We start from the raw sequence: 56,766 nt of genomic DNA, 5'->3' as shown, positions 1-56,766 counted from the left end.
ATAAAAAGAGGCAGATTATGAAGCGTTACAGCTGCTGATTTGGAGATGAGACTGTTGAGTAGTAATAAAGTTGCTTGCAAAAGCAACCGGTATTCGGTATTTTTAAGTGGGAAAACGAACGTATTCCAAAGAAATAAACATTAATCGGATATTGCTAAAGATAAAAAATACCTCTAAGCAAAAAAACTTGCTCAGAGGTTTTATTTTTATGAATTTGCTTCAGTAAAGGCGATAAAACTATCCATGATTGCTTGTAAAAAGCCAGTAGTTCCTTCAGCAATTGTACCGTCTTCGTTAATTAGGTTTGCAATGTTGCCGATATAGGCTTCAGGCTGCTGTAAAGTTGGTACATTTAGAAAGACAAGAGACTGTCTCAAATGATGATTTGCTCCAAATCCACTAATCGCACCTGGAGAAACACTAACGACTAAGCCGGGCTTCTTATCCCAAACGCTTTGTCCATATGGACGGGAACCGACATCTAAACCATTTTTTAAAACAGCAGGAACTGAACGATTATACTCAGGGGTGAAGAAGGCAAGAGCGTCAACTGCTTTTACCTGATTTCTAAATGTAGTCCAGGCTGGTGTTGGCGTACCTTCATCATCCAAATCTTGATTATACAGCTCTAAAGGAGCTAAATCGATAAATACTGCTTCATATCCTTCTGGCAGCAGCTCAGCAAATGCTTTTGCCACCTTACGGGTATAAGATTCTTTTCTTAAGCTTCCTACAAAAAATCCAATTTTCTTTGTCATAACTAATTTCCTCCATTCTGAACGGTTCTTCTCTCTTAATCCTAAGCTCATTTAGCAGTTATTGCAAATAAAACGCTTAAAAATGGGTAAGGAAAAGAAATCTGTACTTGTCATATGAAAAGAAATTGTTGCAAACATGCGAACAAATGATACTTTTAAACGAATTATCTAAAGTAGATGCTCTTAAAGGACAATTAAAAAAACACGGTATTCAACGGAATACCATACTTATGTTTCACTTCTCCTGCCATTTAAATTAAGTGGAGGAAAGAAGTATATAGATGTACTTAACCACATCAGGCAACCGGAAAGAGTGAATAAATACTATTTAGTACGATATCTACTCTGTTCTCAAGGTTTAGCACTTCTGTTCCAACCACTATAAAGACACAAGGTGCCCCTGCCAAGGTAGGAAAACTATAGCATGGAATAAAAAAACTGTAAAGAAAAATTAGGTGTCAAGAAAAAACTCTTTACAGCCTAGAATAAATCTGGTAAACTAGCATTTGTGATTAAGTTAATGGAGGTGTAATTATAAATGGCAGTTAAAATTCGTTTAAAACGTATGGGTTCTAAGAAAAATCCTTTTTACCGTATTGTAGTAGCTGATTCACGTTCTCCTCGTGATGGACGTTTCATCGAAACTGTAGGAACTTACAATCCTTTGAAAGATCCTGCGGAAGTAGTTTTAAAAGAAGATTTAGTGTTGAACTGGTTGTCTAAAGGTGCTCAACCTTCTGATACTGTTCGTAATATCCTTTCAAAAGAAGGCGTGATGAAGAAACATCATGAAGCTAAACTTGAAAAGAAATAAGGTGATTAAACATGACTGATGTAAAAGAGTTAGTATTAACGATTGTTCGTCCGTTAGTTAGTCAGCCTGAAGCTGTTTCTTTAGAAATTGAAGAATCAGACGATTTTTTTGAATATAACTTAACTGTATCGCAGGAGGATATCGGACGCGTGATTGGTAAACAGGGGAGAGTTGCAAAAGCAATTCGAACAATTGTTTACAGTGTTCGTACAGATGGACCTAAAAAGGTTCGTTTAAATATTCTTGATGGACAGTAGGTTTTGACCAGTGAAGCAGGCGACTGTTTTGCTGGTTTTTTATTACAGTAAATTGTCGAAAGGAAGTAATTCTTGTGATTGATAGCTATAAAGAGCAGCTGCTGACAGGTATGAAGGAGTATTTTGCACAGTTTTCATTAAGTGAGGGGGATGTTTTTGTATTAGGATGCAGCTCCAGCGAAGTGATTGGAGAACAAATCGGCAAGCATTCTACTTTGGAAATAGGAGAGGCAATCGTGCAGACACTCTTAGAGGTGTTAAGAGATAAGGGAGTATTTTTAGCTGTACAAGGATGTGAGCACATCAACCGTTCATTGGTCCTTGAACAAGCGGCTGCTAAAAGGCTTGGTTTAGAAATTGTCAGCGTAGTTCCTTCTATGGCTGCAGGCGGCGCTGCTGCAACTGCAGCATACAGGCTTTTTGAAAGTCCTGTCATGGTTGAAAAAATCACTGCTGTTGGAGGAATTGATATTGGTGATACCTTTATCGGCATGCATGTTCGACATGTGCAGATTCCTATCAGAACAAGCGTTAAAGAAATAGGTGCAGCACATACCACTTATTTGGCTTCACGGCCCAAACTAATTGGTGGTCCGCGGGCAAGCTATGAATAAGATACTTAAAAAGACAAAGCTGGGACAAAAGTAGGGGGCTTTTTAGCATCTCCCTTGTCCCAGCTTTGATTAGTTGTCTGCTCATTTCTAATTTTTTCTGAATACTTTTATATCAAAGATTGAGGAATCAAATGTAATTTCCGCTTCATCAATCATCAAGCCCAACAGATGATAATCCTCCTCCTCATGATGAGTAATCCCCAGAAGTTCGTCATAATATGATTCAACACTAAGGTCTCTTGGTGTATTCAACAGCTCTAACAGCTGTAGAACCCCTTCAGGCTCTTCTTCGATTTTTCCTTGCATTTCTACATAAAAACCATCTTCAGTAAAATCCAGACCAATTCGAATATCTTCTATTTCATTTGCGAAGAAATAGGTGAGAAGTTCATCAATGATTCGTTTTGCCTTTTCTCTTTCCTGCATTTCTGTTCACCTTTCTGATCTGTAAAATATTATCAAGCAGCGGTACCATGACAGCTGCAACAAAACCAGTAGAAAATCCATTATTATATAAATTGAGACCGCCGTGGAGAAAACTGACATTTGTCACCAGAGCCATATGGAAAAATCCGGCAATCATCCCATAAACAGGACCGTAATATCCAGCAATAGGAGCTAGACTTGTTCCGAACACACCAGCCATGACAACGACAGTCTGATCTACCTGAAAGGTAGTTGAGAGCTTAGCAGTAAAGAAAATACCTATTAATAAAGGGAAGCTGTTTAATACATGATTCCCAAAAGCGCTGAAACCGACTGCGGAAAGGATGGCGCCGACAATTGGTCCATTCAGAGGCGCCTGACAAATCAGTGAATAGCTGAGAAGAAGAAAGCCCATCAGCGACATATTCATCATGGTTGGACCAACCCCGGCAATCGAGATAAAATCCGTAATCAGCTTTCCTGAGGTTTTACTAATTGTTTTTAATCCATTTAAAGAGAAATGGTTCAATCCAAAACCTATACTGAACATTAAACCAAATAAGACCAATAAAAACAAGAGTAATTGATTATGAAATGAAGTAGAAACAAGGTGTTTAACTTCAACCTGTTTATCAAACATCTTTAACGTACTGGTGAACAACATGGCGATTAAACCAGAAGTGAAGCCCACGTTGTAAAGTGAAAAGCCTTGATGGAAAATCAAAACGTGAGAAGCCAGCGGCGGCAAGACAAGACCAAGAAAAATTCCGATTAGATAGCTCAAGGGAATACTAATCACCAGAGGAAGGTCTAAACCGAAGGTAACATAACTAATAATTGGCGACAGTGCACTTCCAAAAAGACTAACAACAATTACGGAAGAAAAAGGGCGTTTTGTCAGCTTACAGTATAGATAGCCACCTAAAATAATAGGGATTGAGTTATAAAGGTTTTTGCCGAAAAAAGAACAGCCTGAAACCGTAAATAGAGCAGCGATTACCGGTCCGGTAATCAGCACTTTTTCTCTTTTAGCTAAGAGAACGCTTACTAAAGTAAGTACACCACTGTTGAAAAAAGCACTGTTAAGAGAGCCCAGCTGAATATAATCTGTTAGAAGATGGCTAGGGGAAGTCAAAATATTAATAGTCCCGAATGCTAAAAGAGAAAGAGGACCGTTAAGCAAGCCAAATAATATCAGTAAAATAGAATAGGAAATTAAAAGAGTATAAGTTCGTTCACTTTTTTTTTCTAAAAATTGCTCTTTTTTTGTATGTAATAGCGTAATACTGTCGTTTTTTATCGCTAAAACTCCTTTCTAAAAAGATATTTATATAGTTAATATACCTATAGTTAATACCAAGGGTCAACATAATTCTGTGAAATTATCATGTTTTTTAATGATTTTCACAATTATTGATAAAACTGTAGTGAAATAACAGTGTAAAATAGAGAGTGAAGTGGAATGGGGAGTATATACCAAATCCTTTACGAAAGGGGATAACCATGGTTAGGAAGAAAGTCTATACAAAAGATCAGATATTGAAGTCATCGTACAATATTGTTCTGAAGGAGGGATTTTCAGGAATCACTGCTCGAAATGTAGCTGATAAGATGGGCATTTCAACGCAGCCGATTTATCTGGAATTCAGCAACATGGATGATTTAAAAGTTAATTTACTAAAAATGATGCATAGTCGTTTGGAAAAGAACTATTATGTTAATTGTGCAGTAGATGATCCAATTATTGATTTTGGTTTGAATGTCATTGATCTTGCGAAGAACGACAGTAAACTTTTCATGCATCTCTACATTGACCATCACGGGTATGGAGAGCTGTTGAATCAGCTGACGCTGAGTGTTTTTGAAAAGCAGCTGAATCAGGCTCAAAAGTATCTAGGGTTGGAAAAAGAAACGATTATTGAAATCTATGAAAAAATCTGGATTACGGCAGCAGGACTGGCAACACTTCTAGCTTCTGATGCGATCAGTCTGTCAGATAAAGCTGTAAATAGCTTGCTGAAGGAAGCAGTCGAAAAGTATTTATAACGAATACGTTTGTCTGTTAACAAGATAATACAATACAGAAAAGGAGGAACTACTTTGAAGCTAACAGCGGCATTATTTACGGAAATCAATGATTTTTGCCAAAAAAAGGCAGAGCATTTAGTTTCTCCAATGTATGGAATACGAGATGAGCATGGACTGGAAAGCATTGCCGCCTCTGTGGATCAATATGTCTTTGATAGAGAGGTCTATCCGAACTTGTTTTCAAAAGCAGCATTTGTCTGGATGTCTCTGACAAATTATCATTGCTTCTATAATGGAAATAAGCGGACTGCTTTATTTACTGTGTATCTTTACCTATATGTCAATGGCTGTCACATGGGTTTACCGGAATCACAAATTTATGATGCTGCACTTTCTATTGCTTCCGGCAGGATGAGCGCTGAAGAAATAGCTAAGTTGCTTAAGCAGCTATCTATTGTAGACAACAATAGTTCAGAAGTAGCGGTAAATCTAAATCTGTTTGAGACGATTTATCTTGAAAACGAAGACTTAGTTCGAATTTTAGGGAAATTGGCTGTAACCTAAAAAATGTAGCTAAATAGAAAAACAGGAACTTTTTGACTAGAAATGTCAAAAGGTTCCTGTTTTTTTGCTAATTATTCAGCTTCTTGTAAAATATTGATTTTTTCTATTTTTACTTCTTTCACTGGCTTGTCATTGCCGTCGGTTTCTAATTCGGCAATCTTGTCAACAACATCCATACCTTCAATTACTTGACCAAAAACAGTATGAGCGCCATCTAAATGAGGTGTTCCGCCGTTCTTGTATGCATCAATAATTTTTTCTGGATAATCATCTTTTAAAAGCCCGTCAGACATATCTTCTGAATTTTGAACGATAAAGAATTGGCTGCCATTTGTTCCCGGACCAGCATTTGCCATAGACAATGCACCGCGGATATTGTACAGTTGGTTACTGAATTCGTCCTCAAAACCGCCACCCCAGATGCTTTCTCCGCCGCCGCCGGTCCCGTCAGGATCGCCGCCTTGAATCATGAAATTGTTGATGACACGGTGGAAAGTAACGCCGTCGTAGTAACCATCCTTCGCATGAGTAAGAAAGTTCTCAACAGTTTTTGGTGCAATTTCAGGGAAAAGCTTAATCTTGATTGCACCTTCTGAAGTAACCATCTCAACCAATGCTTCATTTTTGGCAACCTCTGTTGACAGCTGAGGAAGCTCCAAAGCATTTAAATCTACGGAAGATTCAGTTGTAGCTTGAGAGCTGGGAGTTGAACTTGAAGCACTTCCGCTATCTTTTTTCTCTCCACATGCTCCTAATAAAACTACTGCTGAAGTAAGTGTAATGGCTGTAGTTAAAAATTTATTCATTTTCATATAAAAAGTACGCCCCTTTGATTTAATCATTCTTTTCTATGATAACAAAACATCGTTGAGACTACCAGCTAATTTATAAAAATTTACTATTTTAAAGGTGTAGACCATTTTTTTTGGTTCTGTTATAATTACCTTGATTGACGATTATTAAAAAGTCAAAATTTTAGGAGGCATAATTAATGGGCAAATTAGGAATTTCTATTTATCCGGAGCGTTCAACTTTCGAAAAGGACAAAGTATATTTAGACTTGGCACACAAATATGGCTACAAACGGGTTTTCACCAGCTTGCTGCAGATTAAAGATGATAAAGAAAAGGTTCTTGCCGAATTTAAGAAGGTTGTAGATTATGCTAATAGTCTTGATATGGAAGTGATGGTAGATATCAATCCGGCGCTTTTTGAGCAGTTGGATATCTCCTATGATGATTTATCATTTTTCCATGAAATGGGTGCTTACGGTGTTCGTTTGGACATTGGTTTTACCGGTAGTGAAGAAGCAAAAATGACCAGAAATCCTTATGGGATTAAAATTGAAATCAATATGAGTACAGGTACAAGCTATATTGACAACATCATGAGCTATTCACCTAACACGAATAATCTATTGGGCTCACATAATTTTTATCCTCATCGTTATACAGGACTTGGTTATGAGCATTTTGTGTATTGCTCAAAACAGTTTAGAAAATATAATGTTAATACAATGGCGTTTGTAAATTCTCAAACGGCTGATTTTGGTCCATGGCCGACTTCTGACGGGTTATGTTCATTGGAGGATCATAGAGATTTAGAATTAGCTACACAAGTGAAGCATCTAGTGATGACTGGCTTAATCGACGATGTACTAATCGGTAATGCTTATGCTTCAGAAGAAGAATTAAAAGCAATGGCAGAAGCATTCAACGCTGATTTCCCAACAATTAAAGTAGATACAGAAGCAGATATTACTGAAAATGAACGAGTTTGTCTATTTGACAACATGCACAGCTATCGCGGCGACCGTTCAGATTACATGCTTCGTTCAACAATGACCCGTATCTATTACAAAGACAAAGAGTTTCCGGCTCATAATACTAGAGACATCGTTAAAGGGGATGTTCTCATTGATAACGTTGGCTACGGTCAATACAAAGGTGAAACACAAATTGCTCTGAAAGCGATGAAAAATGATGGACGTGTCAATGTGGTTGGTCGTATTTCAGAAGATGAGTTGTTCCTTCTGGATTTCCTGAAACCATGGTCAAGCTTTAAACTGATTGAAAATAAAAAATAATCTTTGATTTATAAAGTGAGCGGGTGGGACGAATGCATGAACGGCGTGCCTGTTTCGGCTGATTATTAAAGAAGCAGCGTCTGTCCAATCCCTTATTCAGATTTTCGGACTGTGTCATTGTCAACTCGACAAATGATACAGTCTATTTTTATCGTCATTTATTTCAAAAAGGCTACAGCAGAAAATAGGTTTTTTTGTTAACAAGTGATAAAATATAGTAATGAACAAGGGGGCGATTGTATGGAAAAAGAGCTGACTGTACTACTTTCTAAACTTCAGGGGATTGCACAGACAGGGAAAGCCTATGCGCAAGATCCATATGATATAGAAAGATATGATGAGCTTCAAAAAATAACAGCCGAGATGATTCAACTGCTCAGTCCCATGGTTGACGACCGACAACTGCAGCTTTATATGGAAACTGATCAAGGGTATGCAACCCCAAAGGTTGACGTTCGGGCAGTGATTTTTGATGAGAAAAACCGTTTGTTGTTTGTCAAAGAGAAAAGCGACCAGCATTGGGCACTTCCAGGCGGCTGGGCGGATATCGGTTACTCGCCAAAAGAAATTGCTGAGAAAGAAACGTGGGAAGAAGCGGGGATTAAGGTTCAGGCAGAACGGCTTATTGCATTGAGAGACAAACATAAGCATCCCTATCCGCCTTCATTGACCTATACTTACAAGCTTTTTATTGCTTGTGTATTTCAGTCAGGCGAGTTAAAGGGTGGATTAGAAACCTCTGACGCAGCTTTTTTTAGTTTGTCAGATATTGATTCCCTTTCATTATCCGAAGAGCGGAATACATATGAAGATATTCAAATGCTTTTTGATGATTACATGAACCCGGGAAAACGGACTGTTTTGTGTGATTAAAAAGCTGAAAAGAAAAACAGAGGAGTTAACAGGATGTGGAAAAAAATATTGATTGGTATCGTAATAATTATTATAGTTGCTCTAGTTGGAGCAGGCTTATATTTTTATAATTATGCTGTAGTTCCATCAGATAAGGATTTTCTTAGTGAAGGAACACCTGGAACAGATGTGATTGAATCGCCAGAAGAGACTTGGTTCAAAACAGAAGAAAACCGCACCTATTGGACAATAGAATCAGAAGACGGTTTGACACTTCAGGCTATTTATCTGCCGGCAGATAAAGCAACCGGTAAAAATGCAGTGCTTGCTCATGGGTATATGGGCAACGCTGAAACCATGGGGAAATTTGCAAAGATGTATCATGATTGGGGTTATAATGTTTTAGTCCCAGATGCAAGAGGGCATGGAAAGAGCGAAGGCAGTTATATTGGCTTTGGCTGGCCGGAAAGAAAAGATTACGTTCAGTGGATAAACCAGATCATCCAAAAAAATGGAGAGGACAGTCAAATCACGCTCTATGGAATCAGTATGGGGGCAGCTACTGTTATGATGACCAGTGGGGAGAAATTGCCTGAGAATGTGAAGGCAATCGTTGAAGACTGTGGCTATACTTCTGCCGAAGATGAGCTATCTTATCAACTGAAAGAAATGTTCAATCTGCCGAAATTCCCGCTGATTTATGTTACCAGTGGTATTACGAAGCTCCGTGCCGGCTACTTTTTTGGCGAAGCAAGTGCTGTAGACCAACTTAAGAAAAATAAACTGCCGATGCTCTTTATTCACGGAGACGCAGATGATTTTGTCCCATTTTATATGCTGGGTCAAGTTTACGAAGCAACTAAGGGACCAAAAGAAAAGTTTGTTGTCAAGGATGCGGGACATGCTAAGGCCTTTTCAAAGGACCCCGAAAAGTATAAACAAGAGGTTAGTCGTTTCTTAGAAAAATATATTCATTGAGTTGCTTTTTTACTTGTTCTCATGCGTTTAAACTTTTTCTAAAGAAAAGAAAGGCTCTGGAACCTGATTGAATACTGCATTAAAATCAACTGTACATTATGTGAAGATATCTGATATGATGGTACAGGGAAACGAGGAACTGTATGGAGGACGCTATAAAAGAATATCTGCACTTCTTACAGATTGAACGGGGCTTATCTGTAAATACACGTAAAAGCTATGCACGTGATTTGGATAAGTACCTTCATTTTTTAAATGAGCGTGAAGAGCTTCTTTCGTGGAATGATGTCGACCGTTATGTAATTATGGCATTTTTACAGGAGCTCTATGAAGAACCGCAGTCAGCCGCATCTATTATCCGAATAATTTCTGCTTTACGGGGCTTTCATCAATTTCTGCGTCAAGAGCAGCTGACTGAACAAAACCCCATGCAACATATTGATACGCCTAAAAAAGCACAGAAGCTGCCGGATATCTTATCAGTGGAAGAGGTAACTTTACTGATTGAGACGCCAGATACAACTAAGCCTCTTGGTCTTAGAAACCGGGCGATTTTAGAAACGATGTACGCAACAGGACTGCGTGTTAGTGAATTAATAGGGCTGAAAATTTCTGATTTGCATTTAACTATTGGTTTGCTGCAGACAATTGGAAAAGGCGATAAGGAACGGATCATTCCTTTGGGAGACCATGCGATTTACTGGATAGAAAAATATCTGAGCGAAGGACGCCCGGCGCTCGTAAAATCGACATCGTCTGTTCCAGAACTATTTGTTAATCATCATGGCAAGTCATTGTCCAGACAAGGGATTTGGAAAAATTTGAAGCAGATTGTTCGCGAGGCAGGAATTCAAAAAAATATTACGCCCCATACACTGCGGCACAGTTTTGCTACACATTTGCTGGAAAACGGCGCTGATTTGAGGATTGTCCAGGAACTACTTGGACATGCCGATATCTCCACAACACAAATTTACACCCATATCACGAAAAAACGAATGGCCGATGTATACAAGAAACACTTTCCAAGAGCTTAGAGAGGAAATGAAACGTATGTTAATACCTTATCGAAAAGAGCATCAAAAAATTGCGATTGGTTTGCTTAGCTTTCATGACAAGTTGGAAAAATATCATTCTCTGCTCCATGAAATTGACAGATATGAACAGGATGAACGTTTAAGTCTTTATTTTTGGATGCTTGAACAAGGCGGCAACATTCAAGGACTGCTCGGTGTAGAGTTGTTGACGGAGGAGCAGCTTCTACTTCATGATATTAGCATTAATCCTTCGCTTAGAGGAAAAGGCATGGGGTTTCAATTGTTGGATGAGCTTCAGTCTGGTTATAATGAACATGCCATTCTTGGAACACAAGCCACAGCGGCCTACCTGACAAAATGGCAGGAAACAAAAGGACAGCAATACGATTTATAGAATAGAAAGCAGGAAGTCCATTGCAGGAAATCAATATTAAACTGGATGTATTCGAAGGTCCATTGGATCTGTTGCTTCATCTGATTAAAAAGCTGGAAATCGATATCTATGATATTCCTATTGCGGCAGTAACGGAACAATATATGGGATATATTCGCGCGATGCAGTCTTTAGAATTAGAAGTAGCTGGAGAATATTTAGTTATGGCAGCTACTTTAATGGCTATTAAGAGTAAGATGCTGCTTCCAAAGCAGGAGCTGGAAATTGTAGAAGACGAAGAAGTTGAAGGAGAAGACCCCCGGGAAGCACTGGTTGCTCAGCTTTTGGAATATCGAAAATTTAAATATGCGGCTGGTTTGCTTCATGAAAAGGAAGCTGAGCGAAGCTTGTATTTTACTAAAGAACCAATGGATGTCGAAGACTACCGTGAAGAACAGCCGCTCTTAGAACCAAATAAAATCAATACTATTGATCTTTTTCTGGCTTTTCATTCGATGCTGGAGAAGCGCAAAAATCGTAAACCGGTCGAATCCACAATTGCTGGTGAGGATGTCTCCATTGAAGTGAAAATTGCTGAAATTACTGAGGTGGTTAGAGGCCTCGACTATGATAAGCCAGTAAAGCTGGATTCTTTTTTTGAAACATATTCCAAGCAGGAAATCGTCACCACCTTTATGGCACTGCTTGAATTGATGAAGAAACGTTTTGTCCGAGTAGAGCAGGAAACAAATTATGGGACAATTCTTTTATACCATGAACAAAAGGGTACAACAGATGATTTGGAGGAAACACAGTGACAACATTGAGTCAACTTGAAGCAATTCTTTTTGTCGTAGGCGACGAAGGGATTAGCCTGGAAGAGATTTCTTATTTATTAGAGCTTCCAACTGCAAAAACCTATGATCTGCTTTCTGCTTTAAAGGAAAGATATGAGCGGGATGAACATGCCGCCTTGAACGTTTTGGAAATTGGCAATCAGTTTGTTCTTTCAACAAAAAAAAGCTTTGCGCCGCTGCTTAAAAAGTATGCCCAGTCACCCATCGCCAACAATCTTTCTCAGGCAGCGTTAGAGACCTTATCAATCGTTGCCTACAAGCAGCCGATATCCAGAGTGGAAGTCGATGAAATCAGAGGGGTTCAATCAGCCGGTTCCATACAGAAACTGGTTGCTAAACAGCTGATTGAAGAAAAAGGACGAGTAGATGGTCCCGGCAGAGCAATTTTATATGGAACAACTGACTATTTTATGGATTATTTTGGTTTGAAAACATTGGATGAACTACCTGATATTCACCAGATGGAAGAAGAAATTAACGAAGAGCTGCCGCTGGATCTCTTTTTTGACCGGTATAAGGACGCTGAATCAAGCCTTAACAATGAAACTAATCAGAGATCTGAGGAGGAAGAATAATGGAGAGACTTCAAAAAGTTATTGCTCATGCGGGAATTGCTTCCCGCCGTAAAGCAGAGGAATATATTCAACAGGGACGAGTAAAGGTTAATGGAACAATTACAAAAGAGCTGGGAACGAAAGTTGGCAGAAATGATTTAATTGAGGTTGATGATATCCCAATCTATCAGGAAGAGTATGTGTACTACCTGTTTTATAAGCCTAAAGGAGTTATATCCTCAGTTTCTGATGATAAAAATAGAAAAGTTGTGACCGATTTTTTTCCAAGTGTTAAGGAACGAATCTATCCAGTTGGACGTCTTGACTATGATACTTCCGGATTGTTACTGTTGACAAATGACGGTGAGTTTTCTCAAAAACTGACACACCCCAGCCATGAGGTGAACAAAGTATATGTTGCTAAAGTTAAAGGGATGCCTAAAAAACATGATTTACAGCCGTTGCGTAAAGGGGTTCGAGTGGATGGTTATAAATCGGCGCCGGCGGAATTCCAAATTTTATCAGTTGATTTGAAAACAAATACAGGAATCATTGAGTTGACGATTCACGAAGGAAAAAATCATCAGGTTAAGAACATGCTTCAAGCCGTAGGCTATCCGGTACAGAAGCTGAAAAGAGAGCGGTTCGGCAGCTTAACATTGCAGGGACTGCGCCCGGGAGAATACCGAAGCCTGAACAAGAAAGAAATTTCAAGCCTGCTGAATGAAGCAAAATAATTGAAAAACTCAAAAGCTTGTTTTTGCAAAGGTCAGAACTATTGCATTTTTGTTCAGATACGCTATAATGAGCTTGTAACTAAATTTAATAAAGGTTCGTCTTCAGGGGCAGGGTGTAATTCCCGACCGGTGGTTATAGTCCACGACCTACTTATTTGATAAGTAGCTGAATTGGTGAAATTCCAATACCGACAGTATAGTCTGGATAAAGAAGATAGGGCTTATTTGAATCGCTTTACTTTCAAATGAGAGGCTCTAACTCTGTTTTTTCCCTGTGGAGAAAAACAGAGTTTTTTTCTGCAGCGAAGATGATGTGGGCGACAGAGATGTCGAGTGTCAAATGAAAGAAGAGCAGTTTGAATGGTTCGTTTGAAGATGGATCCTTGTCTGGAGGATTTCATATGAGAAACAGCAAGGTACAAAAAATGGTAGGGGTAGCAGTCTTGGCCGCACTAGGGGCCGCATTACAGTTTTTCGGCTTTCCTTTACTGCCGGCAGTTCCTTTTTTAAAGGTCGATTTTAGTGATATTCCTGTAATGGTAGGTATGTTTTTATACGGTCCTTTTGCAGGGCTTGTTACAGCACTGATTCGCTCTATTCTGCACTTGGTTCTAACAGGACCATCGCCGCAAAATATGGTGGGAGATTTAGCCAGCTTTTTAGCAACAACCTTATTTACATTGCCGATGTACTATTTCTTCAACAAAGGCTCACATAAGCTGAGAAATAAAATTTCGGGTTTGACTACAGGAATTCTTGCGATGACCGCATTTATGAGTGTAGCGAATTACTTTGTCATCACGCCTTTATATCTGAGTCTTTACGGCGTAACGGCACAAGCATTTTTAGGTAGATCGTTGAGCAGCTATATTGCCGTGGGAATCATTCCATTTAATCTATTAAAAGGGATTATCATCAGTGTTGTTTTCATGATATTCTATGTGAAAATACTGCCATGGTTATCCAGAAAACAGAATAGTCTGGGCAATCAGCCCATTGTCAAATAGAAATAAGTAAAAAGGGTTCTACGTCAAATTGTGTTGGTAGGACAAAAAACTGAATAAAACGATAGAGCTTGGAACAAAAGAACAGAGAAACCTCTGATTTTGTTTCAAGTTCTTTTTTAGAGAAAAGGGAAACAGCGCGAATGATTTGGGCAGCTGTCCGGAAGCGACTTGGCAAAAAGCACCAATTCCATTCCTAAATCGAGTCAAAGCAGCTGTAAGGAAATAGAAACACAGCTGCTAATTCCCGATTTGCCTATAGAGCTGCGGAAATATTCGCTTGTTTTTCTTTTTCATGTTGTGAAAAAAATAAGACCTTGAATACTATAAATACGCGAACGAAAATGATAGAAATTGCGATAACCATAGGCAATACGCTTGATTACTTTAATCTTGTTGTTTAGTCCTTCTGTCACCCATTGGAGAAAGAATAATGAAAAGCATTAGATAATTTGACCTTGATTTTTTAGGCCACATCTTTCGCAATGTGTGGGTCTATATGTAAGTGTGGCTTTGATGACTTGAGCCTGAACTCCTTTCATCTGTCTGTATTCAAGCCATTCCTCTCCAAAGGAGAGATGTTTATCTGTTAGTCCAAGTAATTTTCTGGTATTCTTATCCATAGGGAACAACATTTCTGATAATTTGGTTTTTAGTCGATTTCATTTTATCAGTTAGTTGTTCCTTTTTTGTGTTTGAACACTCAAAAAAGTGTTAGTGAGTTTTCCTTTAGGAATTTCCACCAACACGAAATATTATAGAGCCGTAATATCTTTTTTTATTTCCAGCAATGCTTGTGCTGCAGGAGTAAAACCAGAAAAATGATATCAGCTATTATAAACCGGCTATTGCTGACATTTAGGGCAGTAGTAAACCGTTCCGCCCAGATAGTTTTCCTTGATAATATCTGTACCGCATGTTTGACAGCCTTTTTTATACGTATTTTTGGAGAGTATTGTCTGATAGCCGCCGAAATTTCCATAAACATCCTTTTCAGTATCACGACCGCCGTTTTCTTTCATTGTTTCTAGGGTCTGAATCGTGACCTGGTAGAGCTTTTCCAGCTGATCTGGGTCAAGGGAAGCCAACAGTCTACGCGGGCGGAAACCAGCCTGAAAGAAGATATCCTGCATGCAGCCATTTCCAAGTCCGGGAATCCGCTGCTCGGTGCCTAAAAAGGCTTTTAAAGACATCTTTTTAGGAGTTTCAGGAATCAATGAGCAAAAATAAGCAAAATCAAAGGCTTCATCATAGGGGACAGGACAGCTGGCAGAGACATTAAAGTAGTGATCATTTGGTTCAGCTCCAGCTTCATAATAAAGCATAGCCCCATACATAGCAGTTGAACAGGCTAAAAAACTACCATCGGCAAAACTAAGCAGCAGCTGATGTTTTGGGGGCAAATCTTCTGGTTGGTCTACATAGTAAAAACGAATGCCGTCTCGAAAGACAAGGCGTGACTGGTCAGCAAATTCAATGACGATATAAGCTGCTATAGGATAAACTTTCTTAATAATCTGATGCTGAAGAAATACCCCATAGTCAATGTCTTCGCTAAAAAAAGAAAATTTATGAGGTGAGCTTTGAAGGGCAACAGTTTGAATCTCTTTCTCCCTCAGTAGTTCATTTAACTGTCTGGAAAAGGCATATGTTTCTGGTAACTCCAACATTTCTGATTCCTCCCTGTGTTTTATGTTCTTTTTTTCAGTGTATCTGATAGAATAAGAAAAAACAATGTGATTTTTTCAGGAAAGAGGACGAGAAATGGCTAGTAAAAAATGGAAAAAGCGGCTGGTTTTTCTGCTGCTGCTTATTATAAGCATTGGGGGAGCGGGATTCGCTTACATCAAAATTAATACCTATCATCCGACTAAGCAGGCAATCACAGCGTCGGTAGCGGCCGAAGAGGATAACCATACGCTCTTTTTTAAAGGGAAGGAAGAGAATCCTGTACTTATTTTTTATCAAGGGGCATTTGTCGACAATCAAAGCTATAGTATCTGGGCTCAAGAGGTTGCTGCTGCTGGCTATAGTGTCTATCTGCTGAAACAGCCGCTGAATTTGGCAGTATTAGGTATGAATGATGCTGAAAAGCTCATTAAAAAAGAAAAAATTGACAAGTATCTTGTTGGGGGACATTCTTTAGGCGGCGTGATGGCCAGCCGATTTGCTCACAATCATTTAGAAGATGAGGGATTTCAAGGTGTTTTCCTGTTGGCAAGCTATCCTGATAAAAAAGGCAGCTTAGCTTATTCAGATAAGCCAGTCTTATCAATTACTGGAACAGAAGATGGTGTTTTAAATAAAGAAAATTATGAAGAGGGGAAAGTCTATTTGCCGAAGAACGCCTCTTATCAGGTGATACAGGGCGGAAACCATGCGGGCTTTGGCAGCTATGGACAACAGAAAGGTGATAATCCGCCTGAAATCAATAATGAGGAACAGCAGCGAGAGTTGGCCAATATGTTGATTCAATGGCTGTCTCAAAATTTTAAAGCATAACATAACTTATTATGGATTTGGGACAACAAGCTATTATTGTCCATCCTTAAAACCGAATAAACAGTGCTTCAAAGTCTTTCTATGCTTTGAGGCAAAGCATGGAAGCACGATAGACAGATTTGTAGAAAGCTAATGCTTTGTCCCAAGAATAGTTGGACTTGTTGAAACAGCAGCTGCTTCGCTCTGATTTTATCAAGTGCTCAGGGGTAAGCTGCTAAGAATTGAGACTTTCGTAAATAAAACGAACGCTACTGAAAACAGGAGAAGCTTCAGGCAGGTATCAAGTAAAAGTTATTCGATTCCTTCGCAGTGTTTCTTGATAATTTTCGTCTGGTTTACTTTATTTTTCGGTCTTAAAACCTTCAGTCTCTTCCAGCAAAAAAGATAAAAGAAAACAAGACAATAGCCGGGACGGACCAATCTTCAACTGTTAGTTTTTGTCTAACTTTTGGAGGTAGGTTCAAAGCGTTCATTGTCTTGTTTTAAATTCGTATCGGGAATACTGTTTTCTATTAGTAAAAGAACTTTATTTACAGACTTTCTTTATTAGATGATACAGCTTCTTCGGAGACAACTATTGCACGGACTGGACATTTCCGATAAGCTGTTAATACGGTGTCCCTATCCTGATGGCTGACGGAAATAGTCAGGTTATCCGGATTTTTTTTGAAAAGAACAATTCCATCCTCTGTGTAATCAAAGGTGTTTGGTGCATAAACCTGACAAAGACCGCAGGCAATGCATTTTTCAGGGATTATCTGACAATTCACGGGTGACACATCCTATCTGAATTTAACTTAGTAAAGGGCTGATTATTATAAAGATGCTATTTATTTTATCGCTATTCTCTCAGGGTTACAAGATAAAACTGTCAACGCTTTTTCATTTACTGAAAGGAAAGCGGACGATTTCGGTTCTAATGAACGGCTATATGTTTGATAATCTGCGTTTTTTTGGACTATTTCCAGAATTAGCGGAGGCTGATTTTCAGAGGCAGCTTAATCAGCTGGCTGAAAATCAATTTATTATTCATTCAGCAGATCATTCTGAAGCAGCACTATCAGAAAAAGGCAGACATCTTTTAGTAAATAATTCTCAAAAAATGAATACGCATTGGCTGAACAGTTATCGTTATGGAAAAACAGAAGAAGAGATGTGGCGTTTACTGCAGTTTTCGGTTCAAGTTACTTCGCAGCTTTCTTATCAAAATAAGGAGTATATACCTTTGGAATCGTCACCTTATTATCAATGGATGATAAAGCAAACACTGACACAATTGAAAAAAAATACTTTAGGCCAGGAGATGCGCAGGCAATGGCACGAACTATTTATAGAGTTATCACAGCAGGAACAGGCATTTATTGCACAGCAGTTTTCCGGTTATCAGCACAATGGAAAAGCACTTCAGCAACTCGCGAATCAAGCTTCATCGTCTGATTTTGAAGCTGTTTTATTTAGAAAAAATACCTATCATCATTTATTTGCAGTGATAGAGAGTAAAAATCAGAATCAGTTTTTGCAGGCTGTCATACACGATAGTCTGGAGAAAAGTAATAATCAAAGTATGAGACAGACGAAGGAACTTTGGCAAACGGGCTATTCCCTTGAGGAAATTGCTGTCATCAGAAAAATGAAGGTAAGTACAGTGAAAGATCATCTTCTCGAATTGGCTATTCAGGAGCCAGAAAAGAACTACGATAGCTTGCTGCCCAAAAATCAGCAGGCATTTTTAGATAAGATAACAACACCTTGTCAAACATGGCGTTTTACCACACTAAAGGCGCAATATGAACCGCTTGACTATTTTTCTTTTCGGCTGTATCAAATTTTAAAACTACGCAGAGAGTATGAGGCATAAAATGGATTTGAAGAAACGCTTATTTCATCATTTTGGTTTTACTTCTTTTAGAGAGGGGCAGGAGGAGGTTATTACAGCTCTTTTATCGGGGCAGGATACATTAGCCGTGCTGCCGACAGGAACTGGGAAGTCTCTGTGCTATCAATATGTAGGTTATGTACTGGAAGGAACAGTTTTAGTTGTTTCTCCGCTGCTTTCACTGATGGAAGATCAGGTACGGCAGCTTCAAAGCCAAGGAGAGGGAAAAGTGACTGTTTTTAATAGTACATTGTCGTACGAAGAAAAACGATATATTTTAGAACATTTTTCAGAGTATAACTACGTTTTTATAAGTCCGGAATCATTAGTAAAGGAACAGGTTGTAAAAACTTTACAAAGAAGCAGGCTGGCGCTATTTGTGATTGATGAGGCCCATTGTGTTTCACAATGGGGAGTGGATTTTAGACCAGAATATGTTAAAATAAAAAACGTGCTGGAAAATTTGGATTATCCGCTGACTTTGGCATTAACTGCAACTGCCTCGGATGAGGTAAAAAAAGAGATAATATCTGAACTCTTTAATAAAAATTCTTCAATAAAAGAAGTGCTTCATTCAGTCAACAGGAAAAATATTTTAATGATTGTTGAAAAGACAGTAGAAAAGGAACAGCTTGTATTTGATTACTTAAATAAAATGAATGCAAAGGGAATCATTTATTGTTCCGCTAGAAAAACAACTGAGTATTTAAGCAGTGAGATAAATAGAACAGGAAATTTTGCGGCCGCTTTTTATCATGGCGGACTAACAGCAGCCGAACGAAGTAAGATTCAGCAGCAGTTTATCGACAATGAACTGGATGTTCTTTGCGCTACAAATGCGTTTGGCATGGGAATTGATAAATCCGATATCCGTTTTGTCATCCACTTTGACTGTCCTGGAAGTCTGGAAAGCTATGTTCAAGAAATCGGTAGAGCGGGAAGAGACGGGCTGCCGGCAGCTGCAGTCTTACTTTATCAACCAGGAGATGAATATATTCATCAATACTTTCAAGGTGAAGTAAGGACAGAGCTTCAAGGTCTGGAAATGATGTTGAAGAACGGAAAAGCTGACTCAGCAGCACAGCAGGAGCAGTTAAGTGAGATTCAGCAGAAATGGCTGGCTGGGTATCTCGAAGGTTCCTACTCTCTAGAGCAGCTGTCTGAACGGCTTCATAAAAAAAATAACGAGCGCTACGCTCAGCTGCAGCAAATGCTGGCCTTTATCCAGACGTCTGATTGTCGTCGAAAGGTCATCCTAAACTATTTTTCTGAAAAACAGGAGAAAGAGACTGAAACATGGTGCTGCGACAATTGCGGCTTGGAAGAAAATTGGTCCACTAAACTTGGTATTACTAAGAATACGGTACGACTGGAAGCCAATCTTTCATGGCAGGAAATATTGATAAGATTATTTAAAGATGACTGACAATCAATGTTTATATCTGCACAGATAATGCTGCTGTGTTATAATAGCAAACGATACGATTTTAGGAGGAAATATAGTGAGCAAAAAAGATAAGAATAAGCCAACAGAGGCACGTGAGCCGTGGGAACAATCTATCTATGATACAAAAGAGGATACCGGACATTCAAGGCTTGAAAAACGTCAATATAAAAAGGGAAACACTGTCTTTTTAACTATTTTGGTAATTTTGTTATTATTGATCATTGCTTTGCCAATCGGTACTTTCTGGTGGGTATCAAGAGATAAGCCGAATGAAAATAAAGGAGGCAATTCTACTCCTTCTTCATCGATCACATCGTCTTCAACAAAGGAAAGCAGTACCGCTTCCTCAAGTACGATACAGTCTTCTTCAACAGCTGAAGGGACAGATTCAAGCACACCTGCAGAAGGACAACCTTCAGAGGATCCTGCTGATACAGAACCAGTATATGGAGAAGTTTATGAAGGCGAAGGCTTCAAGCAAGTGGCTGAAAGATATGGTGTAACGATTGAACAAATTATGGAATTGAATGGATTGGGTGCAGATTCAATTATTCATCCGGGAGATACATTACGCGTTAAATAAGAAAATAATTGACTGGGGCAGAGTAATGGTGTCCCGGTTTTTTTGAGAATCAGCCGTTTTTTTATAAAAGCGGTCAGAGATGAAAATGAAAAGAGCGGGGCGAACAATGAAGAAGATTAGTATTGCTATTGATGGACCAGCATCATCAGGAAAGAGCACGGTTGCTAAGATATTAGCAAAGAAAATGAATTATATTTACTGTGATACAGGAGCGATGTATCGTTCGTTGACTTATCTTGCGATACAGAAGAATCTAGATCTAGCAAACGAAACGGAGCTGTGTGCGCTTCTTGAAACGCATCAGATTTCTTTTGAACAGGACGGAAAAGGTCAGCAGGTTTTTATTAATTTGGAAAATGTAACTGAAGCTATTCGGCAGACAGATGTAACGAATGCGGTTTCGATTGTCGCTGCTCATAAAGAAGTGAGAGCTGAAATGGTTAAGCTCCAGCAGGAGATTGGCCGGCAGGGAGGAATCGTGATGGACGGCCGTGATATCGGCACGACCGTTTTGCCAGAAGCGGAAGTAAAAATTTTTCTAGTAGCAAGCGTTGAAGAGCGGGCAGAGAGACGATACAAAGAAAATCTTGAAAAAGGCATTTCCACTGATTTTGAAGTATTAAAAAAAGAAATTGAACGTAGAGATTATATTGACTCAACTCGAAAGATTTCTCCTTTAGTTCAGGCAGCGGATGCAGTAAAGATAGATACTACTGGAATGGCGATTTCTCAGGTTGTTGAGCAGATTGAAGAGATAATTCATCAGAAATTACGAATAGATTAAATAAAATATAAGTTTTTAAGAGAAATCGCTTTATTTTTTCTCTGAAATCCCTTAATATTAAAGAAACGAGTCTTTTTTAACGAATTTTTGTTGGTATAGGAGGATATGTAGTCATGACAGAAGAGAAACTAGTAGAAAACAGCAACGAAACAATGGAAGACGCGATGAACAGCGTTCAGGAAGTGAACGTGGGCGACATTGTTAGGGGGGAGGTTCTTGCGGTTGAAGACAAGCAGGTCATTGTCGGAATCGAAGGAACTGGAGTTGAAGGTGTTGTACCAGCGAAAGAATTGTCTACTACACAGGTAGAAGATATCAATGAGTTAGTGAAAGTTCATGATGTTCTTGATCTGGTAGTTATTACTTCGATCGGAAAAGACAAAGAGAACGGCAGTTACCTGCTATCTAAGCGTCGTTTGGATGCTAAGAAAGTCTGGGAAGAAATTGAACAGGACTTCCAGGCTGGCAAAATCCTTGAAGCACCTGTTACAAATGTTGTGAAAGGCGGCTTGGTTGTTGATGTCGGTGTTCGCGGATTTGTTCCGGCTTCAATGGTAGAAGATCATTTTGTTGATGATTTTTCTGAATACAAAGGCAAAACAATGACATTCAAGATTATTGAAATCGAACCATCTGAAAATCGTTTGATTTTATCTCATAAAGCTGTTGTTGAAACGGAAAAAGAAGCACGTAAGAAGGAAATTTTGGCAGATCTGCATGATGGAGATGTTGTTGAAGGAAAAGTTGCACGATTGACTGACTTCGGTGCATTCATTGATTTAGGCGGAATTGACGGACTAGTTCACGTTTCTGAAATTGCGCATCAGCATGTCGATAAACCAGGAGATGTCCTAAACGTAGGAGAGGATGTAAAGGTTAAAATTCTTTCAATCAACCCTGAAGAAGAACGAATTTCATTATCCATCAAAGAAACATTGCCTGGACCTTGGACAGACATCGCTGAAAAAGCTGCGGCTGGTTCGGTTCTTGATGGAACTGTCAAACGTCTGACAAGCTTTGGAGCGTTTGTGGAAGTATTCCCAGGAGTAGAAGGACTCGTTCATATTTCCCAAATTTCTCACAAGCATATTGCAACACCGCATGAAGTCCTGCATGAGGGTGATGAAATCAAGGTGAAGGTTTTAGAAGTAAATGAAGCGGAACATCGTATTGCATTGAGTATCAAAGCCTTGGAAGCTAAACCTGAATCTCAGGAAGAACCCAAAGAAGTAGAAAGCTATGAGCTGCCGGAAGAAAATACCGGCTTTACTATGGGAGATATTCTCGGAGATCAACTGAGAGCACAAGATTCTGACTCAGAAGAATAATTTAGATTCAAAAAATAAAAATTGCAGTAAAGCCGCTAAAGGGTTTACTGCAATTTTTTTATCCCAAATCGTTCTCCTGATAAAATGTGAGGACAGAACCGTCAATCGTTTTAAGGTGAGTGTAAAGGGTACCGTCTTCTGATTGATTTACAGCACAGTGACATCCGCAGTCTTTTTTTCGGTTTGCAAAAGCAACAAGCTTTTCTAATTTTGTTGTGGGAATAAATGAAATAACACCTTTTGCTGGTTCGCCTGAAAAAATATGAATTTTGATGTTGCTGCTAAATTTATTTGAAAAATATTGAAGCGGAACAGTATACGCTATCCCATGAACAGCTTGATTGTTGTCATCTCTTCGATCGACTTGAGTCAGCCAGCCGAGAATATCATCAAACCATGCTAAGGTTTTTTCAATATCAGGAGAGTAATATACCAATTCTATTCCTAGCGAAAGTGGACCTGTAGGTAAAAATGAGTTATCTTTCATGGAATACATAGTGATTTCCTCCTTAATTAACTTTTTATAGCTTAAATTATAAGGAATAACTTAGAAATTATCAAATAAAGGGAAAAAATTCACTTTTTTTAAAAACTAAGAGAGAATGCCTTTTTCTTAACCTTTTGATAAAATATAAATGAAAACAAATCAAATTAACGAAATATATTTTTGAAAGTTGGTAAAAAATGATTGTGAAATTAATGCTTAATAAAAGTGAGCAGGAAAAGGTTGCCGTCTATCGATTGTTAGCTTCGCTCCCGGAAAACTCCTACAGTAAAAATGGACTGATGGATGAATTTTCTTTTTCCTATAATCGATTGTGTGCCGTTTTAGATGAAATAGATAAAGACCTGCAGCATTTATCTTCTGGACGGAAGACTCTTCTTTATAATGGAAAAGTTACTGTAGCTTCAGACATGCTGGAGTTAGAAAAATATATGACGTTTGTTTTGAAAGAAAGCATTACGCATAAATTTTTATTGGCACTTTTACTTGAGGAAGGGACAAGTGAGCAGTTTTGTTCCAAGTATCAGGTGAGTGAGTCTTATTTACGGAGGAATATCAAGAAGCTGATTACTTATCTAAACAGGTTTAAGGTGCATGTGACGATTTCTACTCTAAAAATCTCAGGAGATGAACGTTTGATTCGAATTCTTTTTACCTTTTTGATTTGGAATTCTTCGTTTGGAGAAGAGTTAATCATGCCGCCGCATTTGGTTGAAAAAATGATGCATGCCTTTGATCCAATATTGAAGCTGCCGCCTAAAGCAAATTATTCTTTTGGCTACAACCAGAGATTGAGACAGCTTCATGGTAAAATTCTCTATATTCGATTTAATCGAGGGCACTTTTTAAAAGACGATAAAGGTTATGATGCATTGATTGCAGAAAATTACACTGGCTGTTATCAGCTGCTCCAGGAAATTTTAGGGACCTCTGCCGAAATGGCCGATACTGAAGCCAGATTTTTAGCCTTTCTAGCATTTTATGGACCGACCTATTCGTTTGAGAATGATCCGCTGTTTGATGTTCCCCGAGGAGAATTGGAGCAGCGCTCGGAAGATATTTTTGCTTTTTTTACGTATTTCAATCAGAAAATTCTTCATCCTTTGCTAAAAAACTATCCTAATCCTAAGCGTGTGGTGCTGCTTGAAGCGAATCTTTCTAATATTTTTTTCAACTATCTGATTTTTAAACAACCGATTCCTTTTTTTAGTTTTTTTCAGCATGAAGCTTTCCAAAATGACCAAGTAATTTTTCCAATTATTTACCAAAGAATCAACGAATTTTTAACACTGCTATCCGAGAGAGGGTCATGGATTAAAAATTGCATTAAAGACATGACTCTTATCTTGACCCAACTGATTTTACCAACATTGAGAGAGCATCAAAAAAGTATCAAGCTGAATGTCTCAATTTTGTCAGTAGATAACTATGTTTATATTAATCGTGTAACCAGTTTACTAACTGATTTGAGTTTTGTAGAGCTAGTTCCCTATCAGGCAGCAGAGTGCCAAGCGATTGATTTACTTATTTATCCATCAAAATTATTTCAGCAAGTTGATGAGACCCTGCCGTCAATCACATTAGTCCCAGCTTTACCACAGGAAGAAGTCTTTTCCGTTTACGAACAGATGAAGGTGTTGTATGAAGAGAAGCTTAGAAACTACTTTATGGCTATCTTGGAAGAGGGGAATAAATGATAAGGATTCGCAGGAGTATACGAGAAGATATAGCAGAACTGGCTAAACTAAGAGTTTGTTTTTTTGAGGAAGAAAATGTTTTGGATAAAGATAAAAAAATAATGCTAGAGCAAAAAACAATTGCCTATCTTGACCAGCATTTGGATAATGATTTAATTATTTGGCAAGCAGAAAGCCGGGAAAGAGTCATCGCAACGGCCTTTTTGGAAATTGCCGAGCGACTTCCTCATCCAGCACGTCCTAATGGAAAGATTGGAACTCTTTTAAATGTCTACACAGATAAAGCCTTCCGCAGGCAGGGAATTGCTCAACAGCTGGTAGCAGCTCTAATCACTGAGGGACGAGAAAGTGGTCTGGATAAAATTGAATTACTGGCGACAGAATCCGGCTTTCCTGTTTATCAAAGACTGGGATTCAAAGAGAGTCAGCTTCCTGATAAGCAGATGGTGCTTGAATTTGAATGAGTATGAGGGATTTCTTGAATTTCCCTTGCATAATCACTGAATTATAAGGTAAACTAGACAGGATTGAAAACTGTCAAGGAGGTAGTTTTATATGGCAAATCCAACACTAGCAATTGTCGGTCGTCCAAATGTAGGAAAATCGACAATTTTTAATCGTATAGCCGGGGAACGTATTTCAATTGTTGAAGATACGCCGGGAGTTACCAGAGATCGAATTTACGCAAAAGGTGAATGGCTGGGACGTGAGTTTAGCATCATTGATACTGGAGGGATTGATTTAGGCGACGAGCCCTTTATGGATCAAATCAAGCATCAGGCTGAGATTGCGATTGATGAAGCGGATGTAATTATTTTAGTAGCAAGCGGACGTGAAGGAGTAACCGATGCAGATGAAATGGTTGCGAAAATTCTTTACCGAAGTAAGAAACCAGTTATTTTAGCAGTTAATAAAGTAGATAATCCTGAAATGCGGGCAGAAATCTATGAATTTTATTCTCTTGGACTGGGAGAACCCTTTCCGGTATCAGGAAGTCATGGTCTGGGCATTGGCGATGTACTTGATGAAGCAGTTAAGCACTTTTCAACTGAGCCTGAGGAAGAAGAAGAAGGGCTGATTAAGTTCAGTCTGATTGGTCGTCCAAATGTAGGGAAATCCTCTTTAATCAATGCGATTTTAGGAGAAGAACGGGTCATTGTTTCCGAAATTGAAGGAACAACCAGGGATGCGATTGATACTTATTTCGAATCCGAAAATGGCCAGCGCTTCTTGATGATTGATACAGCTGGTATGCGTAAGCGGGGCAAGGTATATGAAACCACTGAAAAATACAGTGTCATGCGTGCGATGCGTGCGATCGAACGCTCCGATATTGTTTTAATGGTTCTAAACGCCGAAGAAGGAATTCGAGAGCAGGACAAAAAGGTTGCCGGATTTGCTCATGAAGCTGGGCGAGGAATCGTAATCGTTGTGAATAAGTGGGATACAGTCAAAAAAGAAACCAATACAATGCGTGAATTTGAAGAAGAAATCAGAGATGAGTTTCAATATCTTGATTATGCGCCGATTATCTTTGTTTCAGCTGTAACCAAACAACGTCTTAATAAGCTGCCTGAGCTGATCGAAAGTGTCAGCATGAATCAGAGTCTTAGAATTCCGTCTGCTGTATTAAACGATGTTATTATGGATGCTGTGGCTATTAATCCAACACCAACTGATAAAGGGAAACGTTTGAAAATCTTTTACGCGACGCAAGTAGCTGTAAAACCGCCGACCTTTGTCATTTTTGTAAATGAGGAAGAGCTGATGCATTTCTCTTATGCCCGTTTTTTGGAAAATCAGATCAGACAAGCCTTTACGTTTGAAGGAACACCGATTCGAGTTATTCCTAGAAGAAGAAAATAGTGCATTCTACCATACTTTTTGAAATTGTACAAACATATTTAGAGAAAACACATATTTTTGAAAAAAACTCACTAAAAAACGTCAAAAACCTTGCTATTACTAGCTTCCTATGATATCGTGTTAACAGAATATTGATTCGTTCAATATTTATATTTTGTTTTTGGACCACTCAAAAGCGGAATACATTTGGTGTCTATTTTAGACATCCTATCCTTATGGAGGAGGTGAAATAATCCATGGCAAACAAAGCAGAATTAATCGAAAGCGTTGCATCTTCAACTGGTTTAACTAAAAAAGACGCAACTGCAGCAGTAGATGCTGTATTTTCAACAATTCAAGAAACACTTGCTAAAGGTGAAAAAGTTCAATTAATCGGTTTTGGTAATTTTGAAGTCCGCGAACGTGCTGCACGTAAAGGACGCAACCCACAAACTGGTAAAGAGATCCAAATCGCTGCAAGCAAAGTGCCTGCGTTCAAACCAGGTAAAGCGTTGAAAGATGCTGTTAAATAGAGCGATCTGAGGAACCCTTGATTTTTTTCAAGGGTTTTTTTCTTTATACATGTATATCTAAAAGGAATTTTTGTCTTTTTTCCAAAGAAAACATAACAAGTTATAAATCAAATCGTGTTGATAGAACAAAAAACTAAATAAGATCATAGAGCTGAGAATAAAAATTTGTTTAAAAATATGCTAAAGCTGTTAACGCTAAAAAACCATAGAACGGATAATAAAGTCTATTACCTGCAAAAGCTGTAGAGGCAATTCAATCCGGTTCTATGGTTTTTTTATTAATTAAGTTTTATTTTGGTTTAGTGTTCGCATTTTTCTTAAAGGCTTTCGCAACATCTGCTGCAGTAAAGGTCTCAGAAGCAATGCTGTTTTCTCCGCTTACGCTGAACAAAAGCTCATCGCCTACGCTCACAGTAATGTCTTTATCATCACCAGTGATGGCGAAATCAACAACACCATCAATTTTTGCTCCTGGTTTGATATTTAAGCGGCTATTAGCATCCAATTTATCAAATAATTTGTACGAGAACAGGTGACCGCCGAAGGCTAAAGAATCCTTAGATACATCATCTTCTTCTGTTACGTAAAGATAATCAAGAACTTTCATTAACGGTTCAAAATTTTCTGTTCCGGTATTTTCAATGGTGTAGTAGACGACAACCAAACCTTTGTCCTTCGTATAAGAGGGCATATTTTGGAAGAAATCAACTTTTGTAATTGTCAGCTTTACTGTATCATCTTCAATTGTAGCTTTTGCAACAGAATCAGCTGGCGCATTTTCAGCTTCAGAAGATACAGATGTTTCTGTCGTTTGCTTTGTCTTCTCTTTAGTGCTCTCTTCGGTAGAAGAATCAGCTGCTTTTTCTGAGGATGAATCATCAGATTTCTTGTCATAAGGCGTAAGAACTGCATCATTTAATGTTTCAAACTCTTTGCTGCTGTCTTTTGAAGTATTAACTAATTTATAACCGTCGCCTTTTTTGGTTAGCTTTATTTTATTGTCAATAGCCATATCCTCGTTTGTTACGTGAAGTGTATTGCCGCTAAGTTTGTAATCCATAGTAATTTGAATCGAGCTGATTAATTCATCGCCGAACTCACCATAGTCCTCATCTTCATCCATATAGGGAGTGAAGGTCATCGTTTTTTCGGTAAAAGCCAGAACCATACTAGGTGTTTCATCACCTACGGCAACCTTCCAATCATTTTTCATCAAATCTTTTTCTGAAACGCCTGAGCTACATGCTGAAAGCACAAATAGAACAACTATTCCTAACAAATAAACCCCTTTTTTCATTTTCTTTCCTCATTTCCATCATCATAATTATTTTTATTTTTTTTGGCAAAACGATTCAGTATTGCAATTGGCTTGTCTGTAATCTAAACAATTTTTTATCACGCGTCACTGCTTGGTATCATTGATGCCATCCCGAACAGCAAGGCGGATAACAACATATAATGCAGCTAGCCCCAATCCTGCATACAATAGCGAAAAAAGTATAGACATGTACAAGCCTCCTTACTATATTTCAATAGTTGTTTCATCTGTCATCAGAAGATAAACAATTGACTAAAATTCGAAGAAGAACAATTTGATAGTCAACAGCTCTGATTAAAATAAAGTGTGAGCAGTGCAATCTGTTTCATTTCTAAATAGATTCTATTAAACATTCCATGAAATAGGCAGCCTGCCTTCAGCAGAATAAGAGACATACCCAGAGATGAATAGCTGCTATAGAACAGTGGAAACTTTCTATTTATCCAATGGGTGACTTCGAACCTGCAGATAGAACAAATGAAAAAGCGCCTTTTTTGTTTAGTAGAATTTATATATTAAGTATACAGGAACAATGCCAAGATATTAATAGCAGAATGCTAAATTAATTGGGAAAATTTTTATAGCTACCATTAGAAGAAACTGAAAATTAAAAAAATATTATTTCTAAAAATATATCAAAATAGTAAAATAAATTTATGATAAAAGAATAAAAAAAACTTTAATATTATTTTATCTTTATGTATACTATAACTAAGGAAGAACAATTTGATTATAAGAATATTATGATTAGATTTATTCTTGCCTAAAAAATAAGTAGAATAATGAGTAAAATAGAAACTCATTATTTTGTAAAAAGGAGATTGGAAATGAAAAAAACAAAAATGTTCATGTTGGGTATCGGACTATCTATGACGGTGTTGGGAGGAAGCCAGGTATCTGCAGAAACAATTAACCGTCAGATTACTTTTACTGAAAACCTCCCAAGTTATAGCAGTGGAGTCTTTGAAAGCTTAAATCCTGAAGTGATAAGTTTAACTAATAACAATCGTTTTGTTGCACATAAATATGGCCAAACATTTATTGATGCTGTGACGGATGGTAAATACAGCCGTTCGATTGCCGAGGTGGATGACTATGGGCGCAGTCGTGATGGAGAAGCTTTTGATATTACAGATAACAGCATGGTTGAAGGTGAGTTTTATCATGGACATGATCAGGATGACTTTACCTTTACAGCACAACAAACAGGTACTTATGTTCTTTTCTTTACGACAAGAGACAAAAATTTGAAAAATTACAATGCCAGTCTTTATAGTGAAGATGGCGAAACCTCTGAATCACTATCACTAATTGTTCCTTTTGAAGATGACTATACAACAAATGAAGGCTATATTGAAGTTGATTTACTTGCAGGAATGAACTACACATTAAATCTTTCTAGTGATTTATATTCTAGCGGACGCTATTCATTTGATATTTCTTTAAAAGAAAATTCATACTATTCTGCTAGTTATTATGAGATGGTTCTTGAAATTGGTCAATCAACTTATATTGAAGAAGGCAACTGGACAAGTGAAAACCCTGACGTTATTTCAATAGATGGAAATCGAGCAATAGCTAAAAAATACGGAAAAACATTTGTGACAGCAACAACGAATGGAAAATATATGCGCAAGATAGTTAGTGTTGACGACTACGGTCGAGCAAGAGATGGTAATGAATTTGAAATTACCGATAACAGCAGTATTGCCGGCGAGTTTTATTATGGCCATGAGATGGATGACTTCAGCTTCACTGCAACAAGAACAGGAGCTTATACAATTAGTTTTGAATCAAGAGATAGAAATATCAAAGTATGCAATATTTACGTAGCGAATATAGAAGGTGAAATTCTTGGAGACCAGCTTATTTGGGGCTATGATAATTCAAGTGGTTATATTGAAGAAAAAATTGAAGTTGAGCTTATTGCAGGACAAAAATACTTTTTGAACTCAAGCAGCGATTTATATACCAGCGGTAAGTATCTGATTGAGATTACACCAAATAATTAATCCTTAATTACATTAAAGAAAATGATAGATAAAAGCAAAGAGGTTGTGACAGAAGTGTTCAGCTTCAAGCAATAAGGCGGAAATTCCGAAAATTGTTCTACAAATTTTTGCTAATTTCCGCCTTATTGTCGAAGAAGTTACTTCTGAAACACCGTTTATTCGGGTTTAAGGGACTGAGGCATACTAATGTCACAGCCCCTTTTTTGCTGCTTACAGCTAAAAGCTGTTAAAATCCCATAGTAGTTGCTGGTAAAGAGCAGTCATAAGAACATAGCATCTTACTTTTATGGTAAAATCTAAAGAAACAGTTCTCTGCAACTCGTAAAAACCTTATCGTTATATTCAGTTATAAAAACATGGTAAAATGAAGCAAGGAGGTGTCCTATGGAACTTGTCTATCAGAAAAACAAACAGGAAAGTCTTGTTATTTATGGGGAGACGACTGCTTCACTGGTGAAAAATAAATCTTTTGCTAATAAGCATATCTTGTTGATGACAAATCAAAAATATTATGATTTGTTTTCAGATAAGCTGATTAAGCTATTCAACAATCCAGAGGATTTGGATTGGTACATTTGTAAAAATGATGTACACTGTAATAACTTCACTGAACTTGAAGCCTTATTGACCTTTCTGAAGCCTTTTTCCGCATCAAAGGAATACTTGTTGATTGGTTTGGGAAATGAAGGGGTCATGGAGCTTTCCGGCTTCGCTGCCCAGACGACTCTGCTTAGTACAGAGATATGGCATTTACCTTTGTCAATTCAATCGCTGAGTGCTTCTTTGTCTGGAAATGGGACAGTAGTTATGGGACACAAAGAAATGTTGTCAGTACCCGCCTTGGCAAAACAGATAATTTATGATCAGACAATGATTCGGCGGGAAGGAGATAGCCAACTCGTTGATTTCATGATTTTTATTCGTTGCGGTTTAGTGTGCAGCCATGAATTTCTAAGAGAGCTGTATAAGAATTTTAGTGATCAGCAGCGGTTGAAACAGCAATCGTTTACTGGGTTACTGGAGGCGTTGCTCCAATTCAATAGAGACAAAGGAACAGAGCTGCAGAGCTTTGGGCTGCTGTTTGAACGAGCATTTTATACGGTAGATGGCGGACATTTGCTATCTGGCTACATGAAATCATTATTAGGGACATTGTTACAGCTATTATTATCCCAGCAAAAAAAAGAATTTTCATTTCATTATAAAAATTTTCTGATTTGGTTGACTCGCTTAGGCTATCCGCTTGAGTTCCCAGAACAGATATTCATCAGTGACTATGTTCAGGAAATCTTGAATTGTATGGATGAGCTGGGAGAGATTATGATTCTAACCGATATCGGCAAAGCCGGTGTGAGAGAACGTGTTGAACCAGAAGAGCTACTTGAAGCACTGGAAGAGTATAAGCGTATCGTTGAAAATATAAAAAAAGGATTGTGAAGAAATGTCATATAGTGAAAAAATGCTTCAGGCGCTTCATGGAGAAGAGCTGGCAGAGGCGCAGCTGATGTTTGAAGAAGCATTGAGAAAAGATGATGAAGATACACTTAGCGAGCTCGGCGAAGAACTTCTTTCGTTAGGATTTTTAGAAGAAGCGAAGCAGATATTTGAACAGTTATTGGAAAAACATCCGGATGCAGATGGTTTAAATTTACCGCTAGCCGAAATTGCGATTGAAAATGATGATTTTGATGGAGCGCTGGAGCTTTTAGGCAAAATAAGTACTGAAAGTCCCAATTATCCGCAAAGCTTGCTGGTACAAGCAGATATGTATCAAGTAATGGGAATCCCAGAGGTAAGTGAGGCAAAGTTGAAGGAGGCTCAACAGCTGCTTCCTGATGAACTGCTGATTCGTTTTGCTTTGGGTGAACTGTATTTTGTAACAGGCCAGTTTGCTGAAGCAATTGAAGAGTATACGGAGTTGTCTGCTGCAGGAGAAGTAGATATTTCCGGTGTCTCAATCAATGAACGCTTAGGAACGAGCTACAGCATGCTGGGACAGTTTGAAGAAGCAGTACCATTTTTGGAAAACAGCTTAAAAGAAGGACAGTCTGATGACCGATTGTTTCAATTAGGCTTTACTTATGTCCAAATGCATGAAAATCAAAAAGCAATCATTTTATTCCAGCAGCTGCGGGCTTTGAATCCAAATTATTCATCAGTCTATCTATATCTGGGAGAAGCTTTACAGGAAGAGGAATTACTTGAGGAAGCTCAAGAAGTTCTAGCAGAGGGAATAAAAGAAAATCCTTTTCAAGTGGAGCTTTATCAGCTTGCCTCTGAAAATGCTTATCGGCTTCATGATGTAGCGGAAGCAGAACGATTGTTGAAAGCAGCAATCGAGCTAGGCGAGAAAACAGATGAATCATTGTTGACGCTGAGCAACCTCTACCGCACAGAAGAGCGTTTTGAAGAAGTCATCGCTGTATTAGAGCAAATGGACGAAAAGGGACATCCCTATGCAGAATGGAACCTTGCTAATGCGTATAATGAACTAGAAGAGTTTAGTCAGGCAAATGTCCATTATCAACAGGCCTATCAGGACCTGGCACATGAACCTGAGTTTTTAAAAGAATACGGTATTTTTTTAAGAGAAGAAGGACAATTGACGCAGGCCAAAGAGCTGCTCCAGCATTATTTGGCTCATGAGCCTGGAGATAATGAGGTGGCTTCTCTGCTTGACGATTTAGAGGAAAGCTAGGTGGTTTATTAATGAATATCAACGTAGCTGAAAAAAAGAGTTTTCTCGTTTGGCTGATTAACAATGTTTCTTTTAGTAAAAGAGAGATTATCTGGATATTAAATTATCTGGTGAACCATGAAACGATTTTAAATAATGTTACCTTTGTAGAGTATGCACATAAAGCAGATCGAGGAATTCGAATTACTGCAGCAGAAATGGAACAGGAGCCCATCACACTATTTTTAAAGGGCAAGTCGTTTACAGATACAGATCAGATTTTCCACGAAATTCGTATGAACTGGAAAAATCCTCTTTATTTAGAATGCGTCTTTGACAGCGCCTTTCAAAATTCAGATTATCTTTCTATTTTAGAGGACAATCCATTTTCTCCATGGAAAGAGAATATTAGTGAAGAGACTGTACAGAAAATTGATCATTATTTTGAACGGGAAGAGCAGCAGGCACGTTTAGAACTGCTGCGCACTCAAATTGATCAGGCTCTGGAAGATGGCAACTATGAGGCGTTTTTAGAATTATCTGATGAGTTTAATCGCATGAGAACACAGCTAAATGGACCGAAAGCGCAAAAATAAAAAGCATCCCCTGACAAACGGATAAACAGCTTGTCAGGGGATGCTTTATTATTGATTTACTTGCTAGTTTGTTACTTTCTTTTTAAAGAGTTTTTTTGTTGGTTTCGCATAAGTAAAGCCTTCGCCGATTGCTTCATGCACATTAATGACGGAGATGAAGGCTTTCGGGTCCAATTCATGGACTATACGTTTTACCTCAATAATTTCACTGGGACTAACGACTACATATAAAATCTTTTTATCTATCTGAGAATAGCCGCCCTCGCCAGATAAATAAGTAACGCCTCTTTCTAAAAGCATCATGACTACTTCGCCAATATCTTCTGAATGATTGGAAATCACCAGCATGCCTTTTGCAGAATAAGCACCATCCAAGACTGAGTCAACAATTTTACTGAACACAAATGAAACAATTAACGTATACATCATGCGTTTAACATCCAAATAGGACAAGGAAAGCGTTAAAACTAAGACATCAAAGAGCAACAGAGAGCGTCCCATGCTAACCCCGTTTTTCTTTTCAAGAATACGGGCAATTACATCGCTGCCGCCGGTCGTTCCACCTACGCGGTAAATAAGTCCGCTGCCGACACCACCAGCTAAGCCGGCAAGAAGAGAGGCGATCAAGAGATCGTGATCCAAATTAATTTCAACTGGGAATCTTTGCCAGATCCATAAGAAAGCAGATAGGGATAGTGTTCCGATAATTGTATAATAAAAGGTACGTTTCCCAAGAATTTTACCGCCTATTAGAATTAAAGGGATATTGATTATCAGAGTAGAATAGGCAGGATCTATTTTGAATAAAGCAAGTAGAATGAGGGTAATCCCAGTTACGCCGCCTTCTGCAAGATTATTTGCAATATTAATATTAACCAAACCAAACGCATAAAGAGCAGTACCAAGTAGAATGACTGCGATGTCTTTTAAATAAAAATTTTTTTCTTCCATTTACTCACATCCTTTTCCTTCATCACTTTATCATTCTAAAACAAAAACGACAAGAAGAATCTTTTCAATATCAGGAGTTTTTGATAAGATGAGAAAGAAAGAAGGTTGGAGACGATATGATGAAAAATGAAAAAACGCTGGAACAAATGCAGCAGGAAGTGGATAACTATATCCAGCAGTTTAAGACAGGCTATTTTTCTCCATTGAGCCAACTCGCCCGTTTGACAGAAGAAGTTGGGGAGCTGGCACGTGAAATCAATCATTATTACGGAGAAAAGCCCAAAAAGATAGATGAACAGCCAAAAACAGTAGAAGAAGAGCTGGGAGATGTTCTCTTTGTCACAATGATTATGGCTAATTCTCTTGATATTGACTTAACAGAAGTGTTTAATAGAAATATGGAAAAGTTTAACCAAAGAGATAAATACCGCTTTGAAAGAAAGGATGGAAAAACACATGATTAAAGTAACAATCGCCGGATTTAAAGGAAAAATGGGTAGTACTGCCGTAAAAATGGTTCTTGACCATCCTGAACTTGCGTTAGTCAGCGTAGTAGATCCTTTTTCTGAGGAAAAAAACATAAATGAACTGCCGGAATATAACGGAACAGATGTACCAGTTTTCAAAACGAAAGAAGACGTTCTTCAAACCAAACCAGATGTTTGGATTGATTTTACTATACCAACAGTTGCTTATGAGAATACGTATTTTGCTTTAGACAATCAAATTGCTCCCGTTGTTGGTACAACAGGATTCACTGAGGAACAAATCAATGAACTGAAGCTTCTTTCTGTTGCAAAGAAAACTGGCGGCTTGATTGCGCCTAATTTTGCGGTCGGAGCTGTTTTGATGATGCAGTTTGCCCAAAAAGCTGCCGCCTATTTTCCTGATGTGGAGATTATTGAGCTTCATCATGACAACAAACTGGATGCGCCAAGCGGCACAGCCATCAAAACAGCTGAAATGATGGCTGAAACCCGCAAGACAAAACAGCAGGGACATCCTGAAGAGCAAGAACTGATCCCAGGAGCTAGAGGTGCTGATTTTGAAGGAATGAAGATTCACAGCGTTCGTCTTCCGGGACTGATTGCTCATCAGCAGGTTCAATTTGGCGGAACTGGAGAAGGGTTGCTGATTCGCCACGACTCGTATGACCGCAGCTCATTTATGACTGGTGTAGCGTTGGGCTGTCAAAAAGTTGTAGGGCTTAAAGAGTTAGTGTACGGATTGGAAAATCTGCTATGAAATTAGAGGAGCTGCCGGAAGAATTCATCAAAGCTGCCAGTGTAATTGATGAAATTCAACAGAATGATTTTGAAGCTTATTTTGTCGGAGGGAGTGTCCGCGACACCCTTTTAGGAAAAACCAGTCATGATGTAGATATTGCTACTAGTGCCTATCCAGAGGAAATAAAGCAAATATTTAAGCGGACGGTTGATGTGGGCATTGAACATGGGACAGTGCTTGTTCTACATGGTGAAGAGAGCTACGAAATCACTACCTTTCGAACAGAATCCACCTATCAGGATTATCGTAGACCCGATAGTGTGACTTTTGTCCGATCCTTAGAAGAAGATTTAAAGCGTCGAGATTTCACAATCAATGCGCTAGCTATGGAAAAAAATGGTCAAATTATCGACTTATTTAATGGTTTGACGGACTTGGCAGACGGTATGATTCGAGCCGTGGGAAATGCAAAGGAGCGTTTTCATGAAGACGCGTTGCGAATGATGCGAGCCGTGCGTTTCGCCAGTCAGCTTGATTTTGCTATTGAACAGGAAACCTTGAATGCGATTTACACCTATCATTCGCTGCTTTCAAAAATATCAGTTGAACGGATTGCAGTTGAATTTTCAAAACTGCTTCTTGGAAAGGATCGGCTAAAAGGTTTGTCCCCATTCATTGAAACAGGCTGCTATCAAAGCTGCCCTGGATTGGAAGGAAAAGGACGGGAATTATTTTGCTTTTCAGAATTGCCGAATCGCCAAATTGAGGAAGAACGGCAAGCTTGGACTCTTCTCGTGAAAGAGCTAGTCATTCAGCCAGAAGAGATTCGTCCCTTCTTGAAAGAGTGGAAGCTGTCCAATCAAATGATTCATGACGTAACAGAGCTTTCCTATGGTCTGACACAGCGGCTTCAGGGAGAATGGCTGGCAACAGACTTATTTCGATTGGGCTTGGACCTGGTATTATCTGTTGAAGAACTGTTGTTTTATTATAATCAAGAGGTTAAGCTAAAAGAAACAGCAAATAAGTATGAACAACTGCCGATTAAGAGCCGGAAAGAACTAGCGGTTACTGGAAATGATTTATTGACGGTTATAAATCAGAAGCCAGGAAAATGGCTGGGCCAACTGATTGATGAATTAGAGAAAAAGGTCGTAACTGGTGAACTAGTCAATGAGCAAGAAGCTTTGCTAGTGTATGCCAAAAATCAGCTGAACAAGGAGGGAAAATAGTGAGCAAGTACGCTAAGAAATTTATTGTTAGTGAACAAGATACTGCAAAAAAAGCGGGTTCTGGTGATTTAGATGTATTGGCAACGCCCGTTATGGTAGCTATGGTAGAGAATACGGCAAAAGACTATTTAAAAATCGAGCTGACAGATGAAGAAACGAGTGTAGGCACTAGAATAGAAATCGATCATCTGAAGGCTTCAAAAATTGGAGCCGAGCTATCTGTTGAAGTGATTTGTGATTTTCAGGAAAAAAGAAGAAGGGGCTACTCCTTTGAAGTGTATGATAATGGCGTGCTTGTAGGTAAAGGCAGGCATGAGCGTGCGGTTGTTTTAACAGAATTATTTTTGAGTAGACTTGGATAAGCAGATGTTTAGTCACTTTTGCATAAATATGCTAAACTAAATATGGTGTTAAGAATTTATTATAAGGAGAAAATATTATGGCAAGAGAAATGACTGGGTTAAAATTTTATTTCAGAAATGGCGAAACTTGGACAATCGGACGCCGTTATATCGGTGATTTGTGGATTAAACAAATTACAACAAGCTTTGGACGCATTAACGGTAGTGAATTTGTAGAGATTCATCCATGTGCCGGCTTTAAAATTGAAATTTTTCAAGAGGGAGATCATGTACAAACACATGATATCAATATGGGCGGTCTGGAATCAGGCATGTTTGCCCGTGCATTGAAATATGAAGATATTGAACGAATGGAAATACTATACAAAAGCGGTACACCAGATTTAGTGTACTTCCCTTATAAGGACAAATCTGGCGAAGGTTTGGATAATCAGTATCAGTCAACAAAAGTCAGTGAAAAAACAAACAGCTTATACATTGTTATCGATCCTACACAAACAGTTGATGATGTATACGCTTCAGAATTTTAAACTAAATATTCAGTTCTACCTTGGTTGAACAAAAACTGAATGAAATCACAAAGCTTGAAACAAAATCAGAGGAGTTCTGATTTTGTTTCAAGCTTTTCTAATAGTATGAGGGCACTCCCTCAAGTACCTAACAGCTATGCTTGCGGCTTTAAATCGATTATCACGGAGCTGGATACATTCATCTGAAAACCCTCTGCATTCGTCAATTTGACAAGTGCGGAGGGTTTTCAAGCTTTTTCATTCAAAGGGACAACACTATCGTAATAATCTGTCAGCATATCGTTATGTTTTTTACATTTAACTGTTACAAGCAAACCGTATACTTAGTAGTTATGGAGGGATCTTATGACGTTTACTAAACATCTACAAAAAGCCGGATATCTGTTAATTAGAAGCTTAAACGCACTGATGAGAAGAAAAGGTTATTTTTTCTCTTTCTGTTTAGTTGGGATGTTATATTTTCTCTTATTTTTTTCTATCTATTGGAGCAACTTCTTCACCTTTTGGATTCATTGGGAAACAGAGCTTATAGAAAAAAGTCAGGATATTTACACCGCTCAAGCAGCTCAGCCTTTGCTGATGCTGTTGAAAAGCTTTAGAATCGGGACGATTATTTTATCCAGTGCTTTTTTTCTGGCAGGGCTTTTCTATACAAAGAATCTTTATAGACAAATTGCACTTATTGAAGAAGAGGCATTCTACATCGAGAGGATGCTTGGCGAGCAGACGTCAGTCATTAGTTTGACCTTTGTTGCTGAGGCATTCTATGTTATGGCAGCGGCAGGTCTTGCCGCTATGTTTTTGTCTAGAGCAGCACTGAAAGAAATACTTGGGGATATCTCAAACTTAGGCGGACTAAAACAAGTGATTTCAGACTATCAGTTAGGAAATATGCTGGCGATACTGGTTTTTCTATTGCTGCTAGTATTAACTCTGGCTGTTATTTTTAGAGCTGTTTTCAAGCAAGTCGATTCTGAACAACTGAATCAACCAGCTAGTGAGGAACAATCGAGAGAAGGGGAGCTTGAGAACGACAAATAACTTACAAAAAACGATGGTCAGTTATCAATAGATACTGTTATTTTCTTTAATTTTCTGAAATTATTTTTACTATTTTCTGATAAAAGTGTTGACAAGCTTTTTTGAGACGTATATACTTATGTCAATCTTAAAAACAGTAGTGGAGTGATTGACATGAACAAGACAAATCAGAAACATTCACAACTGAATAAGTATTACTTTAGCTATTTTAGATGAGTTTGTATTCATGAGATTCATGGGTGCAAACAGTGCATAACGCAAGTTTGTATCTATGATGGCTAAGGGATTTCAACATGACTTTCAAGCCGCATAGATGAAAATCTATAGTGGCTTTTTATTTTATCTTTTTTCAAGGTATTCGCTGTAGATTGTTTTAATTTACTGCGAATACCTTGTTTTTATTTTACAAAATGATGGAGGTTGAAGAATGGAAAAGAAGATTACAGGTCACACTCGGTTGGTTGGATTGTTTGCAGAGCCAATTCGCCACAGTGTGTCTCCAATGATCCAAAATGCTGCGTTTGAAGAACTCGGGATTGACGCAGTGTATCTGGCATTTGAACTGGGAACAGATCGACTGCCGCAGGCAATTGAGTCTATCCGTAATCTGGAAATGCTGGGAGCCAATTTATCCATGCCAAACAAAATGGCGGCTGTTCCGCTAATGGATGATTTAAGCGAAGCAGCAAAATTAGTAGGAGCAATCAATACAATCGTTAATCAGAATGGTCATTTGACTGGTCATATTACGGACGGTACGGGTTTTATGCGAAGCCTAAAGGATCAGGGCGTGGAAATTATCAATGGGAAAATGACCATTATTGGTGCAGGTGGCGCAGCAACTGCGATTATCGTTCAGGCGGCGTTAGATGGTGTAAAAGAAATTGCAGTCTATAACCGCAAAGATGAGTTTTATGAACGGGTAAAGGAAAAGCTGGCTTACGTCGCAGCCAACACCCAATGCAGCATCACCTTACATGACTTGGCAGACGAAGCACTTTTGTCAGAGGATGTAAAGAACAGCCAACTCCTGGTGAATGCAACCGGAGTTGGCATGAAACCGGATGTAGAGGCAACACCCATTCAGGATTTCTCTATCATTCGTCCGGATTTAGCAGTTTTTGATGTTATTTATACACCAAGAGAAACCCGCTTTTTAAGAGAAGCAAAAGCTCGAGGCGCCAAAACAGCAAACGGCTTAGGTATGCTGCTATATCAAGGAGCTGCAGCTTTTGAGCTCTGGACAGGTAAAGAAATGCCAATTAACAAAGTAAAACCAATTATAGAAAATAGTTAAGAATAAACTACTCAGGGGGAAATTATTATGATCGTTATTATGAAAGCAAGCGCAACGAAGGAACAAGTGGATTCAGTGATTAAACGAGTGAAAAAAGAAGGCTTGGATGTACAAATAAACCAGGGGAAGGATCATGTTGTGATTGGCCTGCTGGGGGATACAAGAAAAATGCAGGATGTTGCTTTCAATAGCTACGAAGGGGTAGAAAATACAGTTCGTATTTCAAATACCTACAAATTAACATCAAGAGAATTTCATCCGCAAGATACAGTCGTTGATGTTGATGGTGTTAAAATTGGAGACGGTAATTTTGTTACAATGGCAGGTCCTTGTTCTATTGAAGGCCTTGATCAAATCAGAGAATGTGCTCGTATAGCAAAAGAAGGGGGCGCAACGATTCTTCGAGGAGGAGCATTTAAGCCGCGTACTTCTCCATACGCCTTCCAAGGGTTGGAAGAAGAAGGGTTGAAGTTTATTCGTCAGGCTGCTGATGAATTCGGCATGAAGGTTATCACTGAAGTTATGGATGAAGGACACATCGATATGGTGGCAGAATACAGCGATATTCTTCAAATTGGTGCTAGAAACATGCAGAACTTTAAATTGCTGGCCTCAGTTGGTAAAACAGGAAAACCAATTGGGTTGAAGCGGGGAATTTCCGGAACGATTGATGAATGGCTTAATGCAGCCGAATACATTGCTGTTCAAAACAACAACAACGTTATCTTTATTGAACGGGGAATTCGGACCTACGAAACAGCTACACGGAATACCTTTGATTTAAGTGCAGTTCCGCTGATTAAAAAGCTGAGCCATTTTCCAATCATTGTTGACCCGAGTCACGGAACAGGAATCTGGGATTTAGTTCCTCCAATGGCTCGTGCTGGAGTTGCTGCAGGCGCAGACGGCATGATTGTGGAAATCCATCCGGACCCTGCGAATGCTTGGTCAGACGGACCCCAATCATTAAATGAAAAAACATACCTGAAAATGATGCGGGAAGTTCAAGTAATGGAAAAAGCAATGAAAGAAATCAAGGCATTAGAAGGTAAATGACATGGGGTATCTTTAAGAAGTGTCCACTATGATGAGTTGGAAAGTGTTCAGCAGCTATTCAATAGCGCTTTTCAGGAATTGCTGAGCAAATATGGAGATCAAGAGACAAATCCTGCTAATGTAACAATGGAACGACTACAGGAAATAGCCTGTGATCCATCCAATAAGTTGTATTTTATTCTCTTAGATAATAGGATTATCGGAAGCATGCGGATAGTTCGCCAAGGCAAGAAGGTCAAAATCGGACCCATAGGGATTTTACCAGAATTTCAAAATCAGGGAATTGGTCAGCAAAGCATGTTTCTAATTGAACAGGAGCTAACATCGGTCAAGGTTTGGCTGCTTGATACGATAAAACAGGAAGAGAAGCCGGTACATTTCTACCTCAGCCTGGGTTATAAGCCCACTGGGCAGATAGAGTCGATTCAGCCAAATATGGATAGTATCTTTTTAAGAAAAGAGGTTGAATAAATGCTGACAGTTCGTTTACCAGACCATGAATATCAGATTATTATTGAAAAAGGAAGTCTTTCCCAAGTGGGAAAATGGGCTAGCCAACTGTGGAAACTGCAAAAAGTAGCTGTTATCACTGATTCAACGGTGGATAAGCTGTACAGTGAATCCGTAATAAAGCAGCTTTTGGAGCAGGGATTCGAAGTAAGCAAGTTCGTAGTTCCGGCAGGTGAAACAAGTAAATCTCTAGCCAATGCAGAGAATATTTTTGAACATCTCGCACAAAATCAGTTTACCCGTAGTGATGGGATATTAGCACTGGGCGGCGGTGTTATTGGTGATTTAGCAGGATTTGTGGCAGCAACTTATATGAGGGGGATTCACTTTTTACAAGTCCCAACAACCTTGCTTGCTCAGGTAGACAGCAGCATCGGCGGAAAAACAGGTGTAAATACAAAAAATGCCAAAAATCTTGTTGGTGCATTCTGGCAGCCAGATGGTGTGCTGATCGATCCGTTGACTTTAGAGACTTTGGAGCCGAGAAGACTGCGGGAAGGAATCGCTGAAATTGTTAAATCAGCAGCCATTGCAGATAAGAAATTGTGGCAGCAGCTGGAGCAGCTAGAGGATGAACAGGAACTGCTAAAGCAGGCACCGGAAATTATTATTTCCTGTCTTGAGGTGAAGAGGAAAGTTGTTGAAGAAGATGAACTGGATAATGGGATTCGGCTGATTCTTAATTTTGGACATACGATTGGGCATGCGATTGAGAACACAGCAGGTTATGGCGTAGTCAGCCATGGTGAGGCTGTAGCAATTGGAATGGTTCAAATAAATCAGATTGCAGAAGAAAAAGGTGAAACACCCCATGGTACGACAATACAGCTAATCAATATGCTGAAAAAATTCGGTCTGCCGGTTGCTTATGATGACTGGGATGAAGACCGTCTCTATCAAGCCTTGACACATGACAAAAAGACCAGAGGAAGCTCAATCAAGATTATCTTACTGGCAGCTATTGGGCAGGCAAAAATTGTTCCAATAAGCATTGAAGAAATGAAAGAGTATATACGAAGGAGTTGAGCCTTATGCGTTTTATTACAGCTGGAGAATCACATGGACCAGAACTAACAGCAATTATTGAGGGTTTGCCGGCTGGTTTGCCGCTTACCGCTGAAGATATTAATTTGGAACTTGCCCGCCGTCAGACAGGCTACGGACGAGGGGGAAGAATGAAAATTGAAAAGGATGCTGTCCGGATTACTTCAGGCATTCGTCATGGGAAAACATTAGGGTCGCCGGTGACTCTGGTTGTGGAAAATAAAGACTGGAAAAACTGGCAGTCAGTCATGTCGGCTGCCGAGGTGCCGGAAAAAGAAAAAAATATTCGTCGGGTCAACAAACCCCGGCCGGGACATGCCGATTTGGTTGGTGGAATAAAATACAAGCATGAAGACTTGAGAAATGTGTTGGAGCGTTCTTCAGCTAGAGAGACAACAATGAGAGTTGCAATTGGTGCTGTGGCCAAAAAGCTGCTAAGTGAACTGTCCATTGAAGTTGCCGGTCATGTGGTTCTATTAGGAGGAATCAAGGCCTCTATCCCGGAAAACATGACTGTACAAGAAATAAAAGAAAAATCAGAAAGCTCTGAGGTTCGAGTAGTCGATTCATCGGTGGAAGAAAAAATAAAGACACTCATTGATGAAACAAAGAAAAATGGCGATACAATCGGCGGTGTTGTTGAAGTTCTCGTCGGTGGAGTACCTGTTGGTTTAGGAAGTTATGTTCAATGGGATCGAAAACTGGACGGGAAAATTGCACAAGCTGTTATGAGTATCAATGCATTCAAGGGTGTTGAGTTTGGGATAGGCTTTGAAATGGGCAACAGGCCCGGCAGTCAAGTTATGGATGAAATTGTTTGGAATGAACAAACCGGCTATACTCGAACCTCCAATAACCTTGGCGGTTTTGAAGGCGGCATGACCAACGGAATGCCGATTGTTGTTCGGGGCGTGATGAAGCCGATTCCTACTTTATATAAGCCGCTGCAAAGCGTAAATATCGATACAAAAGAGCCTTATAAGGCAAGTGTTGAACGCTCGGATAGTACAGCAGTTCCAGCTGCAAGTGTGGTCTGCGAAGCTGTCGTCGCTACAGAGGTGGCACAAGCGCTCTTAGAAAAATTTGACAGTGATTCCTTTGAGCAGATGAAAGAAGAGGTTACAGCCTATCGTCGCTATACTCAACAATTCTAAAATCAGATGAATGGAGTGTAGAAGATGAAGGAAAAACAAGTATTAATTGTAGGATTGGGATTAATCGGTGCTTCTTTAGCACTGGCGATAAAAAAAGAACATCCTAATACACGAATTATTGGATTGGATGTGCAAAAAGAGTCTGAGGCATTTGCTCTAAAACGCGGGATGATTGATGAAATAGCTGAAAGTTTGGATCTGGCAGCTCCAGAAGCTGATGTGATTTTACTCTGCTCCCCTGTTGAGGCGGTAAAGAAACAGCTGCAGATAATCAGCAGGATTCCTCTGAAAGAAAGTGTCATTCTGTCAGATGCTGGGAGCACTAAAAGTGAAATCGTCGACTTGGCAGAGACGTTAGGCTTAGAGAACTTCATTGGTGGTCATCCAATGGCCGGTTCTCATAAATCCGGTGTAACAGCAGGAGATGAACGGTTATTTGAAAATGCATACTACATTTTTACACCAGGCAAACAAAAAGATCAAAAAAGAATCAAAGCGCTTCAGAGCTTACTAGCTGGTACACAGGCAAAATTTGTTGTTATGTCTACAGAAGAGCATGATAAAATTACTGGTCTGTTAAGTCATCTTCCTCACGTAATTGCTGCTGGACTAGTGAATCAAAGCAAAGCTTTTAATAAAGAACATCCAGGTGCTGGGAGACTGGCTGCCGGCGGGTTTCGGGACATTACCAGAATTGCTTCTTCTGATCCAGTGATGTGGACAGATATTTTATTAAGCAATAAAGAAACCCTGTTAGGACTTTTAGATAACTGGCGTGGTGAGATGGATCAGGTTTCAGAATGGATTGCTGCAGAAAACAGGGAAGCAATTTTCCAATTTTTTTACGAAGCAAAAGAAACCCGTAATCAGATGCCAGTCCATAAAGAAGGAGTTATTCCAGCCTTTCATGATTTATTTATAGATGTACCGGATGTTCCTGGAGTTATTGCAGAGGTGACAGGGATTATCGGCAAAGCAAATCTGTCATTAATAAATTTGAAAATATTGGAAACACGAGAAGATATTTTTGGTATTCTTCAACTGACCTTTAAAAGAAAAGAAGATTTGGAACGTGCCAAAGAGTGTATTGAGAAGGAAACAGATTATTTATGGTATGAAAAGTAAGGAGGGATGATCATTTGGAGTTAGCAATCAATAAAAAAAGACTTGTGGGGACGATACAAGTTCCTAGTGATAAATCAATTTCTCATCGCAGCATCATGTTTGGCTCGATAGCTCATGGGAAAACAACAGTAAAAAACTTTTTAAGAGGAGAAGATTGTCTCAGTACAATAAAAGCTTTTAAGAAATTAGGCGTCAAAATTGAAGATGATGGTGAAACAATTATTATTCATGGTCAAGGCTTTGAAGGTCTTAGCCCATCTGTTTCGGCAATTGATATCGGCAACTCAGGCACGACGATTCGCTTAATTAGCGGTATCTTGGCTGGCAGTGATTTTTCAACAGAGCTCTATGGGGATGCCTCAATTGCTAAGCGACCAATGGCTCGTGTATTGTCTCCGTTGAACCAAATGGGCGCCTCCTGTACAGGACACGACGGAACAGAGTATCCTCCGATTACAATCAGAGGAACATCTTCTTTGCAGCCGCTTCACTATGAAATGCCTGTAGCAAGTGCTCAGGTCAAATCAGCAATTTTATTTGCCGGTTTGCAGGCGAAAGGCAAAACGATTGTTGTTGAAAAAGAAAAGACTAGAGATCACACAGAAGATATGATTGTACAATTTGGCGGGGAAATCGAAGTGGACGATAAAGAAATCCATTTAACAGGACCTCAAAAGCTGACTGGGCAAACGGTTGTAGTGCCTGGAGATATTTCTTCAGCAGCTTTCTTTCTTGCTGCAGGACTGATTATTCCAGATAGTAAGATAACATTGGAGAATGTCGGCTTAAATCCAACACGAACAGGAATTATTGATGTTATTCAACAAATGGGCGGAAAACTCACGATTGAAGAAAATAAGAGTGAAAGCAATAAATCTGGAACAATAACTGTAGAAACAAGTGAGCTGCATGGGATTGACATTTCAGGAGAAATTATCCCAAGACTGATTGATGAGCTGCCGATTATTGCTTTGATGGCCACCCAGGCAAAAGGAACAACTGTGATTCGTGATGCGGAGGAACTCAAGGTTAAGGAAACGAATCGAATTGATGCAGTAGCAAATGAGCTGAACAAGCTGGGCGCAGATATCACACCAACTGAGGACGGAATGATTATTACTGGCGGAACAGTCCTTAATGGCGGAAACGTGACTAGCTATGGAGACCACCGAATTGGCATGATGCTGCAGATTGCTGCTTTGCTGGTGAAAAAAGGAACTGTGGTTCTTGAACGTCCTGAAGCGATAGCTGTTTCTTATCCAGATTTTTTTAATGATTTACAAAGACTATACAACTAGGAGGGAAACAGATGCAGGGAATCACGTTAATCGGCTTCATGGGGGCTGGTAAGACAACAGTTGGAAAGCTGCTTTCACAGAAGACGGGAATGAAGCATATAGATTTTGACGATAAAATCATTGAAGAAATCGGCATGAGCATTCAGGAATACTTTGATTTATATGGAGAAGCTGCTTTTCGGGAAAAGGAAACAGCTGTACTGAAAAAATATATAGACCACGATTATGTGATTTCAACTGGAGGCGGGATTGTGATGCGTCCGGAAAATCGTGAGCTGTTAAAAAAGATGGCACCAGTTATTTATTTACAGACAACACCAGAGGTTTTTATTCCCCGGTTAAAAAATGACCATACAACAGTTCGTCCGTTAGTGGTTTCAAAGTCTCCGGAAGAAATAAAGCAGGTTTTTGAACCGCGTATTTTGTTTTATGAAGAAGCATCAAGCATGATTGTGGATACAGATCAGCGTACGCCGGAAGAGATTACAGCTGAAATCCTCGATAGTATAGGGTAGGTGAAATAAATGAAGGTTGGTTATTTAGGGCCGGAAAGCTCTTTCACACATACAGCGACTAAGACGGCATTTCCCAATGCCGAGTTAATACCGTTTCATTCAATACCGGCATGTATTAAGGGAGTTGAATTTCATGAAGTAGATTTAGGTGTGGTGCCTATTGAGAATACTCTTGAAGGATCAGTCAACACAACAGTGGATTATCTATTTCATCAAGGAAAGGGACAAATTCCTGTAGGCGCAGAGCTAGTACTGCCGATTTTTCAGCAGTTGATGGTGAATACAAATCATCAGAATAATTGGCACCAGGTTACCCGAATTCTCTCTCATCCTCAGGCGCTGGCACAGTCACAGGAGTTCATAAGCCGCTATTTTCCTAATGCTGTTTTGGAGGCGACACCATCCACCGCCTATGCAGCGAATTTCGTAGCTGCCCATCCAGAGCTGACTATTGCGGCGATTGCACCAAAGCTATCGGCCGAAAAATATGGTCTGACTATTGTAAAAGAAGACATTCAGGACGTGGCCATCAATCGTACGAGATTCTGGGTTCTCGGCTCAGAAAAGATTGATTTAGAAGAAATACCAGTTGAAAATCGAAAGCTGACTTTGGCTGTAACTATGCCGAATAATATGCCGGGGGCACTCCACAAAGCACTTTCTGTTTTCAGCTGGCGGGAAATAGGACTGAGTAAAATTGAATCTCGGCCATTAAAAACTACTCTGGGAGAGTATTTCTTTTTGATTGATATTCATTTGGATAAACCTCAGGAATTGATAGATTTTGCCTTAGAGGAACTCCGTTTAATGGGCGGGGAAGTTAAGGTTTTTGGAAATTATGCGGTCCATCCTATTCACGGTGTCTAAACGGGAGAGACAGCAAACTAGCGTAAGCAAAACTACTCCGGTTATCTTTCTGAGAGCCAAGCTAGTGCTTGTTTGATTTCCTGATTCCAATAAAGCCAGTCATGACCGCCGCTGGTCGCACGTAATTGTACATTTATGCCGTAGGGTTTCAAAAGCTCTACGGCTTTTTGATTTGCAGGGAAAAATGGATCCTCCGTTCCGCAAGCCAAATAGATATCAGGGAAGTCGAATCCAGCTGTGAGTTTCTTTTCAGCTAAAGCATAAATATCATTCTCCGAGCCTGGCAGCTCATCGAGATTTCCAAAAATCCCTGTCCAGAATGCCTTTGGTGCAAACTGAAAGATTTCTTCACCAAGCTGATCCATAGAATGAACTGCTCCAGACAAACTGATAATTGCTCCATAATTATCTGTGCCAAATCCCAGTTTAAATGCACCGTAGCCGCCCAAAGACTGTCCTCCGGCATAGTTTTTTTCTTTTTCCTTTGATAGCTGAGGGAAAAAATTTTGCACTGTTTTGGGCAGCTCGTCCGAAAGATACGTCCAGTAGTTCATATGGTAGGTAGTGTTCGTATAAGCACCTGCAGATGTTTGCGGCATAATCACAGCAAGGTTCATTTTATCTACATAAGACTCAAGAGCTGTAAAGCGTGACCAGGAGGTGTAATCACCCCCGACTCCGTGAAGCAGATAAAGTACAGGAATATTTGTTCTTCCATTATTGGGCAAAATACAGGAAACCTTCGTGTTCATTCCAAGTACAGCCGAATAATAATCAATATCAAAAAAAGCCATAATAGTGTTCCTCCTTAAATAAAGTAAAAAAGTGTTTATTAAACATAGAATAACATAGCTGGAAAGGCTAGCGGATACCTACTGGAAAAAAATTCCTTTTATTTTTTTTAAAATGCACAATCTGAAAAGACTTTTTTTGTAAAATGGGTTATCCTTATCCATAAGAGTGAAAAAGAGGTGTACAAACAATGAGTCGTATGGACCGATATAAAGATATACATAAAAAATCAGATGCTGCGGAAAAAAGAAGCAGCTTTAATCCTAGAAAAGAAAAAGACAGGGATGAACGCTACGAAAAGCAAGTTCAGCCTGATGAACAATATTATCAGGAAAACCAGTCATATAGCCGTCAACAAGAGCAAATACCTGTGGAACCACCAAGAAGTTCAAAAAAATATAAACCTGAAAAGCCGAAAAAGCTAAAAAAGAAAGGCAAGCGTAGATGGATTAAGTGGGCTCTGTTGGTACTGGTTTTATTAATTGTGCTGCCGGTTGTATTTTTCTTTAAGGGAAAGCACGCGGCTGAAAATGACGACTCCCTTCCCAAAGAAGAAACAGAAGTATTTAATGGCGTCACCAGTGCAGACGGTGCCAACAATATTCTCTTATTGGGTAGTGATACTAGAGGAGAAGATGCTGGACGTGCGGATACCATCATGGTTCTTCAACTGGATGGACCTTCCGGCAAGCCTAAACTAATTTCCTTTATGCGGGATACATTTGTTGATATTCCTGAGGTGGGTGCAAATAAAATCAATTCAGCCTATGCATATGGCGGAGCAGAACTAGTTCGTCAAACATTAGCCAATAACTTTGGTATTGATTGTAAATACTATGCAAAGGTTGATTTCCAAAGCTTCGAAAAAGTAATCGATTCTTTATTCCCTTCGGGTGTAGAAATCGATGCAGAAAAAACGCTGAATTTAGATGGTGTTGACATTAACCAGGGAAATCAAAAGATGGATGGGCATGTTCTGCTCCAATATGCACGATTCCGGATGGATGAAGAAGGGGATTTTGGTCGGGTAAGAAGACAGCAGCAAGTGATGTCTGCCGTCATTTCGCAACTGAAATCACCGATGGTATTGCTGCGAACACCAGAATCAGCAGGTAAACTGGTTGGATATATGGCAAATGATATTCCTTTAACCTTCTTATTGAAAAACGGTCCTTCTCTAGCATTGAAGGGGGCTGGCGGGATTGACCGCCTAACAGTTCCTGTTGAAGATTCCTGGGCAAACGGCTACTATGACTATGCCGGTAGTGTTCTTGAAATAGATTTACCGATGAATCAGCAGGCGGTTCAGAGTTTTTTAGCCAATTAGCATGAAAAAGACAGTTTTCATCTAATTCAGAGTATGTTATATTTATTTAAGTTTAGAAATATGAAACGAGGGTTTTTAATATGAAACTTGCTGTGGTAACAGATAGTACAGCTTATTTACCAGACAGAATAAAAAAACATAATGACTTGTTTATTATTCCTATACCAGTCATTTTAGACGGCAAAATTTATAATGAAGGAATTGATATTGAGGCGGATGAGTATTATGCATTGCTAAACAGCAGTTCAGAATTTCCAACAACTTCTCAGCCTGCTTTAGGAGAAGTCATCGAGCTCTATGAATCTATTGCAGCAAAAGGATATGATACAATTTTGAGTATCCATTTGTCAGCAGGAATTTCAGGCTTTGTCGGCACGCTGTTCTCCTTGAAAGGAACAATCGAAGGAATTGATTTACACCCCTATGATTCGAAAATTACCAGTATGCCAATGGGGCATATGGTAGAGGCAGCGCTGGCTGCTTCAGACAATGGCGAGAACATTGAAGCTATTCTCGCAAAGATGGATATTATTAGAGACAATACGTATGCCTATCTAATTGTGGAAGACCTGAATAATCTTGTGCGCGGCGGACGTTTAACGAATGGTGCGGCACTGATTGCCGGTTTATTGAAAATCAAGCCGATTCTTACGTTTGAAGATGGGAAAATCGTCTTATTTGAAAAAATCCGTTCAACTAAACGGGCATTTACACGCGCGGAGCAAATTATCGGTGAGAGAAATCAGGAAATACAGTATCCTGTAAAGCTTTATGTTATTCATGCCAATAATCTTGCAGTTGCAGAGGAAGAGAAGAAAAAACTGCAGGAACAATATCCGGAGGCTGAGATTGAAATCGGACATTTTGGTCCGGTTATTGGCACCCACCTTGGTGAAAAAGCGATTGGGATTGCACTTTCTGCACAATAATAATTGAGCATTTATTTAACATTATTGACCGGGGCAAGCAGTTGCAGGCTTTCCCTGGTTTTATTTCACTCAGAACAAACCGTTATCTTCCATAAAAAGAAATATTTCAACAGACTGACTGATGTATGTTAAACTAGTACAGTATATTGAATTTTAGGGGAATTGTTCATTGAAGGAGACATGTCGATGAAATTAAAAGAAGATAGATTGCAGAAAGAAAAAATGAAGAATGTCCAACTACTTGCTGCTTATTATCAAGTGGTCAATCGTTTGCCTAAAGGGGATAAACGCGATCAGATGATTCGGGATATACTGGTATGTAAAGATAAGATAAAAAAAATAAACCAGCAGCTGACAGAAATTGATCAGCAAAAAAGTGCATCTAAAGAATAGCCTTTGAGGGCTGTTACAAAAATAAGGAGGTCTTTCTGATTATTGATTTGTTCACTATCCTATTAACGTTGTTTGTCATTGTGTTATATATCTATTTAATTATGGTTCGCAGAAGTATTGTTGTTTTTGCTAAACGTTCGATAATACCAAGTGCTATCGGGCTTTGTCTTGGAGCAGTCTTCTTATTTTTTGGACTGACAGCACCGCAAACATTGAATGACAAACTGCAGGATATTATGACATCTTGTCTGCTTTTTAGTTTCATGCTGGACTGTCGGGGATTAGCAGATGGAAAAATTATTAATAATTCCTTTGACAATCGTGGTGTGTATTATTCTGAGCTGGAAAAAGTTGTTCTTTCTGTTAAGAATCAGGAAATCCGAATGAACTATTTTAGAAATGGCCGGCGAGGTCCGCTGCTCATTTTCAAAATGCCTCTGGAAACGATGCTGGCTTTTTTATCAGATCGGGTGGCAAAGGACTTGGATATCGATATTATAATTGAAGATTAGACAAGAGAGTGGGATTCTATATGTTCCACTCTTTATTTTTGCCAATATTTAAAAAATAATGATACTGTAAGACAAATGAAGAGTCGCATTGGTTTTCAGAATAGTATACTGTTGCGACAAAGAATTATCTCAGGGAATACAATAGAAATTTACTTTTTTATTGTTCATAGTTTGGTAAAAAAATAATTCAATAGCTCGTTTATCTATGAAAAAGAAAACCAGCTTCTTTTTTTGGGCTTTTTTTGTTACAATAGTCAAGATGAAAAGGAAGTGAGCTTGTGAAAGAACTAAGAGTTGAGAAGTTAACCAAAACATTTGGGGAGAAGACTTTATTTGATAACCTGTCTTTTATGATACATGAGAAAGATCGGATTGGTCTGATTGGTATTAACGGTACAGGTAAAACAAGTTTACTAAATATTCTGGCAGGGCTGGATGCTGCAGATGGCGATATCTCTCCTGTAAAACAGGCAAAGGATTACCGCATTGGTTATCTCTCTCAAACCCATGAGCTGGACGATGAGTTAAGTGTAATTGATGCTGTTTTTCAAGGAAATACACCGATTATTCAGGCTGTAAAAGAGTATGAACAGGCGTTAATCGCTTTAGATCAGGATGGAATGAATGAGGCTGTTCAAAACCAATATACGCGGGCGGAAGAAAAAATGAATAAAGAAGATGCCTGGTCCGCAGATACCAGTGCCAAGATTATCCTGCAGAAGCTAGGTATTGATACACTAAATAAAAAAGTCGGCGAGCTTTCCGGGGGACAGAAGAAACGGGTTAGTCTGGCACAGACTCTGATTGAAGCACCAGACCTGCTGCTGCTGGATGAACCAACGAACCATTTGGATTATGAAGCAATCAGCTGGTTGGAAAAATACCTGAAAAGCTATTCAGGGGCACTGCTTATGGTTACCCATGACCGTTATTTTCTTGATCGGGTGACTAACCGGATTTTTGAACTTTCTTTTGGGAAGCTTTATGAGTATAAAGGAAATTACGAAGCGTATATTGCTGCGAAGGCTGAGCGGGAACGGGTAGAGATTGAACAGGAAAATAAAAGAAAGCAGCTGTTCAAACAGGAGCTGGAATGGATGCGTGCTGGTGTGCAGGCACGAGGAACAAAGCAGCAGGCCCGTCAGGAACGTTTTCATGACTTAAAAGAAAATCTTCATCAGGTGAATGCAAAAGAGACAGTTGATCTCAATCTATCTTCCCAGCGCTTAGGGAAAAAAGTGTTGGAGATTCAGCATGGTTATTACAAAATTGAAGAAAAACAGCTTCTCAATGATTTTTCATTGCTAATACAAGCAAAAGATAGAATAGGGATAACTGGTAAAAATGGTGCCGGGAAATCGACATTGCTAAATATTCTCGCAGGAAGAGTTCCTCTTGAAAGTGGTCTGTACGAAATCGGTGAAACAGTTCGTCTGGCTTATTATACACAGGAGAACGAAGAAATAGATCCTGAGAAACGGATGATTGCCTACCTGCAGGAGGCTGCAGAGGAAGCTAAAACAGTGGACGGCGAAACAGTTGGCGTGGCAGAGCTGCTGGAACGTTTCTTATTTCCCCGCTTTATGCATGGAACGATGGTTGGAAAGCTTTCCGGCGGTGAAAAACGAAGATTGTATCTTCTGAAGCTATTAATCAGTCAACCAAATGTGCTTTTACTGGATGAGCCAACGAATGACTTGGATATCGATACGCTGACTGTACTGGAAGACTATATCCATCAGTTCAGCGGAACAGTAATCGCTGTTTCACATGATCGCTATTTTCTTGATAAAACGATGGATAAGCTTCTACTTTTTAAAGGAAATGCTGAGATTTCATCCTACTACGGTACAATGAGCGCTTATTTAGAGCAACAGACAGCAGAAGAACAGCAGGATACAAAAAAAGTGAAGAATTCAGCGGTGGAAGTAAAAGTTAAAAAAGAAAAATCAAAGCTGACTTATATGGAACAAAAGGAATGGGAAACAATTGAAGACGAAATTGCTGTCCTTGAAAAAAGACAAGAACAGGTTTCAGAAGACATGAACCATCAGGGAAATGATTTTACCCGTCTTCAGGAGCTACAGAAAGAAATGGACCAAATCGAAGAACAGCTGGAAGAAAAAATCGAGCGCTGGGATTATTTAAGCCAGTTTGCTGACGAATAGCAGGAGGAGATCATATGGAAAATGCGTATCTTGACTTAGGTAGAAAAATACTAGATGAAGGACATTTGAAAGGCGACCGTACTGGAACAGGAACAAAAAGTCTTTTTGGCCATCAAATGCGTTTTGATTTATCAAAAGGTTTTCCTTTATTGACAACAAAACGAGTGCCATTTGGTTTGATTAAAAGTGAGCTGCTTTGGTTTATTAAAGGGGATACGAATATCCGATATCTTCTACAGCATAACAATCATATCTGGGATGAATGGGCATTTGAACGCTATATTAATAGTTCAGACTATACTGGACCAGATATGACCGGTTTTGGTCATCGTGTCTTAACTGATGAAGGGTTCAAACAAGAGTATGAAAAACAGCATGCTTTATTCTGTGAAAACATTTTAAATGATTCTGATTTTGCAGCAAAGCATGGAGAATTGGGTAATATTTACGGCGCTCAATGGCGGCATTGGGAAACAAAGAATGGCGAATTTATTGATCAGCTTCAAGATGTTATTCGTATGATAAAAACAAATCCTGATTCCCGCCGCTTGCTTGTCTCTGCGTGGAATCCTGAAGATGTTCCTTCTATGGCGCTTCCACCTTGTCATACAATGTTCCAGTTTTACGTAAATGACGGAAAATTGAGCTGTCAGCTGTATCAGCGTAGTGCAGATGTGTTCTTAGGCGTACCGTTTAATATTGCCAGCTACGCACTTTTAACACATTTGATTGCCCATGAAACAGGCTTGGAAGTAGGGGAGTTTGTTCATACATTAGGGGACGCTCATTTGTATGTAAATCATTTTGAGCAGATGGAGGAACAGCTGACTAGGGAAGTCCGTTCAGCTCCTCAACTGATTTTAAATACAGAAAAACAATCGGTTTTTGACTTTGAAATGGAAGATATTAAACTGGAAGGGTATGACCCGCATCCGGCTATCAAAGCACCAATTGCGGTATAGGTCTGAAAGGAGTTAAAAATATGTTAGCAGCTATCTGGGCTCAGGATGAGCAGGGGATTATTGGAAAGGAGAATGTGTTGCCTTGGCATTTGCCAAACGACTTAAAGTTCTTCAAGAAAATGACTGAAAACAATACAATTGTAATGGGAAGAACCACCTTTGAGGGGATGGGTGGAAAAGCTCTTCCTAATCGTAAAACAATCGTATTGACAAGAGATACTTCTTATCAGGCAGCAAATGTGATGATCATGAACAATATTCAAGAGGTTCTAAGCTATGCTGAAGAATTCTCAGGAATTACCTTTATTGCAGGCGGCGCCAAAATTTATCAGGATTTTCTTCCGTATTGTGATATTCTTTACCGAACAGTTATTCATGGAGCATTTGAAGGAGATACTTATTTTCCTTCTGTTGACTGGGATGAATGGACGATGATTAATACGAGTGAAGGCGAGCTGGATGAAGGAAATGTCTATGCTCATGAGTTTGAAACCTATCAGCGTAAATCTTCATAGATGTGAAAGGTGAGTATAAAAATGGAAATCATGATTAAAGGCTGCCTGATTCACTATGAAATTTTTGGAGAAGGCAAGTCGGTTTTATGCCTTCATGGATTTCCAGAGGATCATGAGGTCATGGTTGGCTGCCTGGAACCAATATTTGCAGAGATGCAGGGTTATCAAAGAATTTACATTGATCTTCCTGGTCTAGGAAAATCAAATGGGAACGGACTAGTCAGCAACGCAGATAAAATGATTGAAATAATTCAGAGCTTCACTAAAAAAGTTCTTGGTGAACAATCCTATCTTCTTGTGAGTCAGTCTTATGGAGGCTACTTATCTCTTGGCTTAACCTTTTTAGCAGCTGACAGGATTGACGGCGTTTTTTTTCTTTGTCCATGCACAATCGCTGAGCGCTCGAAACGAAAGCTGCCGCCGCGTGAGGTTCTAATAAAAAAACAAATACTACTCGATAATGGTGAACAAACACTATTTTCTGATTTTATGGAGATGGCTGTTGTCGCTACTGATGAAACCTGGCAGAGATACAAAAATGAAATCTATCCAGGTTTAGCAAGGGCAAATGAGGAGTTTGTAGAAAGCTACCAGCAAACAGGCTACGCACTGTCATTTGAAGAGCGCTTTGAGGAGATTCATTTTGATAAGCCAAGTGTTTTCTTAACTGGCAGACAGGATGACTGTGTAGGCTATCAGGATGCTTATCGTTTGATTGATGGTTTTACCCGCTCAACATTTGTTATTTTAGATACTGCAGGGCATAATCTTCAAATCGAACAACCTGCTATGTTCAATCAAACAGTCAAAAACTGGCTAATGAACGTTTAAGATAAAGGGTTCAAGGTATCCAAATCTTTAAAAAGTGCTGGCAGCTATTCCACCAACACAAGAATAAAAAAAGAGCGAAAGTGAGTGGGACAATAGTCAGAAGAAAATCTGATTATTGTCCTACTTTTTTGATTTTAGGGTACACAAAAAGCACACAACCGTGTAAGATTAAAGTGACTAAACCAAATCAAAAGGAGCGTGCTTTTATGTTTAAAAATTATACCATTAATCAAACGATTTTACCATTAGAGTTGGAACAGTTTATTCCTGAAACGGATGTCGCTTTTGCGGTTAATGCCTTAGTCGAAGCAATGCCGCAAACACTCTTTAATAAATTAGAAGAACAATTAGGCCGACCTGCCTACCACCCGAAGATGCTATTAAAAATTATTCTGTATGCGTATACTCAGCGTGTCTTTTCTGGTCGGAAAATGGAATTTCTGTTGGATGACAGCTATCGTATGCGCTGGTTAGCGAACCACGAAC

General features: G+C 39.1%; 62 protein-coding genes, 1 pseudogene and 1 riboswitch. Of the genes and pseudogenes, 52 read left to right on the top strand and 11 right to left on the bottom strand.

The genetic code is table 11. The features are described from left to right. Nucleotides 1–206 precede the first annotated feature (206 nt). Complete coding sequence (locus AC1Z3K_RS15530; protein WP_426084205.1) at nt 207–758, bottom strand: NADPH-dependent FMN reductase; 552 nt, start codon at nt 756–758, stop codon at nt 207–209. A gap of 538 nt (nt 759–1,296) precedes the next feature. Between AC1Z3K_RS15530 and rpsP the strand changes: the two genes are divergently transcribed. From rpsP to AC1Z3K_RS15515, 3 genes are all read left to right on the top strand, one after another. Further along, a complete protein-coding gene (rpsP, locus tag AC1Z3K_RS15525) occupies nt 1,297–1,572 on the top strand; it encodes a 30S ribosomal protein S16 (protein WP_426084204.1) in 276 nt (91 codons plus the stop codon). 11 nt (nt 1,573–1,583) lie between these two features. Next, nucleotides 1,584–1,829 carry a KH domain-containing protein gene (locus AC1Z3K_RS15520; RefSeq protein WP_426084203.1) on the top strand — a complete coding sequence of 82 codons (246 nt, stop codon included), beginning with the start codon at nt 1,584–1,586 and terminating at the stop codon, nt 1,827–1,829. Between the two features lie 110 nt (nt 1,830–1,939). After that, nucleotides 1,940–2,443, top strand: coding sequence for a TIGR01440 family protein (locus AC1Z3K_RS15515; RefSeq protein WP_426084231.1), 504 nt, complete (start codon nt 1,940–1,942; stop codon nt 2,441–2,443). Nucleotides 2,444–2,530: 87 nt separating this feature from the next. Here the strand turns inward: AC1Z3K_RS15515 and AC1Z3K_RS15510 are convergent, their stop codons facing one another. Together AC1Z3K_RS15510 and AC1Z3K_RS15505 are read right to left on the bottom strand one after the other, a co-directional pair. After that, nucleotides 2,531–2,869, bottom strand: coding sequence for a hypothetical protein (locus AC1Z3K_RS15510; RefSeq protein ID WP_426084202.1), 339 nt, complete (start codon nt 2,867–2,869; stop codon nt 2,531–2,533). After that, on the bottom strand, nt 2,835–4,169 hold the full coding sequence (locus tag AC1Z3K_RS15505; protein WP_461733230.1) for a DUF1576 domain-containing protein: 1,335 nt from the start codon (nt 4,167–4,169) through the stop codon (nt 2,835–2,837). Before AC1Z3K_RS15505 ends, AC1Z3K_RS15510 begins: the two co-directional genes overlap by 35 nt. A 203-nt stretch (nt 4,170–4,372) precedes the next feature. Here AC1Z3K_RS15505 and AC1Z3K_RS15500 point away from each other — a divergent pair, with 203 nt between their 5' ends. Then, a complete protein-coding gene (locus tag AC1Z3K_RS15500; RefSeq protein WP_461733215.1) occupies nt 4,373–4,915 on the top strand; it encodes a TetR/AcrR family transcriptional regulator in 543 nt (180 codons plus the stop codon). A 54-nt stretch (nt 4,916–4,969) separates the two neighbouring features. Beyond that, a complete protein-coding gene (locus AC1Z3K_RS15495; protein ID WP_461733214.1) occupies nt 4,970–5,461 on the top strand; it encodes a type II toxin-antitoxin system death-on-curing family toxin in 492 nt (163 codons plus the stop codon). Nucleotides 5,462–5,532: 71 nt separating this feature from the next. Here AC1Z3K_RS15495 and AC1Z3K_RS15490 read toward each other — a convergent pair whose 3' ends face one another. After that, the gene (locus AC1Z3K_RS15490; RefSeq protein ID WP_426084199.1) at nt 5,533–6,273 is read right to left on the bottom strand and encodes a peptidylprolyl isomerase; all 741 of its coding nucleotides are present in this window, start codon (nt 6,271–6,273) and stop codon (nt 5,533–5,535) included. Nucleotides 6,274–6,452: 179 nt separating this feature from the next. Between AC1Z3K_RS15490 and AC1Z3K_RS15485 the strand changes: the two genes are divergently transcribed. The 9 genes from AC1Z3K_RS15485 (at nt 6,453) to AC1Z3K_RS15445 (ending at nt 13,942) form a co-directional block, all read left to right on the top strand. Next, nucleotides 6,453–7,547: a DUF871 domain-containing protein gene (locus AC1Z3K_RS15485; protein WP_461733213.1), complete on the top strand. Its 1,095-nt coding sequence runs from the start codon at nt 6,453–6,455 to the stop codon at nt 7,545–7,547. A 240-nt stretch (nt 7,548–7,787) separates the two neighbouring features. Next, the gene (locus AC1Z3K_RS15480; protein WP_426084197.1) at nt 7,788–8,420 is read left to right on the top strand and encodes an NUDIX hydrolase; all 633 of its coding nucleotides are present in this window, start codon (nt 7,788–7,790) and stop codon (nt 8,418–8,420) included. Between the two features lie 33 nt (nt 8,421–8,453). Then, nucleotides 8,454–9,377 (top strand): alpha/beta hydrolase, encoded by a 924-nt coding sequence (locus tag AC1Z3K_RS15475; RefSeq protein ID WP_461733212.1) that lies wholly within the window; start codon nt 8,454–8,456, stop codon nt 9,375–9,377. A gap of 143 nt (nt 9,378–9,520) precedes the next feature. Beyond that, complete coding sequence (gene xerD / locus AC1Z3K_RS15470; protein ID WP_461733211.1) at nt 9,521–10,414, top strand: site-specific tyrosine recombinase XerD; 894 nt, start codon at nt 9,521–9,523, stop codon at nt 10,412–10,414. 16 nt (nt 10,415–10,430) lie between these two features. Further along, nucleotides 10,431–10,808 carry a GNAT family N-acetyltransferase gene (locus tag AC1Z3K_RS15465; protein WP_426084229.1) on the top strand — a complete coding sequence of 126 codons (378 nt, stop codon included), beginning with the start codon at nt 10,431–10,433 and terminating at the stop codon, nt 10,806–10,808. A gap of 20 nt (nt 10,809–10,828) precedes the next feature. Then, nucleotides 10,829–11,605 (top strand): segregation/condensation protein A, encoded by a 777-nt coding sequence (locus tag AC1Z3K_RS15460; protein ID WP_426084194.1) that lies wholly within the window; start codon nt 10,829–10,831, stop codon nt 11,603–11,605. Then, nucleotides 11,602–12,219: an SMC-Scp complex subunit ScpB gene (gene scpB / locus AC1Z3K_RS15455; protein ID WP_426084193.1), complete on the top strand. Its 618-nt coding sequence runs from the start codon at nt 11,602–11,604 to the stop codon at nt 12,217–12,219. The genes AC1Z3K_RS15460 and scpB overlap by 4 nt, the downstream gene beginning before the upstream one ends. Then, complete coding sequence (locus AC1Z3K_RS15450) at nt 12,219–12,935, top strand: pseudouridine synthase (RefSeq protein ID WP_461733210.1); 717 nt, start codon at nt 12,219–12,221, stop codon at nt 12,933–12,935. Before scpB ends, AC1Z3K_RS15450 begins: the two co-directional genes overlap by 1 nt. Nucleotides 12,936–13,029: 94 nt before the next feature. After that, nucleotides 13,030–13,155, top strand: a riboswitch (FMN riboswitch). A gap of 181 nt (nt 13,156–13,336) precedes the next feature. Further along, on the top strand, nt 13,337–13,942 hold the full coding sequence (locus AC1Z3K_RS15445; RefSeq protein ID WP_461733209.1) for an ECF transporter S component: 606 nt from the start codon (nt 13,337–13,339) through the stop codon (nt 13,940–13,942). A 290-nt stretch (nt 13,943–14,232) separates the two neighbouring features. On the opposite strand, the pseudogene AC1Z3K_RS15440 reads toward AC1Z3K_RS15445, so the two are convergent. Further along, nucleotides 14,233–14,349 (bottom strand): annotated as a pseudogene (locus tag AC1Z3K_RS15440) (transposase); the annotation flags it as partial. 435 nt (nt 14,350–14,784) lie between these two features. After that, nucleotides 14,785–15,609: a hypothetical protein gene (locus tag AC1Z3K_RS15435; protein ID WP_461733208.1), complete on the bottom strand. Its 825-nt coding sequence runs from the start codon at nt 15,607–15,609 to the stop codon at nt 14,785–14,787. A 94-nt stretch (nt 15,610–15,703) separates the two neighbouring features. On the opposite strand from AC1Z3K_RS15435, the gene AC1Z3K_RS15430 reads away from it, so the two are divergent. Beyond that, a complete protein-coding gene (locus tag AC1Z3K_RS15430) occupies nt 15,704–16,441 on the top strand; it encodes an alpha/beta hydrolase (RefSeq protein ID WP_426084189.1) in 738 nt (245 codons plus the stop codon). 530 nt (nt 16,442–16,971) lie between these two features. Here AC1Z3K_RS15430 and AC1Z3K_RS15425 read toward each other — a convergent pair. Further along, on the bottom strand, nt 16,972–17,211 hold the full coding sequence (locus AC1Z3K_RS15425; RefSeq protein WP_461733207.1) for a ferredoxin: 240 nt from the start codon (nt 17,209–17,211) through the stop codon (nt 16,972–16,974). Nucleotides 17,212–17,360: 149 nt separating this feature from the next. Between AC1Z3K_RS15425 and AC1Z3K_RS15420 the strand changes: the two genes are divergently transcribed. From AC1Z3K_RS15420 to rpsA, 5 genes are all read left to right on the top strand, one after another. Continuing rightward, nucleotides 17,361–18,299 (top strand): helix-turn-helix domain-containing protein, encoded by a 939-nt coding sequence (locus tag AC1Z3K_RS15420; RefSeq protein WP_461733206.1) that lies wholly within the window; start codon nt 17,361–17,363, stop codon nt 18,297–18,299. Between the two features lies 1 nt (nt 18,300). Continuing rightward, the gene (locus AC1Z3K_RS15415) at nt 18,301–19,743 is read left to right on the top strand and encodes a RecQ family ATP-dependent DNA helicase (RefSeq protein WP_461733205.1); all 1,443 of its coding nucleotides are present in this window, start codon (nt 18,301–18,303) and stop codon (nt 19,741–19,743) included. Nucleotides 19,744–19,819: 76 nt separating this feature from the next. Next, complete coding sequence (locus tag AC1Z3K_RS15410) at nt 19,820–20,347, top strand: SAG1386/EF1546 family surface-associated protein (RefSeq protein WP_426084185.1); 528 nt, start codon at nt 19,820–19,822, stop codon at nt 20,345–20,347. Between the two features lie 106 nt (nt 20,348–20,453). Then, on the top strand, nt 20,454–21,131 hold the full coding sequence (cmk, locus tag AC1Z3K_RS15405) for a (d)CMP kinase (RefSeq protein ID WP_426084184.1): 678 nt from the start codon (nt 20,454–20,456) through the stop codon (nt 21,129–21,131). A gap of 113 nt (nt 21,132–21,244) precedes the next feature. Next, nucleotides 21,245–22,459, top strand: a complete 1,215-nt coding sequence (gene rpsA, locus AC1Z3K_RS15400) for a 30S ribosomal protein S1 (protein WP_426084183.1) — start codon at nt 21,245–21,247, stop codon at nt 22,457–22,459. 58 nt (nt 22,460–22,517) lie between these two features. On the opposite strand, the gene AC1Z3K_RS15395 is transcribed toward rpsA, so the two are convergent. Continuing rightward, nucleotides 22,518–22,955, bottom strand: coding sequence for a hypothetical protein (locus AC1Z3K_RS15395; protein ID WP_426084182.1), 438 nt, complete (start codon nt 22,953–22,955; stop codon nt 22,518–22,520). A 188-nt stretch (nt 22,956–23,143) separates the two neighbouring features. Here AC1Z3K_RS15395 and AC1Z3K_RS15390 point away from each other — a divergent pair, with 188 nt between their 5' ends. The 4 genes from AC1Z3K_RS15390 to AC1Z3K_RS15375 all read left to right on the top strand — a co-directional run bounded on the left by AC1Z3K_RS15390 (nt 23,144) and on the right by AC1Z3K_RS15375 (nt 27,039). Further along, nucleotides 23,144–24,661, top strand: coding sequence for a helix-turn-helix domain-containing protein (locus tag AC1Z3K_RS15390; RefSeq protein WP_426084181.1), 1,518 nt, complete (start codon nt 23,144–23,146; stop codon nt 24,659–24,661). After that, the gene (locus tag AC1Z3K_RS15385; RefSeq protein ID WP_426084180.1) at nt 24,658–25,125 is read left to right on the top strand and encodes a GNAT family N-acetyltransferase; all 468 of its coding nucleotides are present in this window, start codon (nt 24,658–24,660) and stop codon (nt 25,123–25,125) included. The genes AC1Z3K_RS15390 and AC1Z3K_RS15385 overlap by 4 nt, the downstream gene beginning before the upstream one ends. Before the next feature lie 91 nt (nt 25,126–25,216). Next, on the top strand, nt 25,217–26,527 hold the full coding sequence (der, locus tag AC1Z3K_RS15380; protein WP_426084179.1) for a ribosome biogenesis GTPase Der: 1,311 nt from the start codon (nt 25,217–25,219) through the stop codon (nt 26,525–26,527). Nucleotides 26,528–26,763: 236 nt separating this feature from the next. Beyond that, a complete protein-coding gene (locus AC1Z3K_RS15375) occupies nt 26,764–27,039 on the top strand; it encodes an HU family DNA-binding protein (protein ID WP_202057569.1) in 276 nt (91 codons plus the stop codon). Nucleotides 27,040–27,328: 289 nt separating this feature from the next. On the opposite strand, the gene AC1Z3K_RS15370 is transcribed toward AC1Z3K_RS15375, so the two are convergent. Beyond that, a complete protein-coding gene (locus AC1Z3K_RS15370) occupies nt 27,329–28,336 on the bottom strand; it encodes a DUF5067 domain-containing protein (protein WP_461733204.1) in 1,008 nt (335 codons plus the stop codon). 848 nt (nt 28,337–29,184) lie between these two features. On the opposite strand from AC1Z3K_RS15370, the gene AC1Z3K_RS15365 reads away from it, so the two are divergent. The 4 genes from AC1Z3K_RS15365 to AC1Z3K_RS15350 all read left to right on the top strand — a co-directional run bounded on the left by AC1Z3K_RS15365 (nt 29,185) and on the right by AC1Z3K_RS15350 (nt 33,642). Further along, nucleotides 29,185–30,369 carry a hypothetical protein gene (locus AC1Z3K_RS15365; RefSeq protein WP_461733203.1) on the top strand — a complete coding sequence of 395 codons (1,185 nt, stop codon included), beginning with the start codon at nt 29,185–29,187 and terminating at the stop codon, nt 30,367–30,369. A gap of 384 nt (nt 30,370–30,753) precedes the next feature. Next, the gene (locus AC1Z3K_RS15360; RefSeq protein WP_426084176.1) at nt 30,754–31,806 is read left to right on the top strand and encodes a hypothetical protein; all 1,053 of its coding nucleotides are present in this window, start codon (nt 30,754–30,756) and stop codon (nt 31,804–31,806) included. 4 nt (nt 31,807–31,810) lie between these two features. After that, nucleotides 31,811–33,067, top strand: a complete 1,257-nt coding sequence (locus AC1Z3K_RS15355; RefSeq protein WP_461733202.1) for a tetratricopeptide repeat protein — start codon at nt 31,811–31,813, stop codon at nt 33,065–33,067. A gap of 11 nt (nt 33,068–33,078) precedes the next feature. After that, nucleotides 33,079–33,642, top strand: a complete 564-nt coding sequence (locus AC1Z3K_RS15350; protein WP_461733201.1) for a ReoY family proteolytic degradation factor — start codon at nt 33,079–33,081, stop codon at nt 33,640–33,642. Nucleotides 33,643–33,705: 63 nt separating this feature from the next. Here the strand turns inward: AC1Z3K_RS15350 and AC1Z3K_RS15345 are convergent, their stop codons facing one another. Beyond that, nucleotides 33,706–34,593, bottom strand: a complete 888-nt coding sequence (locus AC1Z3K_RS15345; RefSeq protein ID WP_461733200.1) for a YitT family protein — start codon at nt 34,591–34,593, stop codon at nt 33,706–33,708. 119 nt (nt 34,594–34,712) lie between these two features. Between AC1Z3K_RS15345 and AC1Z3K_RS15340 the strand changes: the two genes are divergently transcribed. The 15 genes from AC1Z3K_RS15340 (at nt 34,713) to pheA (ending at nt 47,851) form a co-directional block, all read left to right on the top strand. Next, nucleotides 34,713–35,057 carry a nucleotide pyrophosphohydrolase gene (locus tag AC1Z3K_RS15340; protein ID WP_461733199.1) on the top strand — a complete coding sequence of 115 codons (345 nt, stop codon included), beginning with the start codon at nt 34,713–34,715 and terminating at the stop codon, nt 35,055–35,057. Then, nucleotides 35,050–35,838 carry a 4-hydroxy-tetrahydrodipicolinate reductase gene (gene dapB, locus AC1Z3K_RS15335; RefSeq protein WP_426084171.1) on the top strand — a complete coding sequence of 263 codons (789 nt, stop codon included), beginning with the start codon at nt 35,050–35,052 and terminating at the stop codon, nt 35,836–35,838. The genes AC1Z3K_RS15340 and dapB overlap by 8 nt, the downstream gene beginning before the upstream one ends. Then, nucleotides 35,835–37,052, top strand: a complete 1,218-nt coding sequence (locus AC1Z3K_RS15330; protein WP_461733198.1) for a CCA tRNA nucleotidyltransferase — start codon at nt 35,835–35,837, stop codon at nt 37,050–37,052. Before dapB ends, AC1Z3K_RS15330 begins: the two co-directional genes overlap by 4 nt. Next, on the top strand, nt 37,052–37,414 hold the full coding sequence (locus tag AC1Z3K_RS15325; RefSeq protein ID WP_426084169.1) for a thioesterase family protein: 363 nt from the start codon (nt 37,052–37,054) through the stop codon (nt 37,412–37,414). Before AC1Z3K_RS15330 ends, AC1Z3K_RS15325 begins: the two co-directional genes overlap by 1 nt. 77 nt (nt 37,415–37,491) lie before the next feature. Beyond that, complete coding sequence (locus tag AC1Z3K_RS15320) at nt 37,492–37,944, top strand: hypothetical protein (protein ID WP_461733197.1); 453 nt, start codon at nt 37,492–37,494, stop codon at nt 37,942–37,944. Between the two features lie 345 nt (nt 37,945–38,289). Next, a complete protein-coding gene (locus AC1Z3K_RS15315; RefSeq protein ID WP_461733196.1) occupies nt 38,290–38,985 on the top strand; it encodes a hypothetical protein in 696 nt (231 codons plus the stop codon). Between the two features lie 427 nt (nt 38,986–39,412). Then, entirely contained in the window at nt 39,413–40,282 is an 870-nt protein-coding gene (aroE, locus tag AC1Z3K_RS15310) for a shikimate dehydrogenase (RefSeq protein WP_461733195.1), read from the top strand. 27 nt (nt 40,283–40,309) lie between these two features. After that, complete coding sequence (aroF, locus tag AC1Z3K_RS15305; RefSeq protein WP_426084165.1) at nt 40,310–41,338, top strand: 3-deoxy-7-phosphoheptulonate synthase; 1,029 nt, start codon at nt 40,310–40,312, stop codon at nt 41,336–41,338. A gap of 36 nt (nt 41,339–41,374) precedes the next feature. Then, the gene (locus AC1Z3K_RS15300; RefSeq protein ID WP_461733194.1) at nt 41,375–41,809 is read left to right on the top strand and encodes a GNAT family N-acetyltransferase; all 435 of its coding nucleotides are present in this window, start codon (nt 41,375–41,377) and stop codon (nt 41,807–41,809) included. Then, a complete protein-coding gene (gene aroB, locus AC1Z3K_RS15295; RefSeq protein ID WP_461733193.1) occupies nt 41,810–42,874 on the top strand; it encodes a 3-dehydroquinate synthase in 1,065 nt (354 codons plus the stop codon). It abuts the gene before it with no gap. 5 nt (nt 42,875–42,879) lie between these two features. Beyond that, complete coding sequence (aroC, locus tag AC1Z3K_RS15290) at nt 42,880–44,046, top strand: chorismate synthase (RefSeq protein WP_426084162.1); 1,167 nt, start codon at nt 42,880–42,882, stop codon at nt 44,044–44,046. Nucleotides 44,047–44,070: 24 nt separating this feature from the next. Continuing rightward, nucleotides 44,071–45,171: a prephenate dehydrogenase gene (locus tag AC1Z3K_RS15285; RefSeq protein ID WP_461733192.1), complete on the top strand. Its 1,101-nt coding sequence runs from the start codon at nt 44,071–44,073 to the stop codon at nt 45,169–45,171. Nucleotides 45,172–45,185: 14 nt separating this feature from the next. Continuing rightward, a complete protein-coding gene (gene aroA / locus AC1Z3K_RS15280) occupies nt 45,186–46,469 on the top strand; it encodes a 3-phosphoshikimate 1-carboxyvinyltransferase (RefSeq protein WP_426084160.1) in 1,284 nt (427 codons plus the stop codon). 11 nt (nt 46,470–46,480) lie between these two features. Beyond that, complete coding sequence (locus AC1Z3K_RS15275; RefSeq protein WP_426084159.1) at nt 46,481–46,984, top strand: shikimate kinase; 504 nt, start codon at nt 46,481–46,483, stop codon at nt 46,982–46,984. Between the two features lie 9 nt (nt 46,985–46,993). Beyond that, nucleotides 46,994–47,851 carry a prephenate dehydratase gene (pheA, locus tag AC1Z3K_RS15270; protein WP_426084158.1) on the top strand — a complete coding sequence of 286 codons (858 nt, stop codon included), beginning with the start codon at nt 46,994–46,996 and terminating at the stop codon, nt 47,849–47,851. 41 nt (nt 47,852–47,892) lie between these two features. Here pheA and AC1Z3K_RS15265 read toward each other — a convergent pair whose 3' ends face one another. Beyond that, nucleotides 47,893–48,645 carry an alpha/beta hydrolase gene (locus tag AC1Z3K_RS15265; RefSeq protein WP_426084157.1) on the bottom strand — a complete coding sequence of 251 codons (753 nt, stop codon included), beginning with the start codon at nt 48,643–48,645 and terminating at the stop codon, nt 47,893–47,895. A gap of 188 nt (nt 48,646–48,833) precedes the next feature. Here AC1Z3K_RS15265 and AC1Z3K_RS15260 point away from each other — a divergent pair, with 188 nt between their 5' ends. The 9 genes from AC1Z3K_RS15260 to AC1Z3K_RS15220 form a co-directional block, all read left to right on the top strand. After that, complete coding sequence (locus AC1Z3K_RS15260; protein WP_461733191.1) at nt 48,834–49,970, top strand: LCP family protein; 1,137 nt, start codon at nt 48,834–48,836, stop codon at nt 49,968–49,970. An 80-nt stretch (nt 49,971–50,050) separates the two neighbouring features. Further along, nucleotides 50,051–50,899: a DegV family protein gene (locus AC1Z3K_RS15255; RefSeq protein ID WP_426084155.1), complete on the top strand. Its 849-nt coding sequence runs from the start codon at nt 50,051–50,053 to the stop codon at nt 50,897–50,899. Between the two features lie 186 nt (nt 50,900–51,085). Continuing rightward, nucleotides 51,086–51,292, top strand: a complete 207-nt coding sequence (locus tag AC1Z3K_RS15250) for a hypothetical protein (RefSeq protein WP_426084154.1) — start codon at nt 51,086–51,088, stop codon at nt 51,290–51,292. Between the two features lie 80 nt (nt 51,293–51,372). Continuing rightward, nucleotides 51,373–51,804, top strand: a complete 432-nt coding sequence (locus AC1Z3K_RS15245) for a hypothetical protein (RefSeq protein WP_461733190.1) — start codon at nt 51,373–51,375, stop codon at nt 51,802–51,804. A 278-nt stretch (nt 51,805–52,082) separates the two neighbouring features. Continuing rightward, on the top strand, nt 52,083–53,972 hold the full coding sequence (locus AC1Z3K_RS15240) for an ABC-F family ATP-binding cassette domain-containing protein (RefSeq protein ID WP_461733189.1): 1,890 nt from the start codon (nt 52,083–52,085) through the stop codon (nt 53,970–53,972). Nucleotides 53,973–53,986: 14 nt separating this feature from the next. Continuing rightward, entirely contained in the window at nt 53,987–54,934 is a 948-nt protein-coding gene (locus AC1Z3K_RS15235) for a thymidylate synthase (protein ID WP_426084151.1), read from the top strand. Nucleotides 54,935–54,954: 20 nt separating this feature from the next. Then, nucleotides 54,955–55,449 carry a dihydrofolate reductase gene (locus AC1Z3K_RS15230; RefSeq protein WP_426084150.1) on the top strand — a complete coding sequence of 165 codons (495 nt, stop codon included), beginning with the start codon at nt 54,955–54,957 and terminating at the stop codon, nt 55,447–55,449. Between the two features lie 21 nt (nt 55,450–55,470). Further along, nucleotides 55,471–56,280: an alpha/beta fold hydrolase gene (locus AC1Z3K_RS15225; protein WP_461733188.1), complete on the top strand. Its 810-nt coding sequence runs from the start codon at nt 55,471–55,473 to the stop codon at nt 56,278–56,280. Between the two features lie 206 nt (nt 56,281–56,486). Further along, the coding region (locus tag AC1Z3K_RS15220; RefSeq protein ID WP_461733187.1) for a transposase at nt 56,487–56,766 on the top strand (280 nt) is incomplete at its 3' end.

The organism is Enterococcus sp. LJL128, assembly GCF_056924295.1.
This window is presented reverse-complemented; position numbering and strand designations above follow the sequence as displayed.

Bases quoted from the DNA above. Each gene is read 5' to 3' on its own strand.
- AC1Z3K_RS15530 (WP_426084205.1), bottom strand. From the start codon at position 758: ATGACAAAGAAAATTGGATTTTTTGTAGGAAGCTTAAGAAAAGAATCT.
- rpsP (WP_426084204.1), top strand. From the start codon at position 1,297: ATGGCAGTTAAAATTCGTTTAAAACGTATGGGTTCTAAGAAAAATCCT.
- AC1Z3K_RS15520 (WP_426084203.1), top strand. From the start codon at position 1,584: ATGACTGATGTAAAAGAGTTAGTATTAACGATTGTTCGTCCGTTAGTT.
- AC1Z3K_RS15515 (WP_426084231.1), top strand. From the start codon at position 1,940: ATGAAGGAGTATTTTGCACAGTTTTCATTAAGTGAGGGGGATGTTTTT.
- AC1Z3K_RS15510 (WP_426084202.1), bottom strand. From the start codon at position 2,869: ATGCAGGAAAGAGAAAAGGCAAAACGAATCATTGATGAACTTCTCACC.
- AC1Z3K_RS15500 (WP_461733215.1), top strand. From the start codon at position 4,373: ATGGTTAGGAAGAAAGTCTATACAAAAGATCAGATATTGAAGTCATCG.
- AC1Z3K_RS15490 (WP_426084199.1), bottom strand. From the start codon at position 6,273: ATGAAAATGAATAAATTTTTAACTACAGCCATTACACTTACTTCAGCA.
- AC1Z3K_RS15485 (WP_461733213.1), top strand. From the start codon at position 6,453: ATGGGCAAATTAGGAATTTCTATTTATCCGGAGCGTTCAACTTTCGAA.
- AC1Z3K_RS15480 (WP_426084197.1), top strand. From the start codon at position 7,788: ATGGAAAAAGAGCTGACTGTACTACTTTCTAAACTTCAGGGGATTGCA.
- AC1Z3K_RS15475 (WP_461733212.1), top strand. From the start codon at position 8,454: ATGTGGAAAAAAATATTGATTGGTATCGTAATAATTATTATAGTTGCT.
- xerD (WP_461733211.1), top strand. From the start codon at position 9,521: ATGGAGGACGCTATAAAAGAATATCTGCACTTCTTACAGATTGAACGG.
- AC1Z3K_RS15465 (WP_426084229.1), top strand. From the start codon at position 10,431: ATGTTAATACCTTATCGAAAAGAGCATCAAAAAATTGCGATTGGTTTG.
- AC1Z3K_RS15450 (WP_461733210.1), top strand. From the start codon at position 12,219: ATGGAGAGACTTCAAAAAGTTATTGCTCATGCGGGAATTGCTTCCCGC.
- AC1Z3K_RS15445 (WP_461733209.1), top strand. From the start codon at position 13,337: ATGAGAAACAGCAAGGTACAAAAAATGGTAGGGGTAGCAGTCTTGGCC.
- AC1Z3K_RS15435 (WP_461733208.1), bottom strand. From the start codon at position 15,609: ATGTTGGAGTTACCAGAAACATATGCCTTTTCCAGACAGTTAAATGAA.
- AC1Z3K_RS15430 (WP_426084189.1), top strand. From the start codon at position 15,704: ATGGCTAGTAAAAAATGGAAAAAGCGGCTGGTTTTTCTGCTGCTGCTT.
- AC1Z3K_RS15420 (WP_461733206.1), top strand. From the start codon at position 17,361: ATGAACGGCTATATGTTTGATAATCTGCGTTTTTTTGGACTATTTCCA.
- AC1Z3K_RS15415 (WP_461733205.1), top strand. From the start codon at position 18,301: ATGGATTTGAAGAAACGCTTATTTCATCATTTTGGTTTTACTTCTTTT.
- cmk (WP_426084184.1), top strand. From the start codon at position 20,454: ATGAAGAAGATTAGTATTGCTATTGATGGACCAGCATCATCAGGAAAG.
- rpsA (WP_426084183.1), top strand. From the start codon at position 21,245: ATGACAGAAGAGAAACTAGTAGAAAACAGCAACGAAACAATGGAAGAC.
- AC1Z3K_RS15395 (WP_426084182.1), bottom strand. From the start codon at position 22,955: ATGTATTCCATGAAAGATAACTCATTTTTACCTACAGGTCCACTTTCG.
- AC1Z3K_RS15390 (WP_426084181.1), top strand. From the start codon at position 23,144: ATGATTGTGAAATTAATGCTTAATAAAAGTGAGCAGGAAAAGGTTGCC.
- AC1Z3K_RS15385 (WP_426084180.1), top strand. From the start codon at position 24,658: ATGATAAGGATTCGCAGGAGTATACGAGAAGATATAGCAGAACTGGCT.
- der (WP_426084179.1), top strand. From the start codon at position 25,217: ATGGCAAATCCAACACTAGCAATTGTCGGTCGTCCAAATGTAGGAAAA.
- AC1Z3K_RS15375 (WP_202057569.1), top strand. From the start codon at position 26,764: ATGGCAAACAAAGCAGAATTAATCGAAAGCGTTGCATCTTCAACTGGT.
- AC1Z3K_RS15370 (WP_461733204.1), bottom strand. From the start codon at position 28,336: ATGAAAAAAGGGGTTTATTTGTTAGGAATAGTTGTTCTATTTGTGCTT.
- AC1Z3K_RS15365 (WP_461733203.1), top strand. From the start codon at position 29,185: ATGAAAAAAACAAAAATGTTCATGTTGGGTATCGGACTATCTATGACG.
- AC1Z3K_RS15360 (WP_426084176.1), top strand. From the start codon at position 30,754: ATGGAACTTGTCTATCAGAAAAACAAACAGGAAAGTCTTGTTATTTAT.
- AC1Z3K_RS15355 (WP_461733202.1), top strand. From the start codon at position 31,811: ATGTCATATAGTGAAAAAATGCTTCAGGCGCTTCATGGAGAAGAGCTG.
- AC1Z3K_RS15350 (WP_461733201.1), top strand. From the start codon at position 33,079: ATGAATATCAACGTAGCTGAAAAAAAGAGTTTTCTCGTTTGGCTGATT.
- AC1Z3K_RS15345 (WP_461733200.1), bottom strand. From the start codon at position 34,593: ATGGAAGAAAAAAATTTTTATTTAAAAGACATCGCAGTCATTCTACTT.
- AC1Z3K_RS15340 (WP_461733199.1), top strand. From the start codon at position 34,713: ATGAAAAATGAAAAAACGCTGGAACAAATGCAGCAGGAAGTGGATAAC.
- dapB (WP_426084171.1), top strand. From the start codon at position 35,050: ATGATTAAAGTAACAATCGCCGGATTTAAAGGAAAAATGGGTAGTACT.
- AC1Z3K_RS15330 (WP_461733198.1), top strand. From the start codon at position 35,835: ATGAAATTAGAGGAGCTGCCGGAAGAATTCATCAAAGCTGCCAGTGTA.
- AC1Z3K_RS15320 (WP_461733197.1), top strand. From the start codon at position 37,492: ATGGCAAGAGAAATGACTGGGTTAAAATTTTATTTCAGAAATGGCGAA.
- AC1Z3K_RS15315 (WP_461733196.1), top strand. From the start codon at position 38,290: ATGACGTTTACTAAACATCTACAAAAAGCCGGATATCTGTTAATTAGA.
- aroE (WP_461733195.1), top strand. From the start codon at position 39,413: ATGGAAAAGAAGATTACAGGTCACACTCGGTTGGTTGGATTGTTTGCA.
- aroF (WP_426084165.1), top strand. From the start codon at position 40,310: ATGATCGTTATTATGAAAGCAAGCGCAACGAAGGAACAAGTGGATTCA.
- aroB (WP_461733193.1), top strand. From the start codon at position 41,810: ATGCTGACAGTTCGTTTACCAGACCATGAATATCAGATTATTATTGAA.
- aroC (WP_426084162.1), top strand. From the start codon at position 42,880: ATGCGTTTTATTACAGCTGGAGAATCACATGGACCAGAACTAACAGCA.
- AC1Z3K_RS15285 (WP_461733192.1), top strand. From the start codon at position 44,071: ATGAAGGAAAAACAAGTATTAATTGTAGGATTGGGATTAATCGGTGCT.
- AC1Z3K_RS15275 (WP_426084159.1), top strand. From the start codon at position 46,481: ATGCAGGGAATCACGTTAATCGGCTTCATGGGGGCTGGTAAGACAACA.
- pheA (WP_426084158.1), top strand. From the start codon at position 46,994: ATGAAGGTTGGTTATTTAGGGCCGGAAAGCTCTTTCACACATACAGCG.
- AC1Z3K_RS15265 (WP_426084157.1), bottom strand. From the start codon at position 48,645: ATGGCTTTTTTTGATATTGATTATTATTCGGCTGTACTTGGAATGAAC.
- AC1Z3K_RS15260 (WP_461733191.1), top strand. From the start codon at position 48,834: ATGAGTCGTATGGACCGATATAAAGATATACATAAAAAATCAGATGCT.
- AC1Z3K_RS15255 (WP_426084155.1), top strand. From the start codon at position 50,051: ATGAAACTTGCTGTGGTAACAGATAGTACAGCTTATTTACCAGACAGA.
- AC1Z3K_RS15250 (WP_426084154.1), top strand. From the start codon at position 51,086: ATGAAATTAAAAGAAGATAGATTGCAGAAAGAAAAAATGAAGAATGTC.
- AC1Z3K_RS15235 (WP_426084151.1), top strand. From the start codon at position 53,987: ATGGAAAATGCGTATCTTGACTTAGGTAGAAAAATACTAGATGAAGGA.
- AC1Z3K_RS15230 (WP_426084150.1), top strand. From the start codon at position 54,955: ATGTTAGCAGCTATCTGGGCTCAGGATGAGCAGGGGATTATTGGAAAG.
- AC1Z3K_RS15225 (WP_461733188.1), top strand. From the start codon at position 55,471: ATGGAAATCATGATTAAAGGCTGCCTGATTCACTATGAAATTTTTGGA.